This is a genomic window from Rubritalea squalenifaciens DSM 18772, from assembly GCF_900141815.1.
GTDB lineage: Bacteria > Verrucomicrobiota > Verrucomicrobiia > Verrucomicrobiales > Akkermansiaceae > Rubritalea > Rubritalea squalenifaciens.
The window spans coordinates 1-57,671 of sequence record NZ_FQYR01000006.1 but is presented as its reverse complement, the minus strand read 5'-3'; the positions used below and the strand labels follow the sequence as shown (position 1 = coordinate 57,671).

The following is a 57,671-nucleotide window of genomic DNA, read 5'->3' as shown; positions in this document are numbered from 1 at the left end:
GGGAGGTGGATTTGGTGGCTCTACCATCACCCTCTGCCATTCCTCCCACACCCGCCAATTCATCGCCCATCTCAGCTCACGCTACATGGAGGAAACAGGCCACAAACCTGACATCATCGTGGCCAAACCAGCGCGAGGCGCTCACTTGGTCTAGGATCAGCGAAACCTCTCACTTGCACCCAGATAGCTCAATACGAGGCAGTTTTCGCATTACCCCCTATACACCTCCCCTGGCTCTACTGACACCACAAAGTTTCCACATGAGAAACTTTACCCTTTACAAGGAAACATCCGATAACCAATCATACACCTCATGTTTCTCTTAGAGTAATTTTTTTCAAAGAAACACAATCACCATACGCATTCAACACCTATGAAAATCACTATTCTCATGCTAAGCGGAGCCCTGATAAGCTCTGTATCGGCAGCCGTAGTCATCAACCCCATCTCCGTGACAGCCACTGGGACCATCGACTTTAGCGCAGACGGCTTTGACCGTACTATCGACGGCAGCGGTCTTTCTGACTCCACCCTCGTGGAGACTGGAGATGCTCTACCTGGCACTTACCCTACCCATGAAGTAGGTAACAATGCAGGCCCGGCGGTTCAAACTGTCTCAGGACGTTACTCCAGCTGGGCAGGACAGACAGTAACCTACGATCTGGGAGCTGTTTATGATCTCGAAGACCTCGTCTTCTGGAACTACACCGAAATTTACAATGGTGACGATCAATACCGCAACCGAGGGCTCGCCTCCGCCACCCTTTCCTTCGCGGGGGAAGACCTGGTATTCGGTTCCGACACTGCATTCAATTTTGCCGAGGCTTCAGCAGGGTCGGCTCCTTTCAATGCTGAAGTACTCAACATCACGGAAAACGGTGTACGCTACATCCAGTTCTCAAACATGACCAACCACGGAGGCAATCGCCTAGGATGGTCCGAAGTCCGCTTCACAGGAACTGCTGCAGTACCAGAGCCCTCCAGCGCAGCTCTCATCGGCTTAGCCGGTATCGGCCTCGCCCTGCGCCGTCGCCGTTAAGCACACTCCATCACAACTCAGATCATACCCTGAAGCCGTTTCCTTGCTGAAACGGCTTTTTCATAAACACACCTCAAACCATTGATAAAGAATTGGTCACAAATCCAAAAAATTGAAAATAGATCACTTTTTCGGTAACCTTTGCATCACTTTATGCCAGTATATTAGATAAGCATGGGGAAGCCCTTGCTTTCACACCGCAATACTCAATCGCGCATGCTCAGATTCAAAAAATCCACCAGCCCCCTGGTGGCAGCTGTTGCTGTCATCGTGTCGGCACTTGCCCAAGCTCAGGATGGCCCCGGTTTCCCGAATATCGACTACGCCCCGTCTGAGTCTGGCAGCGTTCTTTCCCTGAATGATCCGGGAAAAGCTATCAGCGCCATTTGCATGCACCGCGGTTACCTCTTTGTTCCCATGGGAGCTGATGGCGGAGGCGGCCGAGACAGAGGAGCCTTTGCTCTCTACGACATTTCGGATCCCACCAATCTCACCACTGTCTTCGACTCCCGCGACTACCCCAGCACCTACCATGACTCGAGTAGCTTTGACTATGTGGGGGACTTCGCCGAGGAGCACCACCTTCCAGTTTCCGGGGACTACGCGCTGATCACCGAGCGCCGCAATACGAGCGTGGGATACTGCATTCTGGATCTTTCCCCACTTTACGACAATCCATCGGATCCCAAGCCCCGGGTAGTCAGCCGCTACTCCTACCCTGGCATCACCAATGCCTCAGACTATGATGGCTATTCCTTTGCCGCAGGCTGGCAAGGCCGCAAGTACATGTGGGCTCCTACTGGCTCAAACGGCCTGATGATCATCGACACCTCGAACTTCGCCAGCCCCCAGCTACTCACCACCATTCCACGCTCCCAACTGGCGAACCTTACCATCCGCTCGGTGATTCCTATTGGAAACTTACTCGTGTGCACCACCGCATCAGTCGGCGGCAACTTCCAGGCTCTCATTCTGGATATCAGCAACCCCACGAGCCCGCAGATCTTAAACCAATTCAGCGGCCCCATGGGCTACCACCCCTTTGTCTACGGGAGCAAACTCTATGGCGGCGGCAGCCCCCTCATTGCCCACGACTTTTCTGACCCGCAGAACATCACCTCTGTGACCCTCAACCCGAACCCTGGGCTCGATCGCCCCGAGTACGGATTTGGTAAGGACGAATATCTCTTCATCGGCCACTATCCAGGACTCACCAAGTGGCGCCTGGATGGAACGAACACCCAGGAAATCGAACGTATCAACTCCGGCCTCATCGACGACCATGCCTTCAGCACTCCGCTGGGAAACCTCGCCGCCGTCTGTAGCGACCACAACAACGACCGCAAACTCATCATCGGCATTCACGACCATGAAAAGGACATCCGCCCGCCGGAAGTCAATTTCGTCTCCCCCTCGGATGGTGCTACCAACGTCCACATCAAATCTCGCGTCGGCATCTGCCTCACCGACTTCGTAGACACCAAATCCGTCACTCCCAGCAATTTCTTCATCCGCGAGTTTGGTGGCAACCCCGTCCCTGGCACCGTCAGTTCCATGTTCGGCATCGTCAACTTCTGCCCGGATAATGACCTTTCACCTAACCAGACCTATGAAGTCGTCCTCGCAGCAAACGGACTAACAGACCAAGCCGGAAATGCCATCCCCGCCGAGACACTGGTAGCCACCTTTTCCACCGGAGATACCATCAGTACCTACGATATCACCGTAAACACCCAGACTCCCCAAGTCACCGGGTCCACCATCAACTTCAGCTTGAGCGTAGACAACCCGGGCAGTTTCTCGCTGGAACATTCTTGGGACTACGGAGACGGATCCCCTGTCACCTCCTTCAGCAGCACCACCGCATCCAGCCACACCTACAGCACCGCTGGCAACCACGTCGTCACCGTAAGCACCCGGCTGAACGGTCAAACCTACACCACCAAAGCCACCTCGGTGCAGGTCATCCACAACCCCATTGCTACTACCCCACCCACTAACAGCTCCACTATCATCTTCGATGGCGACAACGATCTGGTCTGGAACGTCAACCCGGATAACAACTCCGTCAGTGCCATTGACGCCAATACACACAGCTTGGTTTATGAGACAAATGTGGGCAATAACCCCAAGTCACTCGCACTCGCCCCCGGCAACAAGCTTTGGGTCACTAATAAGAAAAGCGCCACCATCAGCGTGATCGACCGCAGCACGGGAAACCTTTTCAGCACCCATTTTCTCCCCTATGCCAGTGCCCCACACGCGATTCTCATAGACACCCCTAACAACACAGCCTACGTCACGCTTGAAGGTAAGGAGCAAGTCGCCAAACTCAATGCCAGCACTGGAGAAGTCATCAGCACAATCGAAGTAGGCCCCTGGCCTAGAGCCCTAGCTCTCGATCCCTCACGTAACCGCCTCTGGGTAGCTCGTTTTATTTCCCCAGATGAATCCGGGAAAGTCACCGCGATCAACACCTCTACATTCACCATCGCAAACACCACCTCGCTGCCTCCCGTCATGGAGCCCGACTCCCTAACCAACGGGCGCGGCCTACCCAACTACCTCGGCACCCTCTCACTGTCACCCGATCTCACTCAGGCTTATGTGCCCGCCAAGAAGGACAATATCTTCCGCGGCATGCTCCGTGACGGCCAGCAACTCACCTTTGAGCACACCGTGCGCAGCATGGCGACGGGCATCAACCTCAACACCGGACTCGAGAACGCCTCCTCCCGGATTGACTTTGACAACAATGATTTCGCCACAGCTGCCGTCTATAGCCCCTATGGAAACCAGGTCTTCTTTTCGACCAACGGATCAGCCACCATCTGGGTGGTAGATGCTTACAACCCGGCTAGCAGCTACACCTTTGCCACCGGAGGTATCGCGCCTGACGGACTTGCCCTCAGTGAGGATGGTTCACGCCTCTATGTGCACAACTTCATGTCGAGAGACGTGTCCGTCTTCAATACCGCCATCGCCTGCGCCTCCATCTGCGGCGCCGCGCCCAAGCTGGCCCAAGTCAGCACAGTCACCAGCGAGTCCCTTGCCTCAAACGTCCTGCTCGGCAAACAGCTTTTCTACAACTCGGACGACCCGCGCCTTTCCCAGGAAAGCTACATGAGCTGTTCCAGCTGCCATCTGGATGGTGGACACGATGGCCGGGTCTGGGACTTCACCGGCATGGGAGAAGGACTTCGCAATACCATCGACCTGAACGGCAAAGGAGTCGGCCACGGCCCACTGCACTGGTCAGCCAACTTCGATGAAGTACAGGACTTTGAAGGCCAGATCCGCGGGCTTGCCGGCGGCTCCGGCCTCATGAGCGATACGGATTTCCATACCGGAACCCGCTCCGAGCCTCTAGGCCAGGGCAAATCCGGTATCAGTAATGATCTGGATGCCCTCAAAGCCTACATCGCTTCTCTAACCGACGTGGGCACCAGCCCGCACCGACAGTCCAATGGCGAGCTAACCCCGGATGCCATCGCGGGCCGTGAAATCTTCCGCAGCAAAAACTGCGCGAGCTGCCATTCCGGAGAGAGCTACACCGATAGCGCTTCTCTCGTCCGCCATGATGTCGGAACCCTACTCTCCAGCAGCGGCCAGCGACTTGGCGGCGAGCTCGACGGACTGGACACCCCGACACTCCGCGGTCTCTGGAATGGAGCCCCCTACCTGCATGACGGCAGCGTAGCCACCCTCGAGGAAGTACTCACCAGCAAAAACCTCAGCGGCAAGCACGGCGACCTCTTTTCCCTCACAGATACCGAACTCAACCAACTCGTTGCCTACCTGAAGCAGATTGACGACCATGAAACCAGCGCCCCTTCAACATCCAGTAACCAAGCACCCATGGTCACCTCCCCGGGCACACAGAGCAGCAGCATGCATGTGGCCGTTTCCCTTCCAATCTCAGCCTCAGACCCGGAGGACGATACTCTCTATTTCTCCGCCACCGGCCTCCCAGCCGGACTTTCTATCGATCCGGACACAGGAGTCATCACCGGTTCACCCACCTCACATGGAGATCACAATGTCACTATTGGAGTCAAAGACACTGCCGGAAATGCAGACAGCACCTCCTTTTCCTGGAACATCGCGAACATTGCGCGTGACCTCAGCGATATCGATCCCTCGATGGGCCCCTACCGCTACGTCAAACTCGTCGCCACTCGTGAGGTCAATAACAACGCCTGGACTTCTATTGCCGAGTTTAATGTGTTAGATTCCTCGGGAGCTCCCATCGACCGCAGCAACTGGATCGCTTCTACGGATTCCCAGGAACTCTCTGCTGAGAATGGAGCCATCGGCAATGCCATCGATGGCAACCCCGGCACGATCTGGCACACCGAGTGGGCAGGTTCTGTCGACCCACCACCGCCACATGAAATCGTGATCGACATGATCAGCTCTCACTACGTGCGTGGCTTCCGCCAGCTTCCCCGCTCAAATGGGGTCAATGGCCGCATTGCCGACTATCAGTTTTATGCCAGCACCACCGGCAGCAATTGGACCCTGCTCAGCAGCGGCAGCTTCCCGAACGAATTTACCGAGCATGAGGTTCTCACCTCCACCGCTACGGGAAGCATCACCTATGAATGGTGGTCCGGCTTCACTGGAAGCTCGATCGATGATCTCCGCAGCTGGGCCAGCTATCCGCAGAGTCCCAATGGCTCCACCACTCTCAGCTCCGCCCAAGCCAGCAGCGACAGGGACAACAACTTCGCCGCCCGCATGCATGGCTATCTAGTACCTACGAAGACAGGCCTCTATTCATTCTCCATTGCATCAGATGATTCCAGCGAGCTGTGGCTGGGCACCAACCACTTCGCCTCAAGCGCTACCAGGGTCGCCATGGTTTCCAGCTTCACAGAAGCCCTAGAGTGGGAGGCCTCCGCTTCCCAACAATCGGAACCCATCTTGCTGGAAGCAGGCAAACTCTACTACATCTCCGCCCTGCATCATGACATCAGTGGCAGCGATCATCTGGCTATAGCTTGGAAGACACCCGGCAGCACCAGCTATCAAGTCATCGGCGGCAGCTACCTCATGCCCTACCAGCAGGTCAGTGACAACACCCCTCCGGCCTTCAATGCTCCAGCCTACCATTTCAACATCGCGGAAAACCAAGCGGGAGGAACCGTCTTGGGCAATGTAAGCGCCACCGAGGTGGATGCCGGGCAGTCCATCCAGTACAGCATCATTTCAGGCAATACTCTCGGAGCATTCACCATCAATGCCACAACGGGACAAATCACCACCACCATGGCGCTCGACTTCGAATCCACCCCGCTTCACCAGCTGCTGGTTCAGGTTACAGACAACTACTCCACCCCTCTCTCCAGCAGCGTGCCTGTCACCATCCACGTTGGAAATGTGTTAGAAAATAACGATGAAGTGGTCTTCGTTGAACTCACCAAAGCAGGAGGACCTTTCCAAGGCCACGGCAACCCGGCCCTCATCGGTTTCAATGCTGACCCAGACGGCGACGGTATCCCCAACTCACTGGAGCTCCTGCGCGGCACCCAACCAGACGTACCCGATTCACCACCCGGCATGCGACTCGGCACCACCGAGCACAACGGCAAAACCTACATGACCTATGAGATCGATGTCGATTCCTCACTGGACAGCGCTCTCTATTTCTACTTCCAGAATGGCAATGACCTCCAGAACTGGGACACCCCAGACAACACCCCTCAACTCATCGGAAGCAACGCCACCTACAACACCTACCGCGTCCGCGACAACCTCCCACTCGATGAAGCCCCACGCCGCTTCATCAAAGTCAGCGTAAGCCCTCTCGGCGGCGGTACTGGCAACGGCCTGGAGAACCAGCCATAAACACCCGCTTCCTCCAAGAAAGCACTCCTGATCAAAGATCACTTTTTTCTCGTCTAGGCCCCTCTAAACTTCTATAGAAAACGTTTAGCCAAGTGGCTCTAAATACGTGCGTACAAACATCCGAAGCGCCAGACTAGAGGACCTCGATTTCCTCGTTTGGTTAGAAGAACAGTCCTTCCCCCCTCACAGGCGATGCTCGCGCAATTCCCTGCGTACCAGCATCATCAGCCCTAAACATTGCACCTACATCATTGGGCAAATACTCGCGGACGAGACTACCATCCCCATCGGGGCAGCTGTCGTTATTGCCTACAAGCAAAGCCAGCGTATCTACTCACTCGCCATCCATCCGGACTTCCGCGGCTCAGGTGCAGGGGCCGGGCTCGTGCAGCACATCCTCCATGCTGCCTCCTTGGCAGGATTCGAGAAAGTCTCGATTGAGGCAGATGCGAACAACCACAAGCTCATCTGCTGGTATCAGAAACAGAACTTTGAGCTCAACAAGGTACTGGGCGACTACTATGCCCCCGGTGAACCGGCCTACCGCATGGTACATAGCCTGCACCTGACCGACACTTCTGCGCCAGCTCCGGAAAACATCATCGTCGTAGACCAGCTCAAGAAGTGGACACTTCATTTGGAGAATGTGGAGGTGGTCTCGGCAGAAACCTACCTGACATCCTCTCGCTTCAAAAATGCCAAGCGTCTCCAGGTGCTCAATCTCTGCAACTCCTATAAAACGCACAGCACAGGATACTACGTTTCCCTGCTCGCTGCAGCCCGCAATCAGCGCATCACCCCGACGGTGATGACCGTCAAGGACAGCTGTAACATCGGGATTGCCCAGAGCGTTTTCGATGAAATTGGCACCCGCCCAAAGATCACCCTTCAAGAAGGAGAGTCCACCCAGATCACCGTCATTCTGGGCAACTCTCCGGAGAAAGCTCACGAGGAAATTGCCCGCAAACTCTTCCGCCTTTTCGAAATCCCCTTCTTCAGTCTGACTCTGAAGAAAATCCAGGGAGAGCTATTGGTGAAGAAGGTCTGTGTTCTTTCTCCGACCAAGGTATTTGCTGAGCACAGAGATCTACTGGAGCAATCTTTGATTAGCCACTTCCAGCGTAAACGTCACTACCGCCAACAGCTCAAGAAGCACAAGTACGATCTAGCCATCCTAACAGACAGCAACGAGAAGACCCCACCATCCTGCCTGGTCGCTCTCGAAAAATTCAAAGCTGCAGCTGAGAAGGTGGGCTTCTTTGTCGAGTTTGTCAGCAAACTCGATTACCGACGCATCTGCGAGTTTGACGCGCTCTTTATCCGCGAGACCACAGCCATCGAAAACCATACCTACCGTTTTGCACGTCACGCCTATACGGAAGGTCTCACTGTCTTGGATGATCCTTGGTCCATCCTTCTATGTTCTAACAAAATTTATCTCCACGAGCGCCTCAACCGCGCACGCATTCGTCAGCCCAAATCCTGGCTACTCACCAAGAACTCCATCACCAAAGAGCTCGTCAGTCTCTTTAGTTTCCCTCTGGTGCTTAAGCTACCTGAGAGCACCTTCTCTTTGGGCGTCTACAAAGTAGAGTCCGTCGAAGCTTTCCATGAAAAACTTGAGTCTCTCTTCAAGCAAAGCGATCTCGTCATTGCCCAGGAGTTCCTCGAATCCGAGTTCGACTGGCGCATTGGCATCCTGGACAACACCCCCCTGTTTGCCTGCAAGTACTATATGGCGCGCGGCCACTGGCAGATCTATAACTGGGAGCAAAGCAACCCAGAGGATTTCTCTGGAAATTTCGAGTCCATCCCCATCAACCAGGTTCCTGCAGAAATTCTCAAAACCGCAGTCAAGGCTTCCTCACTTATTGGAGACAGTCTCTACGGCGTGGATCTCAAGGAAGTCGGCGGAAAGCCCTATGTGATCGAGGTGAACGACAACCCTAACATAGACGCTGGCATCGAGGATTCCATCCTGGGAGACGAACTCTACCTGCGCATCATGACATCGATTTTCAATCGCTTGGAGCGGGAAAGAGTTCAGCCACGCTACCTCCAGTAAAAACCCATTAAAAAAGGAGAAAGCGTGGCTGATTTGTTGATTATAAAAAACCCTACACGGACTAGATTGTCCGCTCTCTTATACCGGGTACGATGACGGCTTCTTTCTCTTTTTCTGCAATTTTTGGGACATTCAATTGCTGAGGGGATTTACCCACCCACTCACTCATCCTTCCCTGGACTTTGACCACCCCTGCGGCAGGATCAAACTCCAGCATCGTGAAGACTGATTCTTTGTAAGGACAGGTCGCGGCAATGTACTTGTGTTTGGCGTGCACTTCCTTGGAATAGCTCTCATGCTTGTACTTCCCTCCCACCCAATAGTAGGAGGCGGAATTGATATGCAGATAATGCACCCCTTCGATTTCCAGCAAGCAATCAATGTGCGAGTGACCATTGATGGAGATCACCACCTTGTCTTTATGCTTGCTCAGAATCTGCTGAATCTGCTTGGCATTATTCACCGCATAATGTCCTGCCAAGGGCTGGTGAGATGCGACGACCACGGGGCCATCATACGCCTCCAGTTCCTTCTCCAGCCACTGCACCTGCTCCGGACCTACATAACTGGCGTAGCCACCTTTGTGGGTGGGAGACCCCTTGTCATTGCCGTCCAGCACGAGAAAGCGTAGTCCGCCTACATCCTTGCTATAGTAGCGCTTTTCCATCCCCCAGGCCTTGAGCACCTGCTCCTTCTTGTATCCTCCATCCGTATCGTGGTTACCGATCACATGCATCACCGTGTCGTGAGCTTGATTAAAGGAATCCACCACCTTCTGATTCTTCTTCTTTGGCACCGCGAAATCCCCCATCTGCATTAGAGCATCCGGTTTCAGCCTCTTCATTGTAGCGAGGAAGGCATCCAGCCTCTGTGGAGCATCATGCATCACATCCTGATGCAAATCGGTGATGACTCCCAGCTTCACCGGCTTGGCTAATCGGCCGAATTTCGCCAGCACCACCTGCGGCAAGGCTATTCCACACGCTCCAGCCGACAGCATTTTCAACATACATCTTCTCTTCATAACTCTGATCAATAGAACCTAGTTTCCCGAAGAAAACTTTCAATTAAATAAAAGAAACGTGTCAAAATCCATCAATGTTTTGCAAAAAGGTTAACGACGTGACAATTTGCGTCATCTTCTCGTGTAACAGTGTCACTCAACACCTAGAAATCATGCGCATCTTAAAGAACCTGCTTTTATCAGCACTAGTCTCAACACCCCTGGTAGCCCAGGAGAAGCCAAACATCCTCTTCATCTTCTGCGATGATCTTGGATATGGTGACGTCGGTGTCTTTTGGCAAAACCAACGCAAGGAAGCCAACAAGCCAGACCAGCCTTGGTTCAGCACACCACACATCGACCAGATGGCCGCTGAAGGCATGCTTCTCCATGCACACTACTGTGCGGCTCCCGTTTGCGCACCATCCCGTGCCTCCCTTTTCATGGGCCGCCACCAGGGCAACGCACCGATCCGTGACAACCAGTTCGACAAGGTCATGCCAAACCAGCCAACGCTTGGCACCACACTCAAGCAGGCGGGCTACCATACCGCTCTCATCGGCAAGTGGGGCCTGCAAGGCAAAGGAAAAAACTCCACCGAGTGGCCATCCTACCCGACCAAGCGCGGATTCGACTATTTCCTGGGAGGCGTACGCCACCGCGATGGGCACGAGCACTACCCTTACGACCAAATCCACTTCAAAAACAAGCGCACCGAAATCTGGGAGCAGGACAATGAAATCAGCGAAGGCCTGAAAGGCTGCTACACCACGGACCTCTTCACTGCGGCGACCAAGAAGTGGCTCGTAGACCACAAGAAAGAATCTTCAGACAAACCTTTCTTCCTCTTCCTGTCCTACGACACCCCACACGCAGCGACACAAATCGCTACCTCTCCTTACCCGAAAGGCTATGGCGTCAAAGGTGGTGTCCAGTGGATCGGCAAGAAAGGTCGAATGATCAACACGGCTAACAACAGCCCGGACAACTACATCCACCCTGACTACGCGGACAAGATGTATGATCATGATAGCGACCCGAGCACGCCACTCGTTCCTTGGACCAACGTTTCCAAGCGCTATGCCTCTTCCATCCGCCGTATCGACAACTCGGTGCAGGACATTATCCAGACCCTCAAGGACCTCGGCATGGATGAGAACACCCTCATTGTATTCACCAGTGACCACGGCCCATCCAAGGAATCTTACATCAAGGAAAACCTTCAGCCTGGATTCTTCGATAGCTTCGGCCCCTTCACTGGCATCAAGCGTGATTGCTGGGAGGGAGGTATTCGCCCGGGCGCCATCGTCCGCTGGCCCAAAGCGATCAAGGCTGGTAGCGAAACCGAGCTACCATCCCAGATGAACGACTGGATGGCCACCTTCTGTGATGCAGCGGGCACACCGATTCCAGCCATCGCTGACGGCACCTCACTCATCCCATCACTGACGGGCAAAGGCGAGCAGGAACCATCTACTATCTACGTGGAATACACGGTTGGTGGTGGCACTCCGAAATACGCTGAGTTCCCGAAATCCCGTCAAGGCGCCAAGCGTGGTCAAATGCAGGTCGTCCGCGAGGGTAAGCTCAAGGCTATCCGCTACAACACCACCAAGCCTGACACCCCCTTCATGGTATTTGACGTCACCAAAGATCCTCGTGAGGAAAACAACCTCGCCGGCAAGCCGGGCATCCCTTCTCAGGAACACTGGATCAAAGCCGTCTCCCGCCTTCACGGAGTAGAAAAATCAGCAAAGCGTCCATACGACAAACTCGCTGTGGCCGCCCTCGACATCACGAAGACCACTCCCGGTGTGACCAAGAAAGCAAGCGACAAGCAATACGCATACGCCTATCGCCTGACAGATGCCAAGACAACCACTGCCGGTGACCTCAGCATCTCCGAGACCAAAGGCAATATCGAGTTCAGCGGCTACCTCAAGGTGGAGAAAGACGGTTCCTACGGCTTCGAGTTTGCCGAAGGTGTCAATGGCGTGCTCCGCATCCATGACATCCTCACCCTGGATACCGACTCACCGGAACCAGCACACGCAACAAACAGCCTCAAGCTCACCGCTGGCTACCACCCATTCACGCTCACCGTCCGAGCTAATGGTAAGGCCACGAAAGCACCACTCCTCTGGAAAGCACCGGGTGCAGACAAAGCGGTAGCCATCACTGCTGCTTCACTTTCCCACTAAATCGGAAGTCCCCAACTCATTTCATCCAAGACCCGTCAGGATATCTCCGGCGGGTCTTTTTCGTAGCCTCACAGGCGTAACTGAATGCTGGAAAAGAAAGCGGCCGCGTCAGCTTCAGAAAAAACCCATAAAATCTGAAGTCAACGCGGCCAGCCAATAAAACCCAAGGGCTAAGTTGCCCGCATTTCTATACTGATCAGACAGGGGATTCTTTCTCGATTCAGCAAATAATTCGAAAAATTATTCACCTACCGAAGTGAGAGTCACCCTCACCAGATTGACGACCTCACCTCCGTCCGGAGTTATGGCTCTCAATTCAAGTTCCGATACCTCGCTAGAACTCAGCTCCAGCACCCCAAGAGAGAGCTCGCTCCATTTGCCCCAGCCTCCTGTAGGAGGCACCTCGCCTAGCAAAGTCTGCTCACCAGCTTTAAGCTCCAGCTGAAGTTTGGCTTCGGGGGCACGGGAATATTCCAGCACCACTTGATAGGAACCAGCACTTACGCCTTTCGTCTTCCAGGAAAGGTACTGTGATTCCTCATTCCACCAGCCGATGTTTGGTTTACCTTCGTAAAGATTGTAGCGGATCTCAGGCTCGCCATGCAGCTGGGCATCTTTGGCCTTCAACTCGACTTGGCCAGCAGCATCCGGATGAATCACCGGCTTGTACATCGCCCACCAGCGCAGCCCCCAGATCACGCCCACTACCAGGGCCGTCACCAATACGGTGCGCACCAATATGCCCACCAGCGTATCCGCCCAGCCATTGGGGCTCTTCACAGGAGGCATCAGATCGTGTGTCACTTCCTTACTCATCAGACTCGTAGATACATTTTCTTACGATGCATGGCCCATAGCACCATCCACCAGGTCAGACAATAGGCCGCAGCGAGTATGACCCCTTGCAAGGGTTGCTCGTACTTGCCAGCCAGCCCGCCAAAGAGGAACTGACTCGCTCCCCAGAAATCAATGATGCGCGTACCCAGATAAATCGTGATCGGATTCAGGCCGATGATGATAAAAAAGTAGGACCAGCGCCACAGCCCCAAGACATCAATCACCAGATAAAAGACCGCTGTCAGCAGCACGCTCCACGCCATGCAATGCACTACAAAGGAGCTGGTCCACATCTTCTTGATGAAGGGCATGGAGCCGCTCCACAAAGCGGCAATTCCAAACAGGATGGGCACTGCCAATAGCAGCACCATCACCTTCTGCCAGTCGCGTGGTTTGTCCGCACGCAGCAGCTGCCCGACAATCGCACCCCCCAAGGGCAGGGCTGCGGCAGAAATCATCCCCAGCACCCCCTCAGGGTCAAAATGCAGCGCATAGACCTTCCAGGGCAAGAGATTCCTGTCCACATAACCCGCTAACGATCCCTCTGGAGTATAGGTGCCACCTTCGTAAAACGGTGCCCCGAATAGCTGCAAAGAAATCCAATAACCCAGTAACAGGCCGATCACCCAGGCAATATGAAACCGTGGCTTACTGTAGATAAACACCAGAGCTGCGATACCATAGGCCACTCCAATAAAGCCCAGCACGCTGCAGATACGCGTCTCAGCCAGCGGTTTGAGCGCCAAGCCCCCATTGTAGACGATTCCCAGCAAGACCAGCAAAAGCACTCGCTTGAAGACTTTCAGCGTCAGCCGGAGCCTAGATGCCCCCTGCTCCAATTTGCCCCCCAGAGAATAGGGCATGGCCACCCCGGCAAGAAAGAGAAACAGCGGGAAGATCAGATCATAAAAGGTGAAGCCTACCCACTTCGCATGCTGAAACTCCTGAGCCATCCTCTCCAGCCATGGCCACTGAGTGAACTTTGCCAGCGCAGCCACAAGAGCTGAACCACCCACGATCCAAAACATATCAAAACCACGCAATGCATCCAGCGAGCGCAGCCTTTTAGACTTACGCTCCTCCTTCTCCACCGAGGCTTTATCCAAAGCCTCGGTCACCTGGATGTCATCCACTGCAGATGGTTCCGCAGCCTCATTCGTTAAGAGAGTATCTGGCATCGTACAAACTATGATTACGCTGCCAGATTTCAAAAATTACGGAATGAGAGAATTTAAGGTGTAACAAAAACTGCGATTGAGCAATTTCTGGCCCGATTGGCTCTCCAGATCAGCGCCCTCGGCGAGATCCAGCTGGTAGACCCTGCCCGGCTCCAACCCTGAAATATCAAGCTTCAGCTTGTTCCCTGCCGTCATTTTCATCGAGACCGCGGCCTCCTTACGCTGACCCATCTTGGGACCACCATAAGACCACTTTGGCTCATAGCGGTAAGAATGCACCTTAAAGTCAGCAAGCGCCGCAGTATCCGCTTTCAAATCCTGCGTAAACTCCAGCTCAAAGCCCTCCTTCGTCAGACGCATCATCTTCACATCGAAAGGAATCTTCTCTTTCAGACTGATCCGCATCAGCCCCTCAGCAGGGCGGCTCCACCCCCGCACTGTGTGTCCTGTGTAGAGGTATTTTCCATCAGGACTGAACACCGCCCGGTTCCCACCGGAGAGCAATTGCTTACTATCGATAAAATGCGTGCAAGCGCCCTGGAATTTTCCGTCCACCTTCTCCAGCATCAGCCGGGTGATCCGCTGCCCATTGTTATCCAACACCAGGATCTGTCCCGCAAACGGACCGTAGCCCTCTGGAATCTGGATAGGCTCGGACGCTGAACGGTTGAATTCCTTGTAAGGCACCAAAACGGCTGCCCGGGTGCGCATCTCATTGATCTCCTTTAGAGACATCTTCAGAGGATCTTTACCCTCGGGCCACTTCGGGTCCCAGACCAAGCTGGAGGGATGCCCGTAGAAATGGTCTTTCTCCACATGGTAGATCGGCGTCGTCGCCCGCCAGTCGCCTTGGTTGTCCCCACACCAGATGTTGCCATCCTTGTCGCGCATGATGCCATTGTGCATGCGGAAGCCTTTGGCAAAGGGCTCTACCGAGCCGTCCTTCTTGTAATGGAGCACCCAGCCCTTCCACTTCACTGAGGAAAAATTACGCCCACGTCTGCCAATCTTGGAATAGTCCCCACGAAGGTACTCAAAAGTAGGCCCATTGTGTGAGGCAGTTCCCACCGCAATATAGTAGCCGCCCTCGCCATCCGGGCAGATCTCATTCGTTTCATGGTAGTTGCCACTGACTCCCCACTCGCTGGTCAGTGAACGATAAGAATCGGCTACGCCATCTCCGTCCGTATCCTTCACATCCGTGAGCTCAGGCATCTGGCTCACCACAATATGACCTGGAGCAACGACCTCCATGCCGCATGGGTTATGGAACCCTGTCGCAAAGAGCTTCCACTGGAACTGGTCAGGCTGCTCGCCTGGAACCGCCGTGATGATATCCCCGCGGCGCAGCGCCACATAGAGTTTCCCCTCTGAGTCAAACTGCACTGCCCCGACCTCCGGCGGAACATCCTGAGGCAAATCGATTCTTTCGATTTGGTAATAGTCTTCAAACGCAGGTGCAGCCAGGCACACAGAAGAAACGAGCGTCACTAATCCCGTTAGATAATTCAGTGTAGTTTTCATCTCCTTAGTCTTTCTTCAGTGTTTTGATAAAGAGCAGCAAACTCTCCACTTCTTTTGGGTTCATCTTGAACACCGGCATGTAATTCTCTGGGTAACCCTCCACAACTTTGACGTTAGGGTTATTGATCGACTCCTTGATGTACGCATCATCCGCCAGCACCTTTTCTTTAAGCCCTGTGATGGCACGTTTGCTCCCATGTAATCCTTGTAAAGTAGGACCATGGCTCTTCGAGCCATCCAGCGAGTGGCAAGTAATGCAGGCCATCTTCGCAAAGACCTTTTCGCCCATCTTCGCAGTTGCCTTCCCTTTCAGAATATCCTCCGCTTTCGCAGCCTCATAGCGTGCAATGACAGCACCTTGGTAAACCACTTTTACTTCCTTGTCCGAAATCACTTCCACACTGACTCCCCTCTCTTCACGATATCCCAGCTTACCAGACCCTTGGAGAGTTAGTGTAATTTCAAACCTATTCGCCTGCTTGGCCGGCCTTACCTGCTGATGTATCTCTGCGCCATCCACCTTATAGACAAAATCTAACACATCCCCTTTCACCGCATAACCCTGATATTGCGGTGAGGACACAGAGGTACCATTGATCGTCACCGGGTGACTTCCTTGAGCCCGGTAGAACATGTCACCTCTCAGCTCTGGAACATACCCAAAAGACTGGCGATTACCACGCTCCGGTTGCCCCCAATAGTTCTCCATATCCAAGAAGCCATCGCTCCAGGCATACATCAATCGGCATTCCACGGTATCCCAGCAATAAGACAGATGCTTGCCGTAGTTTACCCCGAACGCAGCAGGCAAGCCTGAGATTGGTAGATACTCACCCTCCACATCCTTGCCCAAGGCGGGGTTGTACTTCGGGGACTTCGCACCCTTGTGATGATTCGGTAAGACTGAGGGTTCCAGACCGGCAAAGGGCATGAAGGTCCGCATCACGAGTGGCTTGCGCAGACTCCCCAGCGGCAGGTTGTTGAAGGTCAACATGCCACGCTTAGTCGTCGAGTGATCATTAACCTGCTGCTTTAGGTAATCCAGAGCCATGGGCAGTCTTTTCTCAAAATCGTCCCAGCCACATTCCATCGAGATCTCAGCATGGTACCCAACTTTTCTCAGCGCTTTCAGATACGGGGTAAAATCATCACCCTTCATTCCAGGAGCAGTTCTCTTTTCCTTCTCCGCGATGTGGCAGTGACGGATGTATTTTCCGGCTATGATGATATTCTCAGGCCCCTCTCCATTGCGCGCCATGTGAAACAAGTCACAGGTTAACCCGACAGAGGGATGATCTACCGCAGCGACAATCTCTTTGCCCTGCACCATGGTATTGATAAAATTATCTTCTTCAGTATTGAGCGGTTCGATCCAGATCTCCACTCCCTGGGCTTCAGCTAGAGGAGCCATCTTTTTTAGTAGATCAACAAATTGCTTCACCGCGTCCTCACGCAGAACCCCTACTGGCATCTTACGGGCCTTGGCACTACCGAAGACGATCCCCTTCACCCCTAATTCCTTGGCGCGGCGGAAAGTCACCTCCGCATACTGAAGAATCTCTTCATGATTCGCCTCTGGCCCCACACACTTGAACTTCGCTGGCAAAAACGAATTACAGGCTAAAATACGAAGCTTGGCTTCTTTGATCTTCTGAAACTCTTCTACGACCTCAGCATCACTGCTTTCAGGCTTCAGTAGTCCCCGCACACCGGTTTCAATATAATCGTATCCCGACCTTCTAACAGACTCATAGTTTTTCATCGAGGTACAGACACCATATTCTGTGAATAGTGAGCGGTCTGCCGTTTCAGATCCCAGGACACCCAATGCGGATAGGGTTCCTAAGCAGAGTAGAGTTAATAGTATTCTCATTTTGCGTGTAGCAAGTTAATGAAATGGGTACTGGCAGCTATTTTTACAGATTCCGCCATTCCCCACTTCATAACACCACACTCCATCCAGACAAGGATGATCCAAAAGGTGCAGAAAGAATGCTCCTACCCTACTTCGCGAATTTAAACACGGGATCCGGCATAATCAGATTCCCTCCATAGCTGCTCAGGTGAAACCTCATGTAGCGTGACTTTAGCTGCCCGCCTGGAACAATCTTACGGTCCTCGGGAACTTCACCGCGGAACACAGTCGTCCAAGTGGTTCCATTCTGACTGGTTTCGATCCAGACATGTTTCACGGAGTCATCGACGGTCTTGCGCTCTTTCTGAGCTCGGGGAAAGGTAATGGATAGAATGCCGGACCTCTTTCCGGCGGCCGCGCCTCTTCGATCCACTGTAACCGTCCAGAGCTTTTGCCCCTTGTTGGTATTAGACGTGTTGCTCCGCATCGCCGTGGTAGGATTCCCGTCGAATGCATACTGCGCTCTCTCCAGAGAAAACGCGTCCGAGTCCAGCCCAACAATTTCCTTGGGAAACCCAAGATCAGCTTCGACTACTTTCCAGCGGGCCGGACTATCACCAGCATCACTGGTAATGGTAGAAGCATTTCCCACGACACCTTCCTTGGTTTTGTATGCTACCGTCAGGGTCTCGCTCTCGACCAGCATTCCCGGCTTCCACTCTGGGCTCGTGGCGGTAGGTTGAGTCCCATCAGTCGTATGAACGGCGGTGACAAAGTTAAACATCGAGGCACTAGCTACATCCACTCCACCTTCCTTCCAAATCAGCTGTGGAGCCGGAGGCTTCGTGCCCTTGGGATAGGGCATCCAGTTGACCTCTTTTCCGCCTGTCACATGAAGTCCCTGGTTTCTGATACTCAGGACAACAGCCATCGCATAACTATAGGCATCCTCACTACCCTTGCCTGTTGCACAGGCAACATTGGTGATTTGCGGCTCAACATGGAGCAGCCCCTGTCCACGCCTCCACTGCATGGCAATGATGGGAGCTATCGCCTCCATGACCTCCTCAAAAGCTTCCTTGTCCGTACCGGCCAAGCCCATCAGCCCCAGGTAGCAGCCAATGTTTCCGTAACCATGACTGCGGCGCATGAAGCCATATTGATTTCTCATAAAGCCGGCGATACCCTTGCGCATTTCAGGCTCTACATCATAGATCGTAGCAGCCACACCAATCAGGCCACTGCGGCACCAAGCCTGGTCCGCACCAGCACCACTCGAGGGCGCACCATAGCCAATCGCTTGCTGACCATAGGGACGCTTACCCGCCCAGGCTGCCTTGATATAGGGCCCCGCATAATCCCAAGCTCTGGACTTCACACCCAGCCTAACAGCCAAGGCATCACCAACCACAAAGTGGGACAAAGGAGCAATCAAGCCGCCTGATCCGTAAGGCAGGACCCGCAGGTCATGCCCGTAAGTAAAATAGTAGTTCTTATTCACATGGCCGCCCTGTGTGATCCCTGTACAAATCTGGTCGAGCCACGCCACCGCCCTTGGATCTCCTGTGGCCAAGGCGTATTCCCCCAAAGCAATCGTCTGAAAGGCGGTCCCCCACAAGCCCAGATACTTGGAATGCGCACTGGGCTTTTCGTGCTTCAGCAAATAATCCACAGCCTTGTAGATACGCTCACGATGCTGCGGATCCTTCGTTCCCAAGAGAGCCAATATTCCATACATCTCATCACTGTTGGCTGGCATGGTCCCCCAGGAGCCATCTGGCTTCTGGTCTCTTACAATCCGGTCAATCAAGTCCTGATAAAGTTGGTCAGCAGCCGCACCTGCCAACGGGAATCCTTGATAGTCAGAACCGCTCACATGATCCAGCTTCACCACCTTTTCAGTGCGCTGACCACTGCGCGGATCAATCACCTCAAAACTCAGCACGCCACCACCTTGCAGAGCCTTGAAATAATGACGGGCAATGACGGCCTCGTGATGACGCTTCATCCATTCCTCTGCCAAAGGATAACGTGTGGCATTTAGCACGGGTGCTTGCAGATCTTCACCACCAACCCCGACAATCAAATCTCCGAGCTTTAATTCAGACTTACTGGAAGGCTGGCCCTCCGTAATGGAAAACACTTGAGAAACAGGCCACTGCTCTGCGGGACATGTCCTGCACACCAACCCAATGGCATTCAAGTCGATGAACTGGCTGTGACGCGGCTTGTATTTCCTTTTTGGCAGATCTAATGGCTGAAGCCCATGAGAAAGCTTACCTAACAAAATTGGAACACTCCCCACATTCTGGATCTCCACGCTCACCTTCTTTCCCTGAAGGCGGGAAATATCCTCTGCACCTAACACCGACTTCAAGAGCTGACTCTTGGCCTTTTCCTTTTGCTCCCCAGCATACAAAGGGCGAATCTCTGAGGCGGAGAGAACAATCTGAGCTTTCTGACCAGGCTTAGCATTTGACTTGGTCTTATGCCCGACCAAGCGGATCGTTTTTGCTAACACCTCTTTATCAAACTGAGCTAGCTTTTCTTTCTTCGTCTCATCCCAGTCTCCCTTGGCGACGGTCACGAATGGATCATTCGCGCTGGGTCGGACCTGAATTTCATAGCTGTATATTTGACCGTAACTCAATGAGCCCTGTCTCGGGAGATAGGCCAAACCACCTATCATCTCCGCACTGTCGAGCTCGATTTCTACAGCCAATTCTTTCTGCCAGTCACTAGGATAAACGGAAACCCACTCGCTCCCACGGTTGCCATCCACGGCAAGGTCCGCCACACGCCGGTTATGCGGATAAGGCGCTTGCGCCCTGATGCCTATACTCTCTGATTTTTGAGCCGTCTGAGTAACAGACTCCGTACGCCAAGTAAGAACCTCTCTCTGACCAGCTTCAGACACGGATAAAATCACAGAACCCGGCTTATCACCCTTACCCACAACTCCTCTTATTTCTGTAGACAGCCACAGGTAACTCTCCGAGGCAACGTCAACAGGAAGCTCCCGAGTAATCTTTCCTCCAGGTTCTAGCAGTAGCAATCCTTGCGCGCTTCCCTTGGCCACCATGTGCGCCTGACTCGCCTCCCACAGCTCTTTACCAGCCGCAGCTTTCTGAGCCTCTCCTTTCTTGCTCAACTGGATCGAGGCCGACTTGACAGGTGGCCACTTCACCTCCTCAGCCATGACTGCAATACTAGTAAACAAGACAATAGATCCTCCTAAGGCGCGAAGCCCGTTTTTCTGAAAAGTGGTTCTCATTCCAACAATACGTGAAAGGTTATCCTACTTCCAAAATGGGCGGAGAACCATTTAGAAATCAGGTTACTCTCCATACGACAGCCCGTTCGCTTGCTTCATTTCATTCCACGACATTCCACTTTATATTCCCTATCCTTGGCTAATTTGACACCACAGACACCTTCTACCCGGGCCCCACATTACATAGGGTTTCGGAATGAGGTTCACCTTGCTTATCGGACTCATCATCACGCTCTTCTCCAGAGTGCCATCCAGCGTATCACCCGCCAGCGGTGAAACTACCAAGCCCCTGAAAACGATCGGCATCCTAGCCTGTCTCCGCCATTACGAGCCTGCTCCAGCACTAGATAAATATGCGACACTCGATGCTGATCTCATGCTCTGGATGGGAGACAATATTTATGCCGATACCGACAGCATGCTCCAGCTGAAGCAGGACTATCTACAACTCGCCGAACTGGAAGCCTTCCAAGCCATCTCGCACATCCCCACCATGGCCACCTGGGATGACCACGATCTAGGCCAAGACTCTGCCGGGGCCCATTACCCGAAGCGCGATGAATCCAAAACGATCTTCATGGACTTCTGGGGCTTCCCAGACGCCCCCCAAGTCCGCAGCCAGCCCGGAGTATACTCAGCTCAAATCTTCGGACCAGTTGGCAAACGTGTCCAAGTCATCATGCTCGACACCCGCTACGCCAACTCTGATACCCGTGTACTCGATGAGCAACAGTGGCTCTGGTTAGCTCAGCAATTGGATAAAGCCTCTGAGTTTCGCCTCATCGTGTCCTCCCAACAAGTTCTCCTCCCCTCCGGCACCCGCTTCGAAGGCTGGGCTGATGTCCCCACTGAACAAGACAGGCTTTTCTCGCTACTCCGCCAAAAGAAGACCAGCGGCCTCATCTTTATTTCAGGCGACCAACATTTTGCCGAAACATCTCAGCGCAATGACCTCCTCTCCTACCCCGTCCACGAATGGACCCATGCCGGCATCAACCAGGACGAGGATCATCTACCAAACCTGTACAGAACTCAAGTAGCCCACGCAAAACACAGCTACGCATCCATTACTTTCCAATGGTCCGAGGATCCCAGCGCCACCTTCACCGTGCGTGACCTTGAGGAGAACATCATACTCACCCACACCCTCCGCCTTTCGGAGATTTCTCACTGAGTTTAGCGCTCGAAGTTACTCATCTGGTCAAGACTGAAAATTGTCACAGAGCCCTATCTAACAAGTCGAAACAGGACACCCCACTCACCCCGAGCCCCCCTCTAACCACTCACCTCGCTGAACACGAGACACTTACACTAGAACATGTCACACAAAAAACCTCAATCAACTCTGTCACAATCAGATAGACAGATCATTCCAACACTTTCGTCACTTTGTATACCTCCTCTCTAATGATACAAACCCCTCTCAAAGAACGACGCATCTGGATTATCGCTCACATACTCAGCTATTTGAAAGTAACATCATCCCTATGCATCTACCCCTTTTGCTGCACCCCATCGCAGTAAATCACTGCCTGAAGTCTCATCACAGGGCAATGAACATGATAACACCATAATGAACAAACAAACAAACCTGATACCGGCTATGATCGGTAGCTTCGCCTGCCTAACAGCAGTAGCGGCAGCACAAACCTCACTGACGAGTGGCTCCACAGTCACAGACTCAGTTCGTAAGAACAACTGGAACTACTACACCATCCAAGTTCCATCCACCAGCACAGGTCTTCAAGTCGACCTCGTCGGCACGAACAATAAGGATGCTGACCTTTACATCCGTCAGGGAGCTAACCCTACTACTAGTAACTGGGACTTCCGCCCATACCAAAACAGCAGTAACGAGTCCGTTACTGTCGATGCCAACTCCAACCCGGTGCTTGCCCCTGGAGCTACCTACCACATCGGCATCCACACGGCAGACAAGGGCTCTGCCGGCTATACCCTGACCGCGACAGTCACCAATCCTAATGGTGGCGGCAATCCTGGCGGTGCAGCAGACGTACGCCGTCTCCGTGTCACTTGGGTAACTGACCCGTCCACCACAGCCACTATCGGCTGGGAGCAGGTCGCTGGCAGCGCAGGCACCGTTCACTTTGACACAAGCGATCACGGCACCACGGTTGCAAACTACTCTTTCAGCAAGACTGTCGACCGCCAGGTTTCCTACCACGGCATGAATAACAGCTTCGCACGCCTCAGCGGCCTCACCCCTGACACCAACTACTACTTCGTCATCGAAGACAACTCAGGCGTCAGTGACCGTTACTACTTCCGCACCGCTCCGGCCACAGCTCAACCATTTACTTTCTGTGCTGGCGGTGACTCCCGTAACAACCGTACTCCACGCCAGCAGGCCAACCGCCTTGTTGGCAAGCTTCGGCCACTCTTCGTTGCCTTCACCGGCGACATGATCAACAGTGATGTTGCCGTAGAATGGCAGGAGTGGCTGGATGACTGGCAAGAGACGATCACTTCTGATGGCCGCATCTTCCCAATCCTCCCTCACCGTGGTAACCACGAGAGTGGTGGCAACCAGACTGTCTACAACATCTTCGACACCACCTCTAACAACTACTACGCACTGAACATCGGTGGCGATCTCATGCGCTTCTATGTCCTCAACTCAGAGGTCAGTGCAGGCGGCACCCAGCTCAGCTGGTTGCAGAACGACTTGAACAGCAACAGCGGCACCACACGCCACCTCTGTGCTGGCTACCACAAACCAATGCGCCCACACCAGTCAGGCAAATCCGAAGGTTCTGACGAATACAACAACTGGGCTCAGCTCTTCTACGACCACGGCATGGACCTCGTCTTCGAGTCTGACTCCCACGTCGTTAAGCGTACAGGTCCACTCATGCCCTCCACTGGTGCAGGTAGTGACGAAGGATTCATCGCGGTTTCCTCCTCTGACCCAAATGCTACCGTCTACACAGGTGAAGGCTGCTGGGGTGCTCCACTCCGCTCAGCAGACGACAGCAAGAACTGGACTCTTGCTGCGGGCTCCTTCAACAGCTTCGACTGGGTACAGGTATACTCCGACCGTATCGACCTGCGTACTGTGGTAGTAAACAGCCAGGAAGCCAACACTGGTAGCAACACAGATGCCGACCCGTTCGCCATCCCGAGCAACCTTCAGCTCTGGACTCCAGCCTCCGGCACCGTTCTCTCCGTTCCGGGTGACGACAGCACAGGCGGCAACCCTAATCCTGGTAACCAGGAAACGACCATCGCCTTCGGTTCCTCCTGGAACTACAAGGATGACGGCTCCGACCAAGGCACCGCATGGCGTCAATCCGGGGTCACTGAGACTTGGCCTTCTGGCAGTGCTCAACTTGGCTACGGCGATAGTGATGAAACGACCACTCTGCAGAGCAGCCACCTCACCTACTACTTCCGCAAGGAAATCAACATCACGAATGTTGCTGACGTGACCGACCTCGACTTCAGTCTGCTCTTTGATGATGGAGCCATCATCTACATCAACGGTACCGAAGTGCACCGCACCGCCACCATGGATGCCGGAACTAACTTCAGTTACAATACTCCATCAACTGCTACTTCCAGTGACAACGCCACGGAGAACTTCAGCGTCAGCCCAAGTCTCCTCGTAGAGGGAGCCAACCTCATCGCAGTAGAAGTGCACAACCGCTCTACCACGAGCTCGGACATCAGCTTCGACCTGCAAATGCTGACCACTCGCTCTGGAGAAACTCCTCCGCCGAGCACCACGGACGAAACCATTTTCTCCAACGGCGCTAGCTGGAACTACAAGGACGACGGTTCAGATCAAGGTACAGCATGGCGTCAACCCGGCGTTACTGAGACCTGGCCATCCGGCAGCGCCCAGCTTGGTTATGGCGACGGTGATGAAAGCACTACCCTTCAAGGAAGCCACATCACTTATTACTTCCGTAAAGAAGTGAACATCACAAATGTCAGTAACATTACCGGCATTCAGTTCGACCTTCTTTATGACGATGCCGCGGTGATCTACATCAACGGCACAGAAGTTCACAGAACCTCACTGCTGCCATCCGGCCCGATCAACTACCAGACAGGAACTTCCACCTTCTCCGCTGACAACTCCACCGAAACCGTGAATGTCGCCAGCAGCCTTCTGGTAGAAGGAAACAACCTCATTGCTGTGGAGATCCACAACCAGAACACCTCCAGCTCGGACATCAGTTTCGATCTGAACATGCTGGTCAACCGCAGTGCGCAGTAATCTCTGCAGATCGTAAGCTAGGAACTCTTTGATAACCTCATGTGGTCAGGCCTCCTGACCACATTTTTTTGTGCCCGTTGATACGCCTCAAAATAGAGCATGGACGCAGGACCACATAAATCATGCGCAAATTACTTATAATATCTCGTTAAAATACGCTATCTTGTGACGTATGGATGGGGGCACACATGCTCCCCAACCTCACCTCACCATCTCTACTCACATGAAACGCAGTCATTTCCTCACGATCTCTGCGGCAGTCTTTACGCTACTCAGCGTAAACGTCTCTGCCCAGACACCTCTGAATAACGGAATCTCCGTCAGAGACGCCGTCAACAAGTCACGTCTTGTCCATTACACGATCCAAGTACCAGAAAACGCAGAAGGGCTTGAGGTCTCACTGGCAAACGTAAAGCCAGATCAGGACACGGACCTCTATATCCGCAAGGATGGAAAACCTACCAGAGATCACTGGGACTTCCGCCCCTTCGTACAAGGAGCCAACGAGCTAGTCACCATCGATGCAAACTCAGATCCTAAACTCGTCCCTGGCGCCACCTACCACATCGCGGTAGGCAGCCAGCTGGATAAGAAAGCCGAGTACAGCCTCCGTGCGGCATTCATTCTACCAAACAGTGATGGCGGCACCCCATCCGCTACCCGCCGCTACCGCATTACTTGGGTTAATGACCCTGCCACGACAGCCACAGTAGCCTGGGAGCAAATCTCCGGCGAGGCTGGCACAGTCTACTACGACACCCAGGACCACGGCACAGACGCCTCCAAGTATACCTTTAAAAAGTCCGTCGACCGCGAGATCAAACACTTCGACATGCGCAATTGTTTCGTCCGCTTGGAAAAACTCCAGCCAGACACCAAGTACTACTTCGTCATCCAAGACCAGTCAGGCACCAGCAACCGCTATTACTTCCAGACCGCCGCAACAGAACAGAAACCATTCAGCTTCTGCGCAGGAGGCGATTCACGAAACTTCCGGGAACCTCGTCAACAAGCCAACCGCCTCGTTTCCAAGCTTCGCCCGCTCTTCGTCGCCTTCACTGGCGACATGATCAACCAAGACATCTCCGTCGAGTGGCATGAATGGCTGGATGACTGGCAGCAAACCATCACCCATGATGGCCGCATCATTCCTATCCTTCCACATCGGGGCAACCACGAGAGAAACGGCAATAGTACCATCTACAATCTCTTTGATACCACCCCGGACAACTACTACGCGCTCAACTTCAGCCGTGATCTGATGCGCTTCTATGTCTTGAACTCTGAGATCAGTGCTGGCGGAGAACAGCTCGACTGGCTACAGACAGACCTTCGCTCTCATTCCAGCAAGACCAGACACCTTGTCGCCGGATACCACAAACCGATGCGCCCCGTTGTCGCAGCTAAAAAAGAAGGTACCGACGAGTATGACCACTGGGCTCCCCTTTTCTACCTGCACGGCGTGGATCTAGTCTTTGAGTCCGACTCACACGCGGTGAAACGCACCAAGCCCGTCAGACCATTCAATGGCGAAGGCAGCACTGAGGGATTCATTGAATCCTCCAACGACCCGAAAGCCACCGTCTACACAGGTGAGGGCTGCTGGGGTGCACCTCTGCGTGCAGCCCAAGACCTAAAGCCATGGATCGCCGCCGCTGGCACCTTCAACAGCTTTGACTGGACTCATGTCCACAAGGACCGCATCGAGCTACGCACGGTTAAAGTTTCCGCCAAAGAAGCCAAGGTAGGCCAAAACACAGACGAGACACCGTTCAACATCCCAGCCAACCTGGAACTTTGGGAGCCGGAATCCGGCACGGTCCTCACCGTACCAGGAGACTAATTTCACTACATTTTCATAGCGTAACTTAGAGAGGGGAATGGGCTTTACGAAGCTCATTCCCTTTTCCGTGCCCTTTGCCTGATAGCCTCAAGAGACACCTCATCATGAGGTGTATGCTATTCGACAACCTCAAACTTTAAATTCAGCACACCAGAACCAACAACAAGCTATAACACAAAAACTTCACCAAGCTATACAGCCCAAGGAACTACAGCCATTCAGACTATCCCTCGACACGCAAACCTCCCAATTTCTGCGCGAATTCACCACCACCCCGTAACCTTAGCGTAACCTTTTCTTGCTTTGTTAGGTATCGGGCAAGTGCCCACGTCCAATACCTAAATTGAACATCCATACACATGAAACTAAAACCAATAACCCTATTACCGACCATGCTCGGTTGCTGCGCGGTGATTACTCCGCTCGCGCTGGCACAGACGCCGCTCACCAGCGGCTCGACGGTTACTGACTCAGTCAGAAAGAACAACTGGGTCTACTACACCATCCAGGTACCATCCACAGCCACCATGCTCGAAGTCGATCTTGTTGGCACAAACAACAAGGATGGCGACCTCTACATCAAACAAGGCGCTAACCCCACGACCAACGACTGGGACTTCCGCCCGAATATGCCCACTTCTAACGAGTCCGTCGTAATCGATGCCAACTCATCCCCGGCTCTGGTACCCGGCGCAACCTACCACATCGGCGTCAATACAACCGATAATGGAAATGCTGGCTACACCCTTACGGCCACGATTACCGATCCTAACGGATCCGGCGGAGCATCTGCCACACAACGCTACCGGGTAGTCTGGGTCAATGATCCATCCACTACGGCAACTGTGGGCTGGGAGCAGATCTCTGGAAATGCCGGCACCGTCTACTACGATACCGTGGACCACGGCACAGACGCAGGCAGCTATGCCTTCAGCAAGACCGTCGACCGCCAAGTCAGCTTCCGTGGCATGGACAACTGCTTCGCACGCCTCTCAGGCCTCACACCTGACACGAACTACTACTTCCTAGTACAAGACGGCTCCGGAGTCAGTGAGCGCTACTACTTCCGCACCGCACCGGATACACCACAGCCATTTACCTTCTGTGCCGGCGGTGACTCCCGTAACAACCGCACTCCACGCCAGCAGGCCAACCGTCTCGTCGGCAAGCTCCGCCCACTCTTTGTTTCCTTCACTGGCGACATGATCAACAGTGACAACAACATCGAATGGCAGGAATGGCTCGACGACTGGCAGGAAACCATCACCTCAGATGGCCGAGTTTTCCCAATCCTTCCTCACCGCGGCAATCACGAGAGCGGCGGAAACCAGACCGTCTACAACCTCTTCGACACCACGAGCGACAACTACTACGCCATCAACATCGGCGGAAACCTGATGCGCTACTACGTGCTCAACTCTGAGATGTCCGCTGGTGGCACCCAGCTCAGCTGGCTTCAGAACGACCTGAACAATAACAGCGTCACCACACGCCATTTGACTGCTGGTTACCACAAGCCGATGCGCCCTCACCAGTCCGCCAAATCCGAAGGCTCTGATGAATACAACAACTGGGCCCAGCTCTTCTACGACCACGGTATGGATCTCGTCTTCGAGTCCGACTCCCACGTCGTCAAGCGCACCGCTCCACTCATGCCCTCCACGGGTACAGGCAGTGACGAAGGCTTCATCGAGGTTTCTGCCTCTGATCCTAATGCCACGATCTACACTGGTGAAGGCTGCTGGGGTGCCCCACTCCGCGCGGCTGACGACAGCAAGACCTGGACTCTCGCCGCAGGCTCCTTCATGAGCTTCGACTGGGTGCAGGTGTTTGATGACCGCATCGATCTCCGCACCATCGTCGTCAACAATCAGGAAGCCAATACCGGCAGCAACACTGATGCTGATCCGTTTGCCATCCCGACAAACCTCCAGCTCTGGAATCCATCCTCCGGCACGGTTCTTACGGTGCCAGGCGATGGCGGAACCAGCACGCCGATTGTCAACCTCAGCAAAGAAGTCGCCGAAACTGGTCTAGCAGGAAACGCTGGGGACGAACTGCTCTACCGCATCACGCTCCCAGAGGGCTCCTATGATCTGGATATCACCCTCACTGGTGGTACTGGCAATGCAGACATCTATGTGAAGGCCGGCGGCATTCCCACCACAACGGACTTCGACCTCTCCTCCACCGGAGCAGACAACGAGGAGTCCGCTTTTGTGACTTCTCCGACTAACAGCATCTACTACGTATTGGTAAAAGGAACCACCTCCTTCTCAGGAGCTTCCCTTAGCTACGACCATGCTGATCCAACCATCGAGCCTGTATTCGCCTACGGCTCCGCCTGGAACTACAAAGACGACGGCTCTGACCAAGGCACAGCCTGGCGCCAGCCTGGAGTCACCGAGACCTGGCCATCCGGCAACGCCCAGCTTGGCTTTGGCGATGGAGATGAAGCAACAGCCGTACAAAGTGGTCACATCACCTACTACTTCCGTAAGGTAGTAAACGTATCCGACCTTGCGAGTGTTACAGGAGTTGAGTTTGACCTCCTCTACGATGATGCCGCTGTAATCTACATCAACGGCGTCGAAGTACACAGGACTTCCCTTTTGCCTTCCGGCCCGATCGACTACCTAACAGGAACTAGCACTTTCTCAGCGGACAACTCTGTCGAGAATGTGGTTGTCGACGGCAGCCAGCTCGTAGAAGGCAGCAACCTCATCGCCGTGGAAATCCACAACCAAAACACATCCAGTTCGGACATCAGCTTTGACCTGAGCATGAAGCTGCTACGCGCCGGCGGTCCTACACCACCACCAGCGACAAACCTTGTTCATTGGAATCTTGATGAAACCTCTGGAACTGTGGCTGCAGACTCCAGCGGAAACTCTAACGACGGCACCGTTTCTGGAGCCACTTGGTCTGGTTCTGGAGTCACAGGAGGAGCACTCGATTTCGACGGGGTAGATGACCGTGCCGATTTCGACCTTACAAACTCAGGCTCCTTCTCTGTAGCCCTCTGGGCGAAATCTGGAGCAGATGGTCAAAGCGTCTACTCCTCTGTATTCAGCAACCACACCCCAAATACTGGAAGCACCTTCCAGATCGATATGGGCAATGGCTTCCAATACCGTGGTAGCCAGACCGTAAGCTTTGGTGCCGCTCCGCTGAATACTTGGGTTCATCTGGTTGTTTCCTGTGACGGCTCCACCACCAAACTCTACTACAACGGTCAGCTCGTTCAGACGCTGAGCGGAGTAGCCGACACCTTATTTGATGGTATCCACCTCGGCACCAACCGAAATGAAGGAAACTTCTTCCAGGGTTCTGTGGACGACTTCAGGTTCTACGATGGTGCCCTCACAGACGGTGAAGTATCCACCCTCTACAGCTCCTATTAAGCATTTGATATCTGATGGTCGGGGATCCACCTGATATCCGGCCATCGTATCACTACCTACAAACCCATGTGGCTAGCATCGTGCTAGCCACATTTTTTACCCTCAGACAACTGACAAGTCTATCTGGCGGAATCGCCACGGAATAGAACGGGGCAAAGGAAACATTTCCCCCTCTATTCCCCAAGTTATCTCTGGCCTTCAGCAGGCTTTTTGGTTCAACTAAACTCACAAACCTCACTCATGAATTTTACCAACAGGACATTCATGTGGCTCCTTAGGATCGCCACTTTCCTCACACTTTTCTGCCGAGGCTGGCTCTACCTCCGCTGGAACTGCCCACTGCGCGAAATCTTCTGGACCGAAAAGTGGATGACCCCTCTGGTCGACTACTTCCTGCACATGGACTGGGCTCAATTCTCCCAGACCTCGGATCCTTACATTACCTTCCTGTTCCGCGCCATTGGCATCTTCCTCATGGTCGCCGGAGGAGCTGCCCTCTTCGTCAGCAAGAATACACGCCGACTAACAGACATCTTGGTAGTCGCCACCTTCTTTACCATTTTACATGCCTTTGCTGCCTGGCACGGAAAGGACTACCAGATCGGCATGCTGATAGAAATGGCTCTACAGGCCTTTTCTCCACTGCTCCTATTGATCGCCATTCGCAGAGGGATTGAAGCTAACAGCTTTGACTGGATTTCCAAAGCAGTCATTGCCCTCACCTTTGTGGGTCACGGACTCTATGCCGTAGGCCACCACCCGGTACCGGCCAACTTCGTCACGATGTCCATGAACATTCTCGGCCTCTCCGAGGGGATCTCCAAATCCTTCCTGCTTGCTGCTGGCTATCTGGACTTCATTGCCGCAGCACTCATCTTCCTTCCTTATGCCAGCATCCGTAAGTATTCATTCTACTACATGGTCTTCTGGGGTTTTGTCACCGCACTTGCCCGCGTAGTCAACCACTACAACCCAGCTGAAAAATTCAACGGCATCGACCCGTGGCTCTTTGAGACACTGGTGCGAACACCACACTGGGCCCTCCCACTGATCATGGGACTACTGATCGCTAATCAACAAAAACAAAACACTCTCGAGTCATGATCTACCGTTTCCTTGCACTCCTTGCCTTCGTCGGCCTGGCATCCTGCCAGCGCCCTAGCAAGCCAGCTCCTCCTAAGCCCAAAACTTACCAAAGCCAGGAAGGCAGCACCGTGACACTGAGGCTCGCCCCGCCCAATCCAGTTCTCTCCGCCAAGGCTCCCATTTCTCTCACCACGTCCGGCCCCGTGGAAGATGCTCCCGCCAGCCTGAAGTTCGAGATCCAGATCAACCAGCTCAGTTCTTCCGAGGAAACCTTCGTCCAGGAACTGGCAAAATCTCATCAGTTCGCCGAGACCAAAACCATTTCCTTCCAATCAGAGGAGATCAAGAAATCATCTAACCATGAAATCGAGATCTCCGGGAAATGGACCTTCGAAGGACAAAGCAAACCAGCAACATTCAACGCTGAATGGAGCATGGATGGATCTCTGATGAAGCTCAGCATGAGCCCTACCTTCAGACTCAGAGACTACCGCCCTCTCCCCAAGGACGCGCCCAAGCAGATGATCGACCCGCGCTTCCAGCTTGATATTCAGGCGACTCTGTCGCCCGCACAGTAATCACCACCTCATTCCCCGCTCGTCTGGAAGTCTTCAGGCGAGCAAATTTCGTGCTTGCATATTCCTCCTCGTCAAGTAGTTGGACGCCATCTACACTACCTCGATGGGATCCAGCATTCTCTCTGCGCTAGTCATTAGCCCCACCATCCTTCTGCTTCCTCTTTTCTCTGCATTAGGGGCTCCGTTTACTTTTGAGACCGTTGAAGGCAAAGCCAAACAACAAGCCAGCAAAGCCTATTCAGCTCCAGCACCGCTGGAGAAATCTCTCTCAGAACTGGATTACGATGGATACAGACTGATCCGCTCATCCCAGGAAAATACTCTCTGGGCAGAGCAAGAGCTACCCTTCCGTCTTCAGTTCATGCACCCCGGCTACCGCTTCCTGAAGCCGGTCAAAATGAATATTGTAGACTACGACGGCAATAGCAGTCCACTCGCGTTCGATAAAAAATACTTCGACTACAAAGATATCCCTGAGCTCGAGAAAACCCAGTTCGATGTAGACGGCTTTGCCGGTTTCAGAATCCTACATCCGCTCAATGACGTGCAGGGCCAATACGACGAACTAGGCTCCTTCGTGGGAGCCAGTTATTTCCGCTTACTCGGCAAAGACCAAAGCTATGGCATTTCAGCCAGAGGACTAGCTCTCAACTCTGTCACTCCCGGCGCCGCAGAAGAATTTCCGGACTTCACCGAATACTGGTTCATCCAGCCCAAGCCCGAGGACAAGAGCTTCACACTATACGCGCTACTGGACAGCCCCAGCGTGACTGGAGCCTACCGCTTCATCATCCACCCCGGTGAGACGACCCGCGCAGCCATCACCGTCTCGCTCTTTTTCCGTAAGGAAGTCAAGTGCCTGGGACTCGCTCCACTTACCTCCATGTTCTGGTATGGTGAAAACCACCGTGAGCGCACCTTCCCAGACTGGCGACCAGAGGTTCATGATTCGGACGGCCTACTCCTCAAGTACCGCAACCAGCAGACTCTCTGGAGACCGCTCTACAATCATCACGCGATTCGTAATGCCCTGTTTAACGCCAAAGAACTCGTTGGCTACGGACTGCTGCAGCGTGATCGTGATTTTAACAACTACCAGGATTTGGGGAATCCTCAGCACAGGGCCCCCAGCACCTGGGTAGAACCCTCAGGAGAATGGCCATCCGGCGGCATCCGGCTCATCGAGCTCCCCACGAACAATGAAGCCATGGATAACATCGTGAGCTTTTATCAACCAGCCCAGTCACCCAAGGCAGGAGACTCTCTCCGCTATAGTTACTGCCTCTGCTGGGAAAAAACGCATGAGCAGCAGCTCTCCCCAAATCAGGTCATCGCAACTCGAATCGAGAAACTTCCCGGGACAGAAACGCTCAGGCGTTTTGTCCTCGATTTCTCAGGTCCAGATCTCAACAAACTTCCCGATAACACAAACATCACCGCCGAAGTCAGCTCCACCGGCGGAACCAAGGTTACAGAGACGCAGTGTTTCAAAAATCCCCATACAGGAGGATGGCGTGTTGCATTCATCTTGGATTTGAACCAGAATCCCACGCAGCCCACCCAGATACACTGCCTCCTAAAAGATCTCCCCAATCAAACCAACCTTTCTGAGATATGGAGTTATCAGTGGACACCTTGAATATTTCTTCCGCATGCGGGCGCTGGGCCGACTGCGAGGAGACCCTTGAACAGTGGAATGAAGCCTACAGGAAAATAGAAACCTATTTCCTTGCCCTTCATATCGACAACAAGCTTCTCCTCAGCTCACTCGTCTACAAAGTGCTAGGCAAAGCCAGTACGCGCCACGAGCAGGAGCCAAGCCGCCTCCCCGTCGAGCTAGCCGCAGAGGAGGCCGATCGCCTCCTCGTGGAATGGTTCAGAAAAGTACTGGGAGATAACGAGGAAGAACCCATCGACCGCCTTTCTGCCCGAGGCCGTCTCGCGCTCATGCTTTTGGAGGCAGACACTCCGTGGCAACATGTGTTCCTGCATGATGAACCGGTCCCTGACGATCTGAAGAAAAAGATGCAGAAGGCCTACCTGGTAGCCAACCCCAAGTTCTCATTTACCGAGATGTACCCCAAGCCTATCGATTTAGGAATCGTCCAAAAAGCAAGCCAGACTCTCGAGGGTATCGCCATGCGGAAGACGGCTGCCCAGTGGACACTCTGGCTGGCATTCAGTGCCACGATCTTACTCATCTTCATCTTCACACGTTAACAATCGCCACATGAGTAACGAATCTTCCGGCCAAGGCAGAGTCCAGCCAAGCTCTGTCAACTTCTGGCCCACTTTTACCTTCTTCTCCATCGTCGTCGTAATTAGCTCCGTGGGCTCATACCTCATGGCCGACTATCTATGGCGTCTAGGCTGGACCTTTTCCTCCACCCTGCTCTGGATTCTGTTCACTACGCTCTTTGCCTACTTATCCTTCGGGTTCACCCATGCAGCCGTCGGCTTCACCCTGCGCCGTATGAAATCCAAATTTACTTGGATGCCATCTGCCATCCGAGATTCCGATGATGAGATCGAGATCCGGGACACCACCAGAGCCGCCATCATTATTCCCATCTATAATGAACCGGTGGAACGCGTTTTTTCCGGCATCCGCGCCATCTTCGACTCTGTAAACAAAGAAGAGCACGGCGAGCGCTTCGACTTCTTCATCCTCTCAGACTCTAACAAACCAGAACAATGGGTGGCGGAGGAAGCAGCCTGGGTCAAACTCTGCCGTGAATGCAAGGCCCAAGAGAGGATTTTCTACCGCCGCCGATCTAACAACGCAGGCAAGAAGAGCGGTAACGTGGCCGATTTCTGCCGCACCTGGGGCACACGCTACCGCTACATGGTGGTACTGGATGCGGACAGCATCATGACCGGCAAGTGCCTTGTGGAAATGCTCAAACGCATGGAGTCCAACCCGCAGGTGGGCATCATCCAGACCGTACCTTCACTCGTGAACGGAGAATCGCTCTATGGCCGCATGCAACAATTCGCCCATCAGCTCTACGCTCCCGTCTTCATGGAAGGTCTCGCCTTCTGGCAAAGCAACGGCGGCAACTGCTGGGGCCACAATACCATCATCCGCCTCCGCCCCTTCATGGAGTACTGTGACCTCCCCGAACTCCCTGGCCGCAAGCCCTTCGGTGGGCACATCCTCTCACACGACTTCGTAGAGGCCGGGCTCATGCGCCGTGCTGGCTGGGACGTCTGGCTCGCTCATGACCTAGACGGCTCTTACGAGGAGGGGCCGCAAGGGATCGTGGAATCAGCTCAGCGTGATCAGCGCTGGTGTCAGGGTAATATGCAACACGGCATGCTCCTGTTGGCAAAGGGTCTTCGCGGCAAAACCAGAGTACACTTGGCCAACGGTATTCTTTGCTACCTGTCCTCACTACTCTGGCTACTCTTCATGATGGTCAGTTTCTGGAGAGTCTATGACGCAGGAATCAACTCTATGTATATCCCGGCTGCGAACCCGGCCGGAATCATGCTACTGGGTATCACCCTCTTTCTACTTTTCACACCAAAGCTACTCTGCCTGTTTGACTTGGCTTTCGACAATGAGCGCAAAGATGGCTTTGGCGGATGGTTCAATGCCTGCACTAGCACCATCATGGAGACCCTCATGTCCGCACTCATCGCCCCCATCATGATGATGTTCTTCAGTCGCTTCGTGATTGGAAATATCATCGGCAAAACGGTCGGCTGGTCTGCCCAGCGTCGTGGAGCACAAGGAACCAACTGGTACGAAGCTCTCTCTGCTCATGGCCTTCAGAGCCTAATTGGCATTCTCGCAGGCCTCGCGGCAGGCTTCACCAGCCCCGTTCTTTTCTGGTGGCTTTTCCCTGTACTACTCGGCCTCTGGCTGAGTATCCCGATCTCGGTACTCACCAGCCGTTTGGAGCTGGGCATGGAAGCAAAGCGCGAGGGACTCTTCATGGTTCCCACGGAGTTCAGCCCGCCTAAGGAACTCACGGACACCCTGAATTACACCGCTTCCGAGGAGAAGAAATTCAGATGGATCACTGCCGCCGTATTGGATCCTTTCCTGAATGCAGTCCACATTTCCCTCCTCCGCAAAAACCATTACCGTATGCAGCGAGGCAGCAAGGTCTATGGCAGCCTGCCAGATGCCCCCAAGGACGACCTGGAGATCACCGCCAAGCGAAAACTCCTGGCGAACCGCCTGCTGCTCGAGGGACCAGCCTCCCTGGATACCGCTGAGACTCTGGAAGTACTCTCGGACATCGATAGCATGCTCTGGCTTCACCGCGAATCCTGGCTGAGACCTGATGCTCGCCTCGGCCCATGGTGGAGGCGCTCGATCAGAGAAGTTTCCGCAGCCATCTAAACCAAGAAAGCTCCAGCCTCTTGCAGGTTGGAGCTTTTTAATGACCACGTTGAGCTACTTGCGTCGCCTGCGGGTCAGACCAAGCAATCCCGCAGCACCTAACAAAGCGAGCGAGGACGGCTCAGGGATCGACTCCACGCTGATTGAGTTCCAGGTGGTTGACCCTTGTCCTCCACTACTCGTGGCTCCAAAGACAATACGATTGGTACTACCAGATCCGGAGGTTGCCACGACCCCATGATTCCCACCCAGGCTATCGCTCAGGCTAGCTTGCCCGCCGCCTACATCATAGCTCAAGGTGAAAGTCACGTAAGTGACCGAAGGAGCACCAGTACCCAGCTCGTCACTCAGAGAGTCGACCCCAGAAGTAATATCGAAAGTATTGGTACCATCAGAGATCAAGATATCGCCGTCGGCATCACTCTGGAAGGAGAGTACATAAAGGTAATTACCCGCCACCTCCAGCCAGAAGGCATTGTTGTTTTGGTTAGATCCTGCGTTGTAGTAGTCGTTTACACCGTTAGGCACCCCCGAACTACTGACAGCATCCCGGTTGACCGCCGTCGTCCAGGTGGCCGTCCAGCCAAAGGAGGTCATCTCTGTCACCGCAGAGCCGGACAAACTTTGCTGGTAGAAAAACGCACCCCCAGCAGTGCCGTCCGTAATGCGCCAGCCACCATTGGTTGAGTCTGCACCATAGTTGAAGGACCCAGGAGACCCTGTCGAGGCAGCCCAGCCTTGGGAAAGAGGGTCGGCAGCCCCAGTGGTACCCGCCGTCGGATCTACACCAGCGCTGTAAGAAGAGACAATAGCCGCATGCGCACAGAGAGTGGATGCCGCGAGCAGCACACAGATAGATGGGGTTTTCATGAATCAATCTTGGGGTTTTGTCGTGCTCCTGAAGAGAACACGACTTTTAGGATATAATACTATAAACCACTGAAAAACAGATGACAACATCAGATTGAGCGTATCATCTCTTCAATTTCAACTACCCGCTGGAATCCACCGGCTGGCAAATTCTCCTCTTGCCCCCGATTTTCAAAACCTTTAGGAGTCTAAGTTACTCTGAACTTCAGTTTTCACTAACAATGCAAGTAGAACGCCCGCGAAAATACAGGAATACCTCCCTACTGATCACCCTCTCGCTGCTGGCAGCGTGGTTCATCATCTCGCTGGGCTGCGGAGTCATCTTCCGCAAATGGCTGGATGAACATCTGCCCAATATCGGCAACGCCCCCTTTGGATTCTGGATGGCCCAGCAGGGCTCCATCATTGGTTTCGTACTCATCCTCATCATCTACGCCACACTGATGAACAACCTGGACCGCAAGTACGGCTATTCAGAAGAGTAAACACCGCAAGCCCAGGAATCTACCAGAAGCATCTATCACCTCACCTTTTCCTACCTCATGTCACAATACTGGCTCAATCTCATCTTCATCGGCATTTCCTTTGCCATCTATATCGTCATCGCCATCAAATCCCGCGCCACCTCGACCAAGGAATACTACACGGCTGGCGGCGGAGTCTCCCCTCTAGCCAATGGCATGGCCACTGCAGCGGACTGGATGTCCGCGGCCACCTTCATCTCGATGGCTGGCGTGGTCGCCTCCTCTGGTTATGATGGCTCGCGTTTCCTGATGGGGTGGACAGGAGGCTTCGTCCTTTTGACAGTCCTCATGGTTCCCTACTTGAGAAAGTTCGGTAAAGCCACGGTGCCGGACTTCATCGGCGACCGCTATTACTCCAAGAGCGCTCGCTTCGTGGCCGTGCTCTGCGCCATCTTCATCTGTATGACCTACATCATGGGGCAGATGCGCGGAGTCGGAGTTGTCTTCTCACAGCTCTTCGGCATCGGCATTCCCCTCGGCGTGGTGATTGGCGCCTCCATCGTCTTCTTTTACGCAGGTCTCGGCGGCATGAAAGGCATCACCTACACTCAGGTGGCCCAGTACTGCGTGATGGCCTTTGCCTATACCATCCCGGCCATCTACATCGCCATCCTTCTGACAAACAACTTTATCCCACAACTCGGCCTGATCGGCGATTATACCAAGGACGGAGTCCCTCCAGTTCCTTTCCTGGACAGGCTTAACAACATCAATACCGAACTAGGCTTCAGCAAGTACACGGACGGTTCTCTCTCTGAGATGAACATGTTCTGCATCACTGCCGCCCTCATGTGCGGCACCGCAGGCCTGCCCCACGTTATCGTACGTTTCTTCACCGTGAAAAACGTCCGTGCCGTACGCCGCTCCGCCTGCTGGACACTGGCATTCATCGCCGTCATCTACCTCACAGCACCGACGATCGGCGCGTTCTCACGGGTGAACCTCATTGAAAGCCTCAATGGCAAGAGTTACACCGAAGCCCCATCCTGGCTCAAGGAGTTCGAAGCCACAGGGCAAATGGCCTGGGTAGACAAGAACAACGACGGCAAGATCAACATCCATGGTCCCGCTCACGGGGACAATGGGAAGAACAACAAAGTCTTCATCAGCGAGAACGGCAAACCCTCTTTCCCTCCGGCAGACACTCCAGAGAACCAGCGTATCGGCCAGTACGGTGAACGCCTGCTAGCAAACAAGGCCGACACGAGTAACCCCAACGAGCTCTACTTCGGCAACGACATCATGGTCATGGCAAACCCATCCATGGCTGGCCTACCGATGTGGGTGATCGCTCTACTCATGGCTGGCTGTATCGCGGCAGCCCTCTCCACGGCAGCCGGACTCCTACTGGTACTTTCCACCTCCATTTCCCACGACCTGATGAAGAAGATCGTGAAGCCGGACCTCTCAGACAAAGAGGAGGTGAACTACGCGCGTATCGCCTCCTTCGTCTCCCTCGGTGTAGCCACCTGGTTTGGCATCAACCCACCCTCAGCATTCATCGCCAAGACAGTCGCCTTCGCCTTCGGCTTGGCAGCGTCTTCCTTCTTCCCCACCTTGCTCATCGGCATTTTCTCCCGCCGCATGAACAAACAGGGAGCCATTGCCGGCATGGCCTGTGGCATTCTCTTTACCCTCGGGTACATCATCTACTTCCAGTTCCTGGACGGCACGCCTGACCAATACCTCTTCGCCACCGAATCAAGAGGCGGCATTACTCCTGAGGGTATTGGTTTCGTCGGCATGATCATCAACTTCGTCGTGTCCTTCTTTGTCTCCTATCTGACTCCAGATCCGCCTGAAGAGGTCAAAGAAATGGTGGAAAACATCCACATCCCATCCGGGGCAGGAGAAGCAAGCCATCACTAAGCCAAGAACCTACCGGCAAAAAAGCCTGCTGACTCAGGCGAGTCAGCAGGCTTTGAATGATAATCTATCTGAGTAGATTTCCTCGGAGTTCTTACTGGATACTTGCAGGGTCTGATCCAGAAGCCAAGGAACCAATCTGGCTGCTGCTCAGCGCCGTATTGAAGATGGCAAAGTCATCTAGCAGACCGTCCATACTGTTTCCACCAGTACCATTGGCACCGAGAATCAGCTTGGTGTAGTCTGTATACAGAGAGGACTTACCTGTCTCCGTATCAGCAAGAACCCCGTTTACGTAGATCTTGGCAGTACCACCGTCTTTAACCAAAGCAATGTGGTTCCACTGCGTCCAGGTCGTCCCGGAAGGAGTAGGACATGAGATTCGACGGTTGGAAGCCGCAGAGCCCATGTCAAAGTAGATATTATTGTTAGACCACGGTGTATGCGCCTGCAGGCCACGATAATCACCTCCACTCGCTGGAGAGTAGGCCCAGAAGGAACTCATCTGCACGCCAGTCTGGTCCAGCTTCTGCCAGAAGCTGATGGTCAGCTGGTCATTCTGACTGGCGAGCTGCAGGGCAGTGACACCAGTCACCTCTGCATACTTGCCGTCGCCATTGTTTCCTAGATCAAGAGCCTTGTCTCCAGTCTGACCAGAGAACCCAGTCCCATCAGCACTCAAGGCGGCACCTCCTACAAAGTCAGCATCGAGCCCCCCCACGGTATCCACGGTAGATCCTCCAGCGAAGTCTGTACCATTGAATTCCCACAGGTAAACCAACAGAGTGGACGGAGCATCCAGGATGTCACCTGGATCTGTTCCCTGAGCAGCTTCGAAACCATCGGAGTAACCGTCCGCATCGGAATCACTGGTGAAGACATCCGTACCAGCAGCTACTTCAGCGGCATTACTGAGACCATCTCCATCATAGTCATCACCACCAGTCTGCAGGGTCGTGCTACCAAATGTAGCCACTTCCCAACCGTCATCCAGGCCGTCGCTGTCACTATCCGCAGTAACCACATTGATGGTGATCGTAGCCGTATCCGCAAGAGCGGGCACGCCACTATCTGTCACGGATACTGTCAGGACATGCTGCCCCACTTCCACATTTGCCGTGGTGGTGATTTCCCCTGTGCTCGCATTGATCGCAAAGAGGCCAGAACCATTACCGGCAGTGATTGCATAGCTCAGCGTGTCTGCAGAATCTGCATCTGAAGCACCTACACTCGCGGCAGTAGTACCAATCACGGAACCTGAGTTGACATCAGATGAACTGTCCGAAGCGACGGGCGCATTCGGGTTCACATTAAGAACAGGACGATAAGCTGCAGTCGCATGCTCTTTGGAAGCAATCGTATAATAGACCTGACTGGTACTACCCGGCAGATCCACCAGGAAGCTGGCCACACCATTGTTGTTGAATGACTGGTTCAGCAAGCTGGTAACATCTACGGTATACGGTACATTTGTACTGAATGCTCCACCGGAGAAGGTCACTTCTGAACCTGTTGCTGATGGACGGTTGTTATAGGTGATCTCACCTTCCTTCCATGTATCGTCAGCATCATCCAACAAACGAATACGTACGTCACGGGTTCCAGAAACCCCGACAGGAGTCATCGTCAAGGTAGCCGCTGCCACTGGATTGCCTCCATTGTCATCATAGGCACGACGCAGGAAGAATTCCCGATAGTAAGTAGCACTGTCATTCTTAAGCACCAGCCCGGTGTCTGACCCAAAGTTACTATTCGCACTACCACCCCCTCTTACATAGGCGTCATGTGGATCCTGATCAATGATCGTAATGGATGGACGGTAAGACGCAGTGGCGTGCTCACGTGTCGCAATACGGGTGAAACCACTAGAGATCTGAGTCAAGGCATCAATGTGGAAGGTGGCAGCTCCGTTATTGTTAGCCACCTGGCTAAAGAGCTCAGTCACATCAATACTGAAGGGAGTATTCTCTGTAATATCATTGGCGTTAAAGGTGATACCCGTACCGCTGCCAACAGTCCTGTTGTTGTAGGTCAGTCCCTGCTCAGCCCAGCCATCACCACTATCACCGACTAGACGAATGCGGTAGGTCTGGCCTGGTTGGGTCTGAATGGCAGTCAGGTTCAACAGGACTTTGCCGGTACCGATGTCATTAAGCGAAGTCAGGTCAAAGCGAAGATAGGATTCACGCTGGTAGCCAGAGCCATCCTTTTTCACGGCCATGATATCTTCTGTACCGTAGTTGGTATTGGAGTAGCCACCATTCCGGACATAAGTGTCCGTCCCAAGGAAACCTCCCACAGGGAATGAGGTGCTGAGTGAAGGTGCTCCACCACTGGCATGCTCTTTGGTTCTCAAGGAGAAGTTAGCGTCTGCATTTTCACGCTGGATCAAGAAGGTCACTTCACCATTGGTATCAGCCTCGAGAAACGCAAGCAGCGCTGCATTTGAAAGCTTACACTTAGACCCAGATGCTACAGATGATGCATCGATACTACCGAGGTAAGTCAACTGGGCTCCTTCAGAGAAATCCGGATTCGCTGGCGAGTTACCATGATTGATTCCGCTTTCACTCCAGTCAGTACCTAGCTCATCACCATGGGCACCATCCACGATTCCCCAGACATCCAGAAGTCCAGCACTGCTGGAGATATCGACGGTAAACTCAAGTGTAGCTTCCTCACCATAAGTCTTTCCGCTGGTATCAAAGTGCACCCATCCTGTACGGGTGTATGAACTGCCAGAGCCTTTGTACTTCAGGAACATATTATCCACGCTCCCGTAGTTTGTAGAGGAATTCACCTGCACATAGCTGTCAGCATCTGCTGTCAACTCCCACAACTTCGGAGACACCCCTTCGCAATTAATGACGACATACCCTTTCGCGGTCTGACCACTGCTATCTTCGATCGTGTAGGAGATATAGTCGAAACCACTTCCTCCCATCGCGGAGTATACCAGCTCATCCTGGCCATTGGCACCAGTACCGACGGAGACCGTCACCGGGTAGCCAAGCTTGGAAGTACTGTCGAAGGAATCCAGCGAAATGCTATGACCGTTGGCGTCAAAGTCATTCGCCAGCACATCAATATTCACCGACTCCACCTTGCCGGCTTCGATCTGCAAGCTTACAGGATCGAGAGCTGCGTAGGGGGGAAGGTCAATGGACGTGTAAGTACCCTCATTATCCAAAATACCGCCGGCAGAGATCTTGCTATCACGATGGGATAGCATTCTATAGACCTCGCACCCGCTAAACCTGGCAGGTTGGTTGCCGCCCATGATCGCAGCCCCCTCTGGGGATCCACCCACGTAGTGACTGCAGCTCCAGTTATGGCCCATCTCATGACGCCAGATCACATCAAAATGACCATTGCTGCCACTGTCGTTCACGGAGTATTTACTAGATCCTCCAACAACACCCACGTAGGCTAGACCGCCTCCTACTTTACTAGGACACACACCGGCCACCAGATCACTGTTAGACGATGTATGATTCGCATTCCAATGGCTCCTCAGGGTTGATAGATAGGTTCCTCCTCCGAGTCCGTAGTAGGGATCCTGAGTCTCATCTGAGCGAATAATCACTCGGCCTAAATAAGGACGCAGCAATGCGTCACGCATGTACATGGCGCGGTTCAGACAAACACTGTATTCGATCAATTCAAATGTCTTCGCTGTGGAACCTCCACCGGGGCCGTTGTAGTAATTGTATTCCGCATCAATTCCTACATCATAGCCGTAGGTCGTGCTACCGGCTTGTCCGCTTGTCACGGACGATGCGCTCGGATACTGGAAGTTTGTAAAATCCTCGTAGTTCATACCACGTGTGCTCGTGACAGAAGAGCCCTCGGTGAACCATGTACCTCCTCTTTCGAAGTATACCGCTCCTTTGAAGGTGCCGTTATCCATCTGGATACCACAGGCAATTGCTCCAGGGTATTCGTCAACCGATCCTATGTAGGACCGCTCATCTACAGCGGTATACGTATCGTAAGTGCCGCTGCTGTTTTGAACGAGAACCTCAAAGTTAGATCCTCGTAAGTTTTCTTTGGTCAGCTGGAGAGTGATTGTCTCCCCATTATAGGTGACCGACTGAGTGATAGTACTGGGAGCCGCCTGAATCAGGCTCGACCCAACCATCACGATACTGGCGGCCATCAACGGGACGCCTAGCAATGTGCGATTAATCATATGCAGGGTTATTGCGTGTATGGGTTTAGTTAGGGAGGCCACGGCATCAGCCACAACGCACCCTACGGCACCAGAAAGAGATCCTGTACCGTCTTCTCACACAAACTCAGGGGCACCCAATTGAGAGCAGGGTGACATCCCTAGGAATAAGTGATGCTAGTCAGATCATTATCAGGCTTCCTATAAGCCTATGTTAGATCACCATCTATCATCCCTTTGCATCGCGAATGATATAATGGTCTAACTATTCTACTAACATCACCTCTCAAATCAGAGAATACTATCCAGCGACAATCCACATTTCAAAACGCGACCAACAATTCACACAAATAACAGACAACTAACGAAATACAAACACCCCCAGCTCAGCCGCAACAGAATCTACACCTTAACCAAAAAGCTCATGACCAATCTGTCCGTGAGCGTTTGTTAATCAATAAAAAGATAGCCAGCCCCGCCGAGAGCAGTGAGCGGGGCTGGCAGATTACCTATTAGTTATAGGAACCGTAAAGTGAGATTACCTCACTATCCGTGAGAGCGCCACTATAGAATCGGAACTCATCAATGGAGCCTTGGAAGAAGTTACCTTGGTTACGGTTGACGCCGAGGTGGATACCATCAAACAAGTCATTCGCTACACCAGTCAGGGTCTGCACCAACTGACCGTTATAGAAAAGCTTGGTATCTGTACCATCGCAGGAGATCACCAGGTGCACCCATTCATTGAGTGGGGCAGCGCCAAAGCTAGCACTCTGGCTACCACGGTAATGGAAGCCATTCCCCATATCGATCTGGAAGGTGCCACTGGTATTCGGATTGTAGCTGCTCAGGACACCTGAGTAGATACCCTTCATCTAATACGTTCACTGATTAGTTTACACATCAAAAAGGCCGCCACAACATAAGTTGCGACGGCCTTGAATGAGAATTTCAGAGGATTACTCGGTGACCTCCAGACTCAACTGGTCCACACTCAAGGAATCCTGTGCATTGTTTCCTGCGGACTGGTCGGCATCCCTAACTCGAATGTACACTGTGCCTGTCACACCCGCAGGGAGCGGAGCTAGCTGCGCCACATCATCATCACTCGTCTTGCTTACCGTGATGAGGTCGGTGAAATTGGCGCCATCGGTAGAATAGGCGAAGATGAAGTCATCCCCTTCGCTGTTAGCACTGTGATGTGCCTCCACACTAAGCTCTACCAATGTACCGCCGGAGCCGATATCGAAGGTCCAGGTATGCTCTAGGCTGGATACGCGGTTTGACGGTTTCCCGCCAGTCACGTATTCCTGAAGCACTTCACGCACATTGTTGGAAGTCGCTGTATCTGTATAATCCCCACTGGAGATTGAGCCGACAGCTGTGGACTCCGAGATGCTCGTGTAACTTACAGTAGAGGGCGCCTGATTCGCCAGAGCAGCCACCTCAGATCCGCTGAGAGCTTCCTTGTAGACATAGAGCTCGTCAATTTCACCTTGGAAGAAGTCACCGACATTACGGTTCACCCCGAGGTTCACGGAGTCGAACAAGTCATCGTTGACCCCAGACAGGGTCTGCGCCGCACTGCCATTGTAGTAGAGTGTCGTATCCGCACCATCGGAAACAACCGCTAGATGCACCCATTGCCCAACAGGAGCTGAACCGAAGGAGGCAGTCTGGCTGCCGCGATACTGGTAGCCATTCCCCATGTCTATCTGGAAGGTATTGGCTACATTAGGCGTATGGTTACAGAATGCAGAACTATAGATCGACTGACCTGATGCTCCATTTTTCACCCAGAACGCCACGGTAAAGGCTCCCAGATTACTCTCAGCCATATCCAGCGTGATCCTATCGTCAACACCGTCAAAGGAAGCTCCGCCCCCCTCAACCGCATTGACAGTCCAAGATGTACCACCGCTTAATTGACCGTCATTCAGAAGACCTGAGGCATCAATCGCCGTGGTTCCACTGCCATCATCCAGACTCCAGAGAACGATCAGTGTCTGGTTTGGATAATCCTGAGGATCGTTCGGGTCGGTTCCATTGAGGAATTCCACGTTATCACTGAAGCCATCACCGTCGGAATCCGAGTTGGCCGGATTGGTTCCAATGGTAAGCTCTGTGTCATTACTCAATCCGTCGCCGTCTGAGTCATCATTACCATCCTGCGTCACGGTGCTTCCGAAATATTGAAGCTCCCAGTCATCAGGTAGACCGTCGCCATCAGAATCATCACCGGGGACATCCACTACATCCACAGTGATATAAGCTGTATTGGACAAGCCTCCGGAGTCTGTCGCCCTGACAATGAGCGGATAGGAAGCCACAGCCTCACGATCCAGACTCACCGTAGTCGTGATCTCACCAGTATTTGCATCGATCACAAACTCACCACCATGATTACCAGAGATGATGGAATAAGTGATCACATCGCCAGCATTTGCATCATTCGCAGTGACTGTACCGACAACGACTCCTACAGAATCATTTTCATCCACTGTAAAGGTCGCGTTGTTCACCGTAGGAGCCACGTTGAGAGAGATTCCCGAGAGACCGAGCAGCTCTTGCTGAGTGAGAGCTTCGTCAAAGAGATAGAAATCATCCACTTGCCCTTGGAAGAAACTTCCCTCATTCCGGTTCACGCCGAGGTTCACCGAGTTGAACAGGTCATCATTCACCCCTGCCAGAGTTTGGGTAAGCACACCATTATAGTAGAGCTTGGTGTCTACACCGTCTGAAACAACAGCCAGGTGCACCCAAGTGCCGACTGGTGACGAACCAAATGAAGCAGTCGCACTACCTCGGTATTGGAAGCCATTCCCCATATCGATCTGGAAAGTATTTCCAGTATTTGGAGTTCGATTACTAAAGACGGAATCATAGACAGGCTGTCCAGAGGCTCCATTCTTCGCCCAAAAGGCCACGGTAAATGCACCGAGGTTAGATTCAGTCATCGTCCAAGTGATTCGATCATCGACACCATCGAAAGAAGCTCCGCCCCCATCCTTGGAGGCAACAGTCCAGGTAGTACCACCACTGAGGAGACCATCGTTCTGCCTGCTGGAAGAGTCACTGGCTGTCGTGCCAGTCTCATCATCCAGAGCCCAGTAGACAAGAGGCACCAGAGCATTGCCCACGTTACCACGAACCTTGTAATGACCGAGAGAGCAATAATCACTGTACCCTCCCCACGCTGGATCACCCTTACCTACACCGTCAATACGCAGGTAGTACGTACCTGCAGCCAAACTGGCCTGATAGATAGTCGCATCGGTATCCACTGAGGGATTAGATGAGGTAATGACATTTCCGGAGGAATCCAACAATTCGAGCAAGACATCGAGATTGGAGTCATGCCCCCCTGGATTCACCGCAATATGCAATGGCCCAGCACTCGCTGTCGTGAAAGAGAATACGTCAGCATCAGCTGAAGTGGCAATAATTCCTTCATCAGTCACCGTGCCATCACCTGCAATGGCAAGTGGAGATGCAGCACCAATACTATCCCCGTGATCATCGACCTTGTAATCCACGTTGTTATTGTCATTGGTGATGATCGCCAGGTCGTCCTGCAGCTGGTTTGCATTGGTGTACTCACCTTTGGACCATTGAGTCAGCTCTTTGTAGTAGCTGTTACCCATGATCGGTGCCCAACCAGTTTCACCAGAGCCATAGCCACCAAAGTATCCCTCGGATGGCTCAGTTCTACCATCGTGGCTTAGGCGTAAGGTGTGGCCGAACTCGTGAGAGGTGACTTCATGCCCTACCTTGCTACCGCGGTAACCCGCCCAACAAGGAGTATCCCCCGTCCAGTTGAAGGAATTCAGATAAGCTACACCTGAACCCACCGGGCTACTTGGTGAAATGAGACAGCGCTGACGGCTATTCTCAGGAGCCGCATCATAGACGGCCTTGTCTGTGGTTACATTGATCGTGAATGGCGCAAAGTCTTCAGCCACATGCTCCCAAGTCTCCCTGATCTGCTTCGGCGTGAGTCCTGATGGCAGAGCATCCACAACACTCCAACCTTCCACCTGGCCTTCTTGGCCATCGAAATCCAAATAAAGGACCGCAGTAGCTCCTGGCATACTCTCATAGCGCGGCACACCGTTCTGGTAGGCTGGTATGCTTGGATCCTCGGGATAATCCTCTGGACCTTCTAATACGACAGCTTCATCCGCTGGCGCATCTTTGGCGTAGTTCCGGCAAATAACTGCATCCACCTCTTGCTCAACAAGAGCTGGCTCGCCATCTGCACCCTCCGTGACACTGTACGCTAGTTCTCCAGCATCAAAGCGGACTACGCCCACCATCTTACCAGCCACACCATCCATGGATTGCTTCTGGAAGAAGAAGAAGCCTGACTGAGGAGCAATGAGCTTGCCCTGAGCCAGCATAACCTCACCATTCTCCACTCTAGAATAATCCACCTGGCCTTTTGCCACCGATCCACCTGGCAGATCAAATGACACCGGAGATCCTTTTTCGGCCTTCAGCACTTTGGAAATGAACTCCTTGTTTACTGGCACAGCTTTTTCCGGCTGGGTCTTGGCTATCTCAGACGCCTGAGCGGGAGCACTGGCACAAGAAGCGCATCCACAGGATCCCTTATGAGCCGCATTATTAGCAAGCACCTTGACTTGCCCAACTGGCTTTTCCGTGGAAGCCTGAGATCCAGGAACCACAGTATGAACACTATCAGTATCCTGACTTGTTAGTTTTTTACTATGAGCATCTCCAGTATCCGCATCGGATGCTTTTTCATCTTTACGCCCGCCCGTCAAAAAGGCGAACACCGTCGTTGCGAACACGAGAAGCACACATAGGTACCTCCACGCTCCGCGAGCTGGGTTATTATTCATTTTTTACGTGTATGGGTTTAACTCGAGGGGAAGAGCACCATCACAAGTAGTTAAGTAAAAAACACATATCAATACTTATTTGATATAATTTTATCATCTTAATGATATGTCAAACACGAAGAATTCTGCTGCCTAGCGGAGCAGCTAGCAGATCCAAATATTTACAGATAGGTGGTTTAAGAAGCCCACAAAAGCGAGCTCTCACCCAAGCCTTGTCTTTTCCATCACTACATAGACCTTTTCAGGTAGAATCGTGACAAAAAGATTCACTATAAATAGATCCCCTAGCTATATGAATGTTAACACTTAATTTTATAAATCTTACTTCTAAGCCGTTTTAGCCATATTACCAACCCTCACAGGGACAAAAAAAGACCGCCATCGATAAACGATGACGGCCTTTACCCGTTAGATTTCCGAAGGTTTATTCCGTAACTTCAAGGCTCAAGTGATCAATACTCAAGGTATCTTGATTTCCATTGCCCACGGTGCGGTCAGTATCGAGCACGCGGATGTAGACGGTGCCTGTGACTCCTGCTGGAAGAGGCGCCAGTTGCGCGGTATTGTCATCGCTCGTCTTGGTCACGGTGATCAGATCAGTGAAGTTGATGCCATCCGTGGAGTAGGAGAAGACGAAGTCGTCTCCCTCGCTGTTCGCACTGTGGAAGGCCTCTACACTGAGTTCCACCAGAATACCACCCGCTCCTATATCGAAGCTCCAGGTATGCTCAAGACTGGAGACACGACTGGATGGCTTGCCGTTGGTCTTTGCCTCCTGTAGCACCTCATTCACATTGTTCGAAGACTGGGTATCCAGATAAGAGCCAGCGATGATTGAGCCATCAATCATGGTCTCAGCATCACTGCCATAACTGGTCACCACTGGGTTCTCGTTCACATCAGTCACCGTGATTGTCACGGTGGCCGTGTCAGTCAGGCCTCCACCATCCGTGACTGTAACGGTAAGCGAATAACTGGACACTGTTTCATAATCCAGAGCCGCCGCTGTGGTGATTTCACCCGTGCCGCTGTCGATTGTGAATGCCCCACCAGTATTGCCGGCAGTAATCGCAAAGTTTGCAGTATCTCCAGCATCAGGATCAGAAGAAGTCACCGTAACCACACTGGTACCGATGGCAGCATCCTCGGCGACCGAGCCGCTGGCATCATTCGCAACCGGAGGTGAGTTAGAAGGTCCTCCCGGAGTAGTCACATCGATGGTGATCTGGGCAGTATCTGCCAAGGCAGGTACACCACTGTCAGTTACCGTCACGGTCAGGACATATTGTCCTTCAGTCAGGCTAGACGCAGTCGTGATGGCTCCCGTGCTGCCATTGATCGTGAACAAGCCAGCGCCATTACCGGCTGTGATTGCGTAACTCAAGACATCTGCGGCATCTTGGTCAGAAGCGGCGACCGTAGTCACCGTAGCACCCACAGTAGCGGATGTATCCAGTGATGCTGAGCCATTGCTGGCGACCGGGGCATTCGGGTTCACATTCAGCACCGGACGATAGGCTGCATTCGCTTCCTCTTTGGAGGCTATGGTGAAATAAGCCGTTCCTGTGCTTCCAGGAAGATCCACGAGAAAACTAGCCACGCCATTGTCATTCATGGATTGATTCAGCAAGGATGTCACATCGATGGAATAAGGTTGGTTTACTGACAGCGCACTACTGGAGAAGACCACTTCATTGCCAGTCGCTGTTGGACGGTTATTGTAGGTCACCTCATCCTCTTTCCAGCCATCATCTGCATCATCTAACAAACGAAATCGGATATCACGTGTCCCTGAAATACCCACCGGAGTGAGAGTCAGGGTAGCAGCCGCCACCGGGCTACCTCCATTGTAGTCATAAGCACGACGCAGGAAGAATTCACGGTAGTAGGAGGACCCGTCGTTCTTCAGAACGAGCCCAGCATCAGATCCGAAGTTGGTGTTCGCGTAGCTACCGTTTCGAACGTAAGTATCGTGTGGATCCGCATCAATGATCGCCAATGATGGGCGGTAGGACGCTGTGGTATTCTCACGGCTGGCAAAGCGGGTGAACCCGGTACTGATCTGATTCAGCGCATCAATGTGGAAGGTTGCAGCGCCATTAGTGTTACTGACCTGATTGAAGAGTTCAGACACGTCAATCGTGTAGGGAGACCCTACTGTCATGTCATCTGCATAGAATGTGATGCCAACCCCACTACCCGCAGCGCGGTTATTGTAGGTCACACTGGCTTCCTCCCAGCCGTCACCGGAATCATCTACCAGCCTGACACGATAGGCCTGCCCTGGCTGCACCTGAAGCGCGGTCAGTGTAAGCAGCGTTTTCGCGGATCCAATGCTGGCAGCTGAAGTATGGTCAAACCGGAGATAGGCCTCACGCTGGTAACCGCTTCCATCTTTCTTCACGGCTAGCTCAGATTCGGAGCCATAATTATCATTCGCATAGCTACCGTTCCGCACGTAGGCATCCGTACCTGAATACGAAGCTAACGGGAAAGAGGTGCTCAAAGTAGGCGCCCCACCACTCGCATGCTCTTTGGTCCTCAGTGAGAAGTTACCATCTGGCCCGTTTTCACGCATGAGCACGAAGGTTACCTCTCCATTGCTGTCAGACTGCAGGAATGAAAGCAGAGCTGCATTCGAGAACTGACAGGTACTTCCTGATGCCGTAGAAGATGCATCAAAGCTCCCCAGGTAAGTCATCTGAGCTCCCTCGGTAAAGTCCGGGTTCGCAGGAGCATTATTGTAGGTAAGACCTGTCTCACTCCAGTCAACGCCGAGCTGGTCACCATTGGCACCATCGACGATACCCCATACATCCATGACTCCGGCACTACTGGAGATATCAACGGTGAACTCCAGTGTAGCTTCCTCGCCAAAGCTCTTGCCACTGATGTCAAAGTGCACCCAGCCTGCACGTGTGTAGGAGCTCCCTGGCCCCTTGTTCTTCAGGAACAGGTTATCCACACTACCATAGTTAGAGGAAGAGTTTACTTGCACGTAGGTATCTGCATCCGTGGTTTGCTCCCACAGTTTTGGAGTCACGCCTTTTGCATTGATAACAATGTAACCCTTGGCCTCCTGACCACTGCTGTCCTCTACCGTGTAGGAAATGTAGTCTACACCACTACCCCCGAGCGCAGAGTACACCAGCTCATCCTGACCATTGGCGCCCGTACCCACAGATACAGTCACCGGATACCCCAGATTACTTGTCGCATCATAGGACTTGAGGGAGATCGAATGTCCGTTCGCATCGAAATCGTTTGCCAAGGGATCAATGGTGACCGTCTCCACTTTACCAGCTTCGATCTCGACCTCTACAGGATCAAGTGCTGCATACGGCGGCAAGTTGATACTCGTGTAAGTACCCTCATTATCAAGGATACCACCAGCTGCGATTCTATTATCCCGATGGGAGAGGATTTTATTCACCTCACACCCGGAGAATCTAGCAGGTTGATTACCGCCCATGATAGCAGCGCCCTCAGGGCTCCCTCCAACATAGTGGCCACACCCCCAGTTGTGCCCCATTTCATGACGCCAGATCACATCAAAATGACCATTGCTGCCGCTGTCATTGACTGAGTACTTATTACCACCACCTACGGCACCAACCCACGCAAGCCCCCCACCTACTTTACTTGGGCAGACACCGGCGACTAGATCGCTGTTAGCCGATGCATGATTGGCATTCCAGTGATCTTTCAGAGCGCTGAGGTATGTCCCGCCGCCGAGTCCCGTATAAGGGTCCTGAGTCTGGTCTGAGCGTATGATGATGCGCCCCAGATAAGGGCGCAGCAATGCATCCCTCATGTACATTGCACGGTTCAAGCAGACACTGTACTCGATCAACTCAAATGTCTTGGCTGTTGAGCTGCCACCAGGCCCACTGTAGTAGCCATACTCGGCATCAATGCCCACATCGTAGCCGTAGGTCGTACTTCCCGCCTGTCCAGCGGTCACAGATGAAGCTGAAGGGTACTGGAAATTCGTGAAATTGGTATACTGGTCTCCTCTAGTACCCGTAACAGAAGAACCCTGAGTAAACCAGGTTGCTCCTCTATCAAAATAAACTGCACCCTTGAAGGTACCGTCATCCATCTGAATACCGCAGGCAACTGCCCCTGGATATTCATCAACTGTTCCAATGTAGGAACGTTCTTCTACAGCGGAATACGTATCGTATGTACCGCTGCTATTCTGCACGAGGACCTCAAATTGTGATCCTCGGAGATTTTCTTTGGTCAACTGGAGAGTAATCGTCTCTCCATTATAGGTGACCGACTGAGTAATGGTGGTGGGCGCCGCCTGAACCAGGCAAGACCCAGCCATCACTAGACTGGCGGCCACAAGCGGCGCGCCAAACAGCGTATGCGTGTTCATGAGTAGGGTTTATGTATGGGTTTCTATGTGTTTTATCACGATAACCTCATGGCTTTCGCGTAGAGCAAGTCCACCCCCTCCTTTTGCTAGTCAGGTAATGAACCATCTAATCACTAGTACATAACACCCAAAGATAATAGGTTACATTACTGCACTAAGATTAGTGCTAACATAATACAAATAACTCGAACCTCTTGAATGGCTATAAACGACAAGACCCATTTCAAAACACGCCTAAGTTAAACAACATAGAAATACTCAACAAAACCCAACACAGCATTATCGAAAACATAGATTCAATTTCGACACCCCATATCTATCCTCAACATTTCACAGTCACCACCACCGGGAAACCTTCATTACACAATGACCGATTGCACCAAACAATCACCTCCTCCATACTCCACTCATGAAACTATCCAGCTATCTAGCCCTTCTATTCATGGGCACCTGCTCCGCGGGTGATCTCACTCTCTACGTGGGGACAAAATCCTCCATCTACACAGTAGACTTTTCCACAGAAACTGGCGCCTTTGCCGAAGCGCAAGAGGCACACGCCGCGCCAACGTCTTCCTTCCTCGCATTCTCAAAAGACCAGAAACACCTCTACAGCACCTTCTCACTAACAAATCCAGAAACTAACAAAAAAACAGGAGCCGTTGCCAGTTACTCGCTTTCCGGAAAAACCACATTGAAGAAGACATCTGAGTCAGCTTCAGGAGGCAGAGGAACCTGCTACGTCAGTCTAGACATGACGGGCAAGTGCCTACTCTCCGCAGACTATGGCAGTGGCCATTTAAGCTCCTATCTACTCAGCGATGACGGACAGATCACCAAGCGTGTCAGCACCATCACTCTGGAGGGATCCTCGATCAACCCACAGCGCCAGAAAGGTCCGCACGCTCATTCCATCTACATTTCACCGGACAACAAGCACGTGTACGCAGCCGATCTAGGCTCAGACAAGGTGCTCTGCTACGCACTCGACAGCACAACAGCCGAGCTCACGCCTCTACCCTCAGCCAGCACCCCTCCCGGATCCGGCCCACGCCATATCGCCATTCACCCAGACGGCCAAAGACTCTTCGTCCTCAACGAGCTTACCTGCACCGTTTCTACTTTTGCACGCGACGCGCAAACTGGCAGCTTAAAACTCCTCAGCACTATCGACGTCCTTCAAGGAGAGACTAAGGGGATGACCTGCTCGGAAATCCGCCTCAGCCCGGACAACAAGCACCTCTACACCGGCAACCGGGACATCACCTTCAAAAAACGGGACTCCCTCTCACACCTCACCATCACCGATGATCCTGCAGTCGCCCCAGAACTCAAGCAAGTCCTCTCACTCCCGATCTCCATTCCCCGCAATTTCAACCTGACCCCCAAAGGCAAATGGATCATCGCTGGTGGGCAATACTCCAACAATCTCCTCGCCATTGAGAGAAACACGGAAACCGGCACCCTCAAAATCACCGATCACCTCATCGAAGTTCCATCCCCACAATGTATCCTCATCAAAGCGGATTGAGGCTTTCGTCTTCATAGAAAAAGCCCGCCACGAACGGATCGTGACGGGCTGACCAGTTACCAAAATTTATCCCACTTATGGTGCTGGATAGAACTCGCTGATATCTACTGCGCGGTAGTACACGCGGACGTCTTTGATATCCCCGGTGAAGGAGTTTCCGCTGGCATCCCAGACACCGCCGCCACCAATGTTGAAGCTGTAGGCAGAGCTTCCGTAGCTGGTGGCACTATTTCCACCACTGCCTGCGAGCACACCGTCGATGTAGATCTTCAGGCTACTGCCGTCACCTACCACCACAACATGGTGCCACTGGTTAACTGCCGGAATGCTGGCTGAGGCGCTACCGCCACCTGCCGTCCAGACTCTCAAGCTGTTGCCATTGATTCCGAACTCGATCACATCATTCTGTCCCCAGAGGCCGATGCGGCTTCCGTTGGTCAGACCGGAACGGTACCAGCCGGACATCGTGAAGGCACCCAGGTTGTTCAGCAGACCAGGGTCCGTGGTGATGTAGTCATTTACACCGTCGAAGCTGGCTTCCGTGCCACTGAAGGTAGCACCGCTGACTGCTGCATGGAGACCGTTGCCGCTGTTATCCACTGCGGAGGTCGCCCCCACGGACTCGTCCAGTGACCACCAGCCTTCGAGACCAGCGTAGCTGGTATCAGGGGCATCGAGTGCATCCATAGGATCGGTACCCACCTTGATCTCAAGGACATCGTGGAATCCGTCGGCATCCCCGTCGCTGCTGTTAGGATCACTTCCGGCAAGATACTCCTCGCCGTCGGTCAAGCCGTCGTTGTCTGCATCGCCTGTACCGTCTGAACTGGTGGTGTCGCCGAAGTTAGCGATCTCCCAGTTGTCGTCGAGGCTGTCGCTGTCGTAGTCCTCGAAGGCCACGTCAGTCACCGTTACATTTACTGTCGCAGTCCCTGTAAGACCACCACCGTCGGTAGCGGTCACCGTGAGCACGTAGCTGCTGGTAGTTTCGTAGTCGACCATGCCAGCTAGAGTGATTTCACCGGTGGTGCTGTTGATGGCGAAGGAGCCGTCGTTGCCTGCGGCGATGGCATAGCTCACGCTGTCCCCGGCATCGGGATCTGTGGACGTCACCGTGGCCACGCTGGTACCCGCAGGAGAATCCTCGGCCACACTCACGCTGACATTGTTTGCCACGGGCGCTTCGTTGACGTTGGTCACGGCGATGTTCACTGTTGCCGTATCTGTGAGGCCGCCACCATCGGTAGCAGTCACGGTCAGGGCATAGCTGTTCGCTGCTTCGTAATCCAGTGCTGCGGTGGTGGTAATCACCCCGCTGGAATCGATCGCAAACGGACCGCCGCTGACAGCATATCCTACTGTATCACCTGCATCAGGATCACTTGCAGACACACTGGCAACCACGACACCGGCTCCTTGCCCCTCGGCTACAGAGCCAGAAGCATCGGCTACAGACGGCGCTTCATTCACATTCGTCACTGCTACATTGACTGTAGCTGTATCGGTGAGACCACCTGCATCCGTGGCGGTCACGGTGAGTGCGTAGCTGTTAGCGGCTTCGTAATCCAGTGCTGCGGCGGTGGTGATGGCACCCGTCGCACTGTCGATAGCGAAGGATCCGTCGTTGCCTGCCGTAATCGCGTAGCTCACGCTGTCACCGGCATCCACGTCACTGGAGGTGACAGTGGCTACTGCGGTTCCAATGGCTGCATCTTCTGCTACCGAGCCACTGGCATCGTTGGCTACAGGAGCCTCGTTCACGTTGTTCACGTTCACGGTGATGGTGGCGGTGTCAGTGAGCAGACCGGAGTCGGTCACTTCCACGGTCAGCACGTACTGGCTGGCTGTCTCGTAGTCGAGTGCCGCAGTCGTGGTGATGGCACCGGTGCCGGCATCGATAGCGAACTCGCCGCCTGCGTTGCCTGCCACGATGGCATAGGCGAGGATGTCGCCCGCATCAGGATCGGTAGCGATCACGGTGCCCACGCTGGTTCCCGCGGCGGCATTCTCATTCACTGAGAAGGTGTCGTCGCTGGCGGTCGGGGCGCTGTTTGGATAGAACTCAAGGTTACCTACCGCACGGTTGTAGACACGCACGTCGTCGATGGAGCCGTTGAAGTACTTGTTGTTGTCGCGATGGTCGTAGCCGATGGCCACGCTTCTTGCGAGCAACTCTTGCACAGTACCACTTCCCTGAGCAGCCTGCACACCGTCAATGTAGACAGTCACGGTACCACCGCTGCGAACAGCCATGATGTGGTGCCAGTTGCCGTCGTTCACCGTAATAGTCGTGGTCAAGTTCACCTGGTAGCCGTTGTTGTAGATGAAGTAAGTCACCGTACCATTGGCGTTCACGTTAAGCATGTACTCTCCGAGGTAGCCAGTGCCGCCTGGATCACGCTGCTGGATGACGGTGCCTGTGGCACTGAAGCCCGCAGCAGTCTTCACCTTGGCGGAAACTGTGTAGTCACCGGTTCCCAGAATCGCCGCAGCGGTTCCTGCATTGAGACCGTCGTCCACACCATCGAAGGTAGCTTCGCTGCCGTTGAAGGTGATGTCGTTGACGCTGGCGTGGAAGCCGCTGCCGGAGTTATCCAGTGCGGTGGTCGCACCAGCCGCCTCATTGAGGTTCCACCAGCTGTGGAGTCCGGAGTAGGTGGAATCCGGGGTGCTCTGGGCATCAGCCAAGTCGGTGCCTACGGTCACTTCCAGCACATCGGCAAAGCCGTCGCTGTCGGAGTCACTACTGTTAGGATCACCTCCGATTGCCATTTCCTCGGCGTTGGATAGTCCGTCACCATCGCTGTCGCTGGCGCCGTCTGTGGCGGAGACCGAGCCGAAGTTGGCGATTTCCCATTCGTCGGCCAGGCCGTCGCTGTCGGAGTCGTCGTTGGCTACGTCGTTGATGGCGATGCCTACGCTGGCGGTATCGGTGAGTCCACCACCGTCAGTTACTTCTACGGTGAGCGTGTAGCTGCTGGTAGTTTCGTAGTCGAGACCGGCTGCCGTGGTGATCACACCTGTGCTGCTGTTGATAGCAAAGGAGCCGTCGTTGCCCGCCGTGATCGCATAAGTCGCGGAGTCACCGGCATCAGGGTCGCTCGAGGTCACGGTAGCCACGGTAGAGCC

General features: G+C 53.3%; 29 protein-coding genes (1 of these 29 running past the window's edge). 17 read left to right on the top strand and 12 right to left on the bottom strand.

The window, feature by feature from the left end:
* The 4 genes from galK to BUB27_RS16195 form a co-directional block, all read left to right on the top strand.
* Positions 1-154 carry the 3' end of a galactokinase gene (gene galK, locus BUB27_RS16210; protein WP_143184929.1) on the top strand. 1,019 nt of this gene lie to the left of the window's left edge, so 154 of the gene's 1,173 nt are visible here — the last part of the coding sequence; its start codon lies off the left edge, out of view; the stop codon is at positions 152-154.
* A gap of 219 nt (positions 155-373) precedes the next feature.
* Entirely contained in the window at positions 374-1,039 is a 666-nt protein-coding gene (locus tag BUB27_RS16205) for a PEP-CTERM sorting domain-containing protein (protein WP_143184928.1), read from the top strand.
* A gap of 216 nt (positions 1,040-1,255) precedes the next feature.
* Entirely contained in the window at positions 1,256-6,889 is a 5,634-nt protein-coding gene (locus tag BUB27_RS16200) for a cadherin domain-containing protein (RefSeq protein ID WP_159435026.1), read from the top strand.
* A 106-nt stretch (positions 6,890-6,995) separates the two neighbouring features.
* Complete coding sequence (locus tag BUB27_RS16195; RefSeq protein ID WP_143184926.1) at positions 6,996-8,954, top strand: GNAT family N-acetyltransferase; 1,959 nt, start codon at positions 6,996-6,998, stop codon at positions 8,952-8,954.
* Between the two features lie 61 nt (positions 8,955-9,015).
* Here the strand turns inward: BUB27_RS16195 and BUB27_RS16190 are convergent, their stop codons facing one another.
* On the bottom strand, positions 9,016-9,963 hold the full coding sequence (locus BUB27_RS16190; RefSeq protein ID WP_159435025.1) for a metallophosphoesterase family protein: 948 nt from the start codon (positions 9,961-9,963) through the stop codon (positions 9,016-9,018).
* A 167-nt stretch (positions 9,964-10,130) separates the two neighbouring features.
* Between BUB27_RS16190 and BUB27_RS16185 the strand changes: the two genes are divergently transcribed.
* A complete protein-coding gene (locus tag BUB27_RS16185) occupies positions 10,131-12,158 on the top strand; it encodes a sulfatase-like hydrolase/transferase (RefSeq protein WP_159435024.1) in 2,028 nt (675 codons plus the stop codon).
* Positions 12,159-12,398: 240 nt separating this feature from the next.
* On the opposite strand, the gene BUB27_RS16180 is transcribed toward BUB27_RS16185, so the two are convergent.
* The 5 genes from BUB27_RS16180 to BUB27_RS16160 all read right to left on the bottom strand — a co-directional run bounded on the left by BUB27_RS16180 (position 12,399) and on the right by BUB27_RS16160 (position 20,826).
* A complete protein-coding gene (locus BUB27_RS16180; RefSeq protein ID WP_143184923.1) occupies positions 12,399-12,974 on the bottom strand; it encodes a carbohydrate-binding protein in 576 nt (191 codons plus the stop codon).
* Positions 12,974-14,173 carry an acyltransferase family protein gene (locus BUB27_RS16175; protein ID WP_143184922.1) on the bottom strand — a complete coding sequence of 400 codons (1,200 nt, stop codon included), beginning with the start codon at positions 14,171-14,173 and terminating at the stop codon, positions 12,974-12,976. The genes BUB27_RS16180 and BUB27_RS16175 overlap by 1 nt, the downstream gene beginning before the upstream one ends.
* Before the next feature lie 36 nt (positions 14,174-14,209).
* Positions 14,210-15,697, bottom strand: coding sequence for a DUF7133 domain-containing protein (locus BUB27_RS16170; protein ID WP_143184921.1), 1,488 nt, complete (start codon positions 15,695-15,697; stop codon positions 14,210-14,212).
* Positions 15,698-15,701: 4 nt separating this feature from the next.
* Positions 15,702-17,570 (bottom strand): TIM barrel protein, encoded by a 1,869-nt coding sequence (locus tag BUB27_RS16165; protein ID WP_143184920.1) that lies wholly within the window; start codon positions 17,568-17,570, stop codon positions 15,702-15,704.
* Between the two features lie 130 nt (positions 17,571-17,700).
* The gene (locus BUB27_RS16160) at positions 17,701-20,826 is read right to left on the bottom strand and encodes a discoidin domain-containing protein (protein ID WP_143184919.1); all 3,126 of its coding nucleotides are present in this window, start codon (positions 20,824-20,826) and stop codon (positions 17,701-17,703) included.
* A gap of 196 nt (positions 20,827-21,022) precedes the next feature.
* On the opposite strand from BUB27_RS16160, the gene BUB27_RS16155 reads away from it, so the two are divergent.
* The 9 genes from BUB27_RS16155 to mdoH all read left to right on the top strand — a co-directional run bounded on the left by BUB27_RS16155 (position 21,023) and on the right by mdoH (position 36,334).
* A complete protein-coding gene (locus BUB27_RS16155; protein WP_159435023.1) occupies positions 21,023-22,000 on the top strand; it encodes an alkaline phosphatase D family protein in 978 nt (325 codons plus the stop codon).
* A gap of 399 nt (positions 22,001-22,399) precedes the next feature.
* Positions 22,400-25,069 (top strand): fibronectin type III domain-containing protein, encoded by a 2,670-nt coding sequence (locus BUB27_RS16150; protein WP_143184917.1) that lies wholly within the window; start codon positions 22,400-22,402, stop codon positions 25,067-25,069.
* Positions 25,070-25,292: 223 nt separating this feature from the next.
* Positions 25,293-26,912 carry a fibronectin type III domain-containing protein gene (locus BUB27_RS16145; protein ID WP_159435022.1) on the top strand — a complete coding sequence of 540 codons (1,620 nt, stop codon included), beginning with the start codon at positions 25,293-25,295 and terminating at the stop codon, positions 26,910-26,912.
* A gap of 359 nt (positions 26,913-27,271) precedes the next feature.
* On the top strand, positions 27,272-30,316 hold the full coding sequence (locus BUB27_RS16140) for a LamG-like jellyroll fold domain-containing protein (RefSeq protein ID WP_143184915.1): 3,045 nt from the start codon (positions 27,272-27,274) through the stop codon (positions 30,314-30,316).
* 264 nt (positions 30,317-30,580) lie between these two features.
* Positions 30,581-31,420, top strand: a complete 840-nt coding sequence (locus BUB27_RS16135; protein ID WP_159435021.1) for a hypothetical protein — start codon at positions 30,581-30,583, stop codon at positions 31,418-31,420.
* Positions 31,417-31,980 carry a YceI family protein gene (locus BUB27_RS16130; RefSeq protein WP_143184913.1) on the top strand — a complete coding sequence of 188 codons (564 nt, stop codon included), beginning with the start codon at positions 31,417-31,419 and terminating at the stop codon, positions 31,978-31,980. Before BUB27_RS16135 ends, BUB27_RS16130 begins: the two co-directional genes overlap by 4 nt.
* Before the next feature lie 103 nt (positions 31,981-32,083).
* A complete protein-coding gene (locus BUB27_RS16125) occupies positions 32,084-33,619 on the top strand; it encodes an OpgD/OpgG family glucan biosynthesis protein (RefSeq protein ID WP_143184912.1) in 1,536 nt (511 codons plus the stop codon).
* Complete coding sequence (locus BUB27_RS16120) at positions 33,595-34,200, top strand: hypothetical protein (RefSeq protein ID WP_159435020.1); 606 nt, start codon at positions 33,595-33,597, stop codon at positions 34,198-34,200. Before BUB27_RS16125 ends, BUB27_RS16120 begins: the two co-directional genes overlap by 25 nt.
* 10 nt (positions 34,201-34,210) lie before the next feature.
* A complete protein-coding gene (gene mdoH / locus BUB27_RS16115; RefSeq protein ID WP_143184910.1) occupies positions 34,211-36,334 on the top strand; it encodes a glucans biosynthesis glucosyltransferase MdoH in 2,124 nt (707 codons plus the stop codon).
* Positions 36,335-36,388: 54 nt separating this feature from the next.
* On the opposite strand, the gene BUB27_RS16110 is transcribed toward mdoH, so the two are convergent.
* The gene (locus BUB27_RS16110) at positions 36,389-37,204 is read right to left on the bottom strand and encodes a PEP-CTERM sorting domain-containing protein (protein ID WP_143184909.1); all 816 of its coding nucleotides are present in this window, start codon (positions 37,202-37,204) and stop codon (positions 36,389-36,391) included.
* A 221-nt stretch (positions 37,205-37,425) separates the two neighbouring features.
* On the opposite strand from BUB27_RS16110, the gene BUB27_RS16105 reads away from it, so the two are divergent.
* Both BUB27_RS16105 and BUB27_RS16100 read left to right on the top strand, forming a co-directional pair.
* A complete protein-coding gene (locus tag BUB27_RS16105) occupies positions 37,426-37,689 on the top strand; it encodes a DUF4212 domain-containing protein (protein WP_143184908.1) in 264 nt (87 codons plus the stop codon).
* Positions 37,690-37,746: 57 nt separating this feature from the next.
* Positions 37,747-39,597 (top strand): sodium:solute symporter family protein, encoded by a 1,851-nt coding sequence (locus BUB27_RS16100; protein ID WP_143184907.1) that lies wholly within the window; start codon positions 37,747-37,749, stop codon positions 39,595-39,597.
* Positions 39,598-39,688: 91 nt separating this feature from the next.
* Here the strand turns inward: BUB27_RS16100 and BUB27_RS16095 are convergent, their stop codons facing one another.
* The 4 genes from BUB27_RS16095 to BUB27_RS16080 form a co-directional block, all read right to left on the bottom strand.
* Positions 39,689-43,786: a CBM96 family carbohydrate-binding protein gene (locus tag BUB27_RS16095; protein WP_143184906.1), complete on the bottom strand. Its 4,098-nt coding sequence runs from the start codon at positions 43,784-43,786 to the stop codon at positions 39,689-39,691.
* A 491-nt stretch (positions 43,787-44,277) separates the two neighbouring features.
* Positions 44,278-44,640: a LamG domain-containing protein gene (locus tag BUB27_RS16090; protein WP_143184905.1), complete on the bottom strand. Its 363-nt coding sequence runs from the start codon at positions 44,638-44,640 to the stop codon at positions 44,278-44,280.
* Positions 44,641-44,724: 84 nt separating this feature from the next.
* Complete coding sequence (locus BUB27_RS16085) at positions 44,725-48,630, bottom strand: LamG-like jellyroll fold domain-containing protein (RefSeq protein ID WP_143184904.1); 3,906 nt, start codon at positions 48,628-48,630, stop codon at positions 44,725-44,727.
* Positions 48,631-49,054: 424 nt separating this feature from the next.
* Positions 49,055-53,014 (bottom strand): CBM96 family carbohydrate-binding protein, encoded by a 3,960-nt coding sequence (locus BUB27_RS16080; protein ID WP_143184903.1) that lies wholly within the window; start codon positions 53,012-53,014, stop codon positions 49,055-49,057.
* A gap of 409 nt (positions 53,015-53,423) precedes the next feature.
* On the opposite strand from BUB27_RS16080, the gene BUB27_RS16075 reads away from it, so the two are divergent.
* Positions 53,424-54,542 (top strand): lactonase family protein, encoded by a 1,119-nt coding sequence (locus tag BUB27_RS16075; protein ID WP_143184902.1) that lies wholly within the window; start codon positions 53,424-53,426, stop codon positions 54,540-54,542.
* Between the two features lie 75 nt (positions 54,543-54,617).
* Here the strand turns inward: BUB27_RS16075 and BUB27_RS16070 are convergent.
* Positions 54,618-57,671: cadherin domain-containing protein (locus BUB27_RS16070; protein WP_200797153.1), on the bottom strand; the 3,054-nt coding region annotated here is incomplete at its 5' end.

Coding starts and splice junctions, on each gene's coding strand:
- BUB27_RS16145 (WP_159435022.1), top strand. CDS start 25,293: ATGAAACGCAGTCATTTCCTCACGATCTCTGCGGCAGTCTTTACGCTA.
- BUB27_RS16095 (WP_143184906.1), bottom strand. CDS start 43,786: ATGATTAATCGCACATTGCTAGGCGTCCCGTTGATGGCCGCCAGTATC.
- BUB27_RS16110 (WP_143184909.1), bottom strand. CDS start 37,204: ATGAAAACCCCATCTATCTGTGTGCTGCTCGCGGCATCCACTCTCTGT.
- BUB27_RS16150 (WP_143184917.1), top strand. CDS start 22,400: ATGAACAAACAAACAAACCTGATACCGGCTATGATCGGTAGCTTCGCC.
- BUB27_RS16105 (WP_143184908.1), top strand. CDS start 37,426: ATGCAAGTAGAACGCCCGCGAAAATACAGGAATACCTCCCTACTGATC.
- BUB27_RS16185 (WP_159435024.1), top strand. CDS start 10,131: ATGCGCATCTTAAAGAACCTGCTTTTATCAGCACTAGTCTCAACACCC.
- mdoH (WP_143184910.1), top strand. CDS start 34,211: ATGAGTAACGAATCTTCCGGCCAAGGCAGAGTCCAGCCAAGCTCTGTC.
- BUB27_RS16085 (WP_143184904.1), bottom strand. CDS start 48,630: ATGAATAATAACCCAGCTCGCGGAGCGTGGAGGTACCTATGTGTGCTT.
- BUB27_RS16205 (WP_143184928.1), top strand. CDS start 374: ATGAAAATCACTATTCTCATGCTAAGCGGAGCCCTGATAAGCTCTGTA.
- BUB27_RS16200 (WP_159435026.1), top strand. CDS start 1,256: ATGCTCAGATTCAAAAAATCCACCAGCCCCCTGGTGGCAGCTGTTGCT.
- BUB27_RS16090 (WP_143184905.1), bottom strand. CDS start 44,640: ATGAAGGGTATCTACTCAGGTGTCCTGAGCAGCTACAATCCGAATACC.
- BUB27_RS16075 (WP_143184902.1), top strand. CDS start 53,424: ATGAAACTATCCAGCTATCTAGCCCTTCTATTCATGGGCACCTGCTCC.
- BUB27_RS16155 (WP_159435023.1), top strand. CDS start 21,023: ATGAGGTTCACCTTGCTTATCGGACTCATCATCACGCTCTTCTCCAGA.
- BUB27_RS16125 (WP_143184912.1), top strand. CDS start 32,084: ATGGGATCCAGCATTCTCTCTGCGCTAGTCATTAGCCCCACCATCCTT.
- BUB27_RS16170 (WP_143184921.1), bottom strand. CDS start 15,697: ATGAAAACTACACTGAATTATCTAACGGGATTAGTGACGCTCGTTTCT.
- BUB27_RS16135 (WP_159435021.1), top strand. CDS start 30,581: ATGTGGCTCCTTAGGATCGCCACTTTCCTCACACTTTTCTGCCGAGGC.
- BUB27_RS16080 (WP_143184903.1), bottom strand. CDS start 53,014: ATGAACACGCATACGCTGTTTGGCGCGCCGCTTGTGGCCGCCAGTCTA.
- BUB27_RS16160 (WP_143184919.1), bottom strand. CDS start 20,826: ATGAGAACCACTTTTCAGAAAAACGGGCTTCGCGCCTTAGGAGGATCT.
- BUB27_RS16140 (WP_143184915.1), top strand. CDS start 27,272: ATGAAACTAAAACCAATAACCCTATTACCGACCATGCTCGGTTGCTGC.
- BUB27_RS16175 (WP_143184922.1), bottom strand. CDS start 14,173: ATGCCAGATACTCTCTTAACGAATGAGGCTGCGGAACCATCTGCAGTG.
- BUB27_RS16165 (WP_143184920.1), bottom strand. CDS start 17,570: ATGAGAATACTATTAACTCTACTCTGCTTAGGAACCCTATCCGCATTG.
- BUB27_RS16130 (WP_143184913.1), top strand. CDS start 31,417: ATGATCTACCGTTTCCTTGCACTCCTTGCCTTCGTCGGCCTGGCATCC.
- BUB27_RS16190 (WP_159435025.1), bottom strand. CDS start 9,963: ATGTTGAAAATGCTGTCGGCTGGAGCGTGTGGAATAGCCTTGCCGCAG.
- BUB27_RS16180 (WP_143184923.1), bottom strand. CDS start 12,974: ATGAGTAAGGAAGTGACACACGATCTGATGCCTCCTGTGAAGAGCCCC.
- BUB27_RS16100 (WP_143184907.1), top strand. CDS start 37,747: ATGTCACAATACTGGCTCAATCTCATCTTCATCGGCATTTCCTTTGCC.
- BUB27_RS16120 (WP_159435020.1), top strand. CDS start 33,595: ATGGAGTTATCAGTGGACACCTTGAATATTTCTTCCGCATGCGGGCGC.